Source organism: Sphingobium sp. PNB (assembly GCF_019873065.1).
Lineage (GTDB): Bacteria > Pseudomonadota > Alphaproteobacteria > Sphingomonadales > Sphingomonadaceae > Sphingobium > Sphingobium fuliginis.
This window is the reverse complement of record NZ_JAINEZ010000031.1, coordinates 1-55,186: the sequence shown is the minus strand read 5'-3', so window position 1 is coordinate 55,186 and position 55,186 is coordinate 1. Positions and strand designations below refer to the sequence as shown.

At 63.7% G+C, this 55,186-nt stretch carries 59 protein-coding genes and 1 pseudogene (1 of these 60 cut by a window edge); 38 read left to right on the top strand and 22 right to left on the bottom strand.

The annotated features are described in order from the left end of the window. The coding region annotated (locus tag K7W03_RS12490) for an IS5 family transposase (RefSeq protein WP_226870110.1) crosses the window boundary (this coding region is incomplete at its 3' end): on the bottom strand, positions 1-254 show 254 of its 405 nt. The annotated region extends 151 nt beyond the left edge of the window. Between the two features lie 320 nt (positions 255-574). Here K7W03_RS12490 and K7W03_RS12485 point away from each other — a divergent pair. Further along, positions 575-1,540, top strand: a complete 966-nt coding sequence (locus tag K7W03_RS12485; RefSeq protein ID WP_226870108.1) for a L,D-transpeptidase — start codon at positions 575-577, stop codon at positions 1,538-1,540. Between the two features lie 57 nt (positions 1,541-1,597). On the opposite strand, the gene K7W03_RS12480 is transcribed toward K7W03_RS12485, so the two are convergent. The 3 genes from K7W03_RS12480 to K7W03_RS12470 are packed head-to-tail and all read right to left on the bottom strand — an operon-like array spanning position 1,598 to position 3,964. Next, entirely contained in the window at positions 1,598-3,151 is a 1,554-nt protein-coding gene (locus tag K7W03_RS12480; protein ID WP_222886471.1) for an AAA family ATPase, read from the bottom strand. A gap of 4 nt (positions 3,152-3,155) precedes the next feature. Further along, positions 3,156-3,668, bottom strand: coding sequence for an Hsp20/alpha crystallin family protein (locus K7W03_RS12475; protein ID WP_222886470.1), 513 nt, complete (start codon positions 3,666-3,668; stop codon positions 3,156-3,158). 56 nt (positions 3,669-3,724) lie between these two features. Then, on the bottom strand, positions 3,725-3,964 hold the full coding sequence (locus K7W03_RS12470; protein ID WP_048576346.1) for a hypothetical protein: 240 nt from the start codon (positions 3,962-3,964) through the stop codon (positions 3,725-3,727). 363 nt (positions 3,965-4,327) lie between these two features. On the opposite strand from K7W03_RS12470, the gene K7W03_RS12465 reads away from it, so the two are divergent. Further along, complete coding sequence (locus K7W03_RS12465; protein ID WP_053085635.1) at positions 4,328-4,981, top strand: BON domain-containing protein; 654 nt, start codon at positions 4,328-4,330, stop codon at positions 4,979-4,981. A 466-nt stretch (positions 4,982-5,447) separates the two neighbouring features. Here K7W03_RS12465 and K7W03_RS12460 read toward each other — a convergent pair whose 3' ends face one another. Further along, complete coding sequence (locus K7W03_RS12460; RefSeq protein ID WP_222886469.1) at positions 5,448-5,666, bottom strand: hypothetical protein; 219 nt, start codon at positions 5,664-5,666, stop codon at positions 5,448-5,450. Between the two features lie 210 nt (positions 5,667-5,876). Between K7W03_RS12460 and K7W03_RS12455 the strand changes: the two genes are divergently transcribed. From K7W03_RS12455 to K7W03_RS12420, 8 genes are all read left to right on the top strand, one after another. Continuing rightward, positions 5,877-6,680, top strand: coding sequence for a universal stress protein (locus K7W03_RS12455; RefSeq protein ID WP_048576361.1), 804 nt, complete (start codon positions 5,877-5,879; stop codon positions 6,678-6,680). 30 nt (positions 6,681-6,710) lie between these two features. Further along, positions 6,711-8,048, top strand: coding sequence for an erythromycin esterase family protein (locus K7W03_RS12450; protein WP_222886468.1), 1,338 nt, complete (start codon positions 6,711-6,713; stop codon positions 8,046-8,048). A 2-nt stretch (positions 8,049-8,050) separates the two neighbouring features. Then, positions 8,051-8,704, top strand: a complete 654-nt coding sequence (locus K7W03_RS12445) for a dienelactone hydrolase family protein (RefSeq protein ID WP_222886478.1) — start codon at positions 8,051-8,053, stop codon at positions 8,702-8,704. Positions 8,705-8,706: 2 nt separating this feature from the next. Continuing rightward, positions 8,707-9,432: a phosphoribosyltransferase gene (locus K7W03_RS12440; protein ID WP_222886467.1), complete on the top strand. Its 726-nt coding sequence runs from the start codon at positions 8,707-8,709 to the stop codon at positions 9,430-9,432. A gap of 10 nt (positions 9,433-9,442) precedes the next feature. Continuing rightward, positions 9,443-9,883, top strand: a complete 441-nt coding sequence (locus K7W03_RS12435; protein ID WP_222886466.1) for a host attachment family protein — start codon at positions 9,443-9,445, stop codon at positions 9,881-9,883. A 741-nt stretch (positions 9,884-10,624) separates the two neighbouring features. Next, positions 10,625-12,499, top strand: coding sequence for a PAS domain S-box protein (locus K7W03_RS12430; protein WP_226870106.1), 1,875 nt, complete (start codon positions 10,625-10,627; stop codon positions 12,497-12,499). Beyond that, positions 12,496-13,119: a response regulator transcription factor gene (locus K7W03_RS12425; RefSeq protein WP_222886465.1), complete on the top strand. Its 624-nt coding sequence runs from the start codon at positions 12,496-12,498 to the stop codon at positions 13,117-13,119. The genes K7W03_RS12430 and K7W03_RS12425 overlap by 4 nt, the downstream gene beginning before the upstream one ends. An 85-nt stretch (positions 13,120-13,204) precedes the next feature. Then, the gene (locus tag K7W03_RS12420) at positions 13,205-13,624 is read left to right on the top strand and encodes a response regulator transcription factor (protein ID WP_222886464.1); all 420 of its coding nucleotides are present in this window, start codon (positions 13,205-13,207) and stop codon (positions 13,622-13,624) included. 66 nt (positions 13,625-13,690) lie between these two features. On the opposite strand, the gene K7W03_RS12415 is transcribed toward K7W03_RS12420, so the two are convergent. After that, on the bottom strand, positions 13,691-13,978 hold the full coding sequence (locus K7W03_RS12415) for a response regulator (protein WP_222886463.1): 288 nt from the start codon (positions 13,976-13,978) through the stop codon (positions 13,691-13,693). 756 nt (positions 13,979-14,734) lie between these two features. On the opposite strand from K7W03_RS12415, the gene K7W03_RS12410 reads away from it, so the two are divergent. The 8 genes from K7W03_RS12410 to K7W03_RS12375 all read left to right on the top strand — a co-directional run bounded on the left by K7W03_RS12410 (position 14,735) and on the right by K7W03_RS12375 (position 23,330). Continuing rightward, positions 14,735-16,495: a PHA/PHB synthase family protein gene (locus K7W03_RS12410; protein WP_222886462.1), complete on the top strand. Its 1,761-nt coding sequence runs from the start codon at positions 14,735-14,737 to the stop codon at positions 16,493-16,495. Between the two features lie 18 nt (positions 16,496-16,513). Then, complete coding sequence (locus K7W03_RS12405) at positions 16,514-17,926, top strand: bifunctional enoyl-CoA hydratase/phosphate acetyltransferase (RefSeq protein WP_226870114.1); 1,413 nt, start codon at positions 16,514-16,516, stop codon at positions 17,924-17,926. Then, entirely contained in the window at positions 17,923-19,119 is a 1,197-nt protein-coding gene (locus K7W03_RS12400; RefSeq protein WP_222886460.1) for an acetate/propionate family kinase, read from the top strand. Before K7W03_RS12405 ends, K7W03_RS12400 begins: the two co-directional genes overlap by 4 nt. 187 nt (positions 19,120-19,306) lie before the next feature. Further along, positions 19,307-20,419 carry an ABC transporter permease gene (locus K7W03_RS12395; protein ID WP_043153332.1) on the top strand — a complete coding sequence of 371 codons (1,113 nt, stop codon included), beginning with the start codon at positions 19,307-19,309 and terminating at the stop codon, positions 20,417-20,419. Beyond that, positions 20,416-21,201 carry an ABC transporter ATP-binding protein gene (locus K7W03_RS12390; protein WP_043153328.1) on the top strand — a complete coding sequence of 262 codons (786 nt, stop codon included), beginning with the start codon at positions 20,416-20,418 and terminating at the stop codon, positions 21,199-21,201. Before K7W03_RS12395 ends, K7W03_RS12390 begins: the two co-directional genes overlap by 4 nt. After that, positions 21,201-22,136, top strand: coding sequence for an MlaD family protein (locus K7W03_RS12385; RefSeq protein WP_222886459.1), 936 nt, complete (start codon positions 21,201-21,203; stop codon positions 22,134-22,136). Before K7W03_RS12390 ends, K7W03_RS12385 begins: the two co-directional genes overlap by 1 nt. Beyond that, on the top strand, positions 22,133-22,822 hold the full coding sequence (locus K7W03_RS12380; protein ID WP_222886458.1) for an ABC-type transport auxiliary lipoprotein family protein: 690 nt from the start codon (positions 22,133-22,135) through the stop codon (positions 22,820-22,822). The genes K7W03_RS12385 and K7W03_RS12380 overlap by 4 nt, the downstream gene beginning before the upstream one ends. After that, positions 22,812-23,330 carry a GNAT family N-acetyltransferase gene (locus K7W03_RS12375; RefSeq protein WP_222886457.1) on the top strand — a complete coding sequence of 173 codons (519 nt, stop codon included), beginning with the start codon at positions 22,812-22,814 and terminating at the stop codon, positions 23,328-23,330. Before K7W03_RS12380 ends, K7W03_RS12375 begins: the two co-directional genes overlap by 11 nt. 17 nt (positions 23,331-23,347) lie before the next feature. Here the strand turns inward: K7W03_RS12375 and K7W03_RS12370 are convergent, their stop codons facing one another. From K7W03_RS12370 to phbB (K7W03_RS12335), 8 genes are all read right to left on the bottom strand, one after another. Next, positions 23,348-24,205 carry an SDR family oxidoreductase gene (locus K7W03_RS12370; RefSeq protein ID WP_222886456.1) on the bottom strand — a complete coding sequence of 286 codons (858 nt, stop codon included), beginning with the start codon at positions 24,203-24,205 and terminating at the stop codon, positions 23,348-23,350. 66 nt (positions 24,206-24,271) lie between these two features. Further along, positions 24,272-25,060 (bottom strand): hypothetical protein, encoded by a 789-nt coding sequence (locus K7W03_RS12365; protein ID WP_222886455.1) that lies wholly within the window; start codon positions 25,058-25,060, stop codon positions 24,272-24,274. A gap of 40 nt (positions 25,061-25,100) precedes the next feature. Then, entirely contained in the window at positions 25,101-26,225 is a 1,125-nt protein-coding gene (locus K7W03_RS12360) for an ABC transporter permease (RefSeq protein ID WP_222886454.1), read from the bottom strand. Beyond that, the gene (rbbA, locus tag K7W03_RS12355; RefSeq protein ID WP_222886453.1) at positions 26,226-28,997 is read right to left on the bottom strand and encodes a ribosome-associated ATPase/putative transporter RbbA; all 2,772 of its coding nucleotides are present in this window, start codon (positions 28,995-28,997) and stop codon (positions 26,226-26,228) included. Next, positions 28,994-30,067, bottom strand: coding sequence for an HlyD family secretion protein (locus K7W03_RS12350; RefSeq protein WP_222886452.1), 1,074 nt, complete (start codon positions 30,065-30,067; stop codon positions 28,994-28,996). Before K7W03_RS12350 ends, rbbA begins: the two co-directional genes overlap by 4 nt. Continuing rightward, positions 30,064-31,515: an efflux transporter outer membrane subunit gene (locus tag K7W03_RS12345; RefSeq protein WP_222886476.1), complete on the bottom strand. Its 1,452-nt coding sequence runs from the start codon at positions 31,513-31,515 to the stop codon at positions 30,064-30,066. The genes K7W03_RS12350 and K7W03_RS12345 overlap by 4 nt, the downstream gene beginning before the upstream one ends. Positions 31,516-31,625: 110 nt before the next feature. Next, the gene (locus K7W03_RS12340) at positions 31,626-32,063 is read right to left on the bottom strand and encodes a hypothetical protein (protein WP_222886451.1); all 438 of its coding nucleotides are present in this window, start codon (positions 32,061-32,063) and stop codon (positions 31,626-31,628) included. Positions 32,064-32,167: 104 nt separating this feature from the next. Further along, positions 32,168-32,896, bottom strand: a complete 729-nt coding sequence (phbB, locus tag K7W03_RS12335; protein ID WP_222886450.1) for an acetoacetyl-CoA reductase — start codon at positions 32,894-32,896, stop codon at positions 32,168-32,170. 130 nt (positions 32,897-33,026) lie between these two features. On the opposite strand from phbB (K7W03_RS12335), the gene K7W03_RS12330 reads away from it, so the two are divergent. After that, entirely contained in the window at positions 33,027-33,752 is a 726-nt protein-coding gene (locus tag K7W03_RS12330; RefSeq protein WP_226870104.1) for a TetR/AcrR family transcriptional regulator, read from the top strand. Positions 33,753-33,902: 150 nt separating this feature from the next. Here the strand turns inward: K7W03_RS12330 and lptB are convergent, their stop codons facing one another. The 4 genes from lptB to K7W03_RS12310 form a co-directional block, all read right to left on the bottom strand. Further along, a complete protein-coding gene (gene lptB, locus K7W03_RS12325; protein WP_051520139.1) occupies positions 33,903-34,667 on the bottom strand; it encodes an LPS export ABC transporter ATP-binding protein in 765 nt (254 codons plus the stop codon). Positions 34,668-34,840: 173 nt separating this feature from the next. Continuing rightward, a complete protein-coding gene (locus K7W03_RS12320; protein ID WP_222886449.1) occupies positions 34,841-36,025 on the bottom strand; it encodes an acetyl-CoA C-acyltransferase in 1,185 nt (394 codons plus the stop codon). Positions 36,026-36,050: 25 nt separating this feature from the next. After that, entirely contained in the window at positions 36,051-36,773 is a 723-nt protein-coding gene (phbB, locus tag K7W03_RS12315; RefSeq protein ID WP_222886448.1) for an acetoacetyl-CoA reductase, read from the bottom strand. A 49-nt stretch (positions 36,774-36,822) separates the two neighbouring features. Then, positions 36,823-37,563 (bottom strand): SDR family NAD(P)-dependent oxidoreductase, encoded by a 741-nt coding sequence (locus K7W03_RS12310; protein WP_222886447.1) that lies wholly within the window; start codon positions 37,561-37,563, stop codon positions 36,823-36,825. Between the two features lie 517 nt (positions 37,564-38,080). Here K7W03_RS12310 and K7W03_RS12305 point away from each other — a divergent pair. From K7W03_RS12305 to K7W03_RS12290, 4 genes are all read left to right on the top strand, one after another. After that, on the top strand, positions 38,081-38,341 hold the full coding sequence (locus K7W03_RS12305) for a hypothetical protein (RefSeq protein WP_222886446.1): 261 nt from the start codon (positions 38,081-38,083) through the stop codon (positions 38,339-38,341). Then, positions 38,338-39,552 (top strand): phospholipase A, encoded by a 1,215-nt coding sequence (locus tag K7W03_RS12300; protein ID WP_222886445.1) that lies wholly within the window; start codon positions 38,338-38,340, stop codon positions 39,550-39,552. Before K7W03_RS12305 ends, K7W03_RS12300 begins: the two co-directional genes overlap by 4 nt. A gap of 694 nt (positions 39,553-40,246) precedes the next feature. Beyond that, the gene (locus K7W03_RS12295; RefSeq protein ID WP_043153838.1) at positions 40,247-40,672 is read left to right on the top strand and encodes an organic hydroperoxide resistance protein; all 426 of its coding nucleotides are present in this window, start codon (positions 40,247-40,249) and stop codon (positions 40,670-40,672) included. Between the two features lie 47 nt (positions 40,673-40,719). Next, positions 40,720-41,175: a MarR family winged helix-turn-helix transcriptional regulator gene (locus tag K7W03_RS12290; RefSeq protein WP_043153862.1), complete on the top strand. Its 456-nt coding sequence runs from the start codon at positions 40,720-40,722 to the stop codon at positions 41,173-41,175. Between the two features lie 138 nt (positions 41,176-41,313). Here the strand turns inward: K7W03_RS12290 and K7W03_RS12285 are convergent, their stop codons facing one another. Then, positions 41,314-41,595, bottom strand: a complete 282-nt coding sequence (locus tag K7W03_RS12285; protein ID WP_222886444.1) for a hypothetical protein — start codon at positions 41,593-41,595, stop codon at positions 41,314-41,316. A gap of 62 nt (positions 41,596-41,657) precedes the next feature. Beyond that, a complete protein-coding gene (locus tag K7W03_RS12280) occupies positions 41,658-42,491 on the bottom strand; it encodes a universal stress protein (protein WP_222886443.1) in 834 nt (277 codons plus the stop codon). 511 nt (positions 42,492-43,002) lie between these two features. Here K7W03_RS12280 and K7W03_RS12275 point away from each other — a divergent pair. From K7W03_RS12275 to K7W03_RS12255, 5 genes are all read left to right on the top strand, one after another. Next, a complete protein-coding gene (locus K7W03_RS12275) occupies positions 43,003-43,275 on the top strand; it encodes a LuxR C-terminal-related transcriptional regulator (protein WP_222886442.1) in 273 nt (90 codons plus the stop codon). A gap of 157 nt (positions 43,276-43,432) precedes the next feature. After that, a complete protein-coding gene (locus K7W03_RS12270) occupies positions 43,433-43,642 on the top strand; it encodes a hypothetical protein (protein WP_222886441.1) in 210 nt (69 codons plus the stop codon). Between the two features lie 69 nt (positions 43,643-43,711). Next, positions 43,712-43,960, top strand: coding sequence for a YdcH family protein (locus K7W03_RS12265; protein WP_222886440.1), 249 nt, complete (start codon positions 43,712-43,714; stop codon positions 43,958-43,960). Next, the gene (locus tag K7W03_RS12260) at positions 43,960-44,295 is read left to right on the top strand and encodes a TraR/DksA family transcriptional regulator (protein WP_222886439.1); all 336 of its coding nucleotides are present in this window, start codon (positions 43,960-43,962) and stop codon (positions 44,293-44,295) included. The genes K7W03_RS12265 and K7W03_RS12260 overlap by 1 nt, the downstream gene beginning before the upstream one ends. A 10-nt stretch (positions 44,296-44,305) precedes the next feature. Further along, entirely contained in the window at positions 44,306-45,367 is a 1,062-nt protein-coding gene (locus K7W03_RS12255; protein WP_222886438.1) for an AI-2E family transporter, read from the top strand. A gap of 7 nt (positions 45,368-45,374) precedes the next feature. Here K7W03_RS12255 and K7W03_RS12250 read toward each other — a convergent pair whose 3' ends face one another. Next, positions 45,375-47,963: a cation-translocating P-type ATPase gene (locus K7W03_RS12250; protein WP_222886437.1), complete on the bottom strand. Its 2,589-nt coding sequence runs from the start codon at positions 47,961-47,963 to the stop codon at positions 45,375-45,377. 273 nt (positions 47,964-48,236) lie between these two features. Here K7W03_RS12250 and K7W03_RS12245 point away from each other — a divergent pair, with 273 nt between their 5' ends. After that, complete coding sequence (locus K7W03_RS12245) at positions 48,237-49,514, top strand: MgtC/SapB family protein (RefSeq protein WP_222886436.1); 1,278 nt, start codon at positions 48,237-48,239, stop codon at positions 49,512-49,514. Positions 49,515-49,549: 35 nt separating this feature from the next. Here the strand turns inward: K7W03_RS12245 and K7W03_RS12240 are convergent, their stop codons facing one another. Continuing rightward, positions 49,550-50,011 carry an RrF2 family transcriptional regulator gene (locus K7W03_RS12240; RefSeq protein ID WP_222886435.1) on the bottom strand — a complete coding sequence of 154 codons (462 nt, stop codon included), beginning with the start codon at positions 50,009-50,011 and terminating at the stop codon, positions 49,550-49,552. A gap of 139 nt (positions 50,012-50,150) precedes the next feature. Here K7W03_RS12240 and K7W03_RS27840 point away from each other — a divergent pair. The 9 genes and pseudogenes from K7W03_RS27840 to K7W03_RS28345 all read left to right on the top strand — a co-directional run. After that, positions 50,151-50,504: pseudogene (locus K7W03_RS27840) on the top strand (group III truncated hemoglobin); the annotation flags it as partial. A gap of 184 nt (positions 50,505-50,688) precedes the next feature. After that, positions 50,689-51,132: a globin domain-containing protein gene (locus tag K7W03_RS12230; protein WP_222886434.1), complete on the top strand. Its 444-nt coding sequence runs from the start codon at positions 50,689-50,691 to the stop codon at positions 51,130-51,132. Positions 51,133-51,136: 4 nt separating this feature from the next. Beyond that, positions 51,137-51,454 (top strand): DUF1971 domain-containing protein, encoded by a 318-nt coding sequence (locus tag K7W03_RS12225; protein WP_222886433.1) that lies wholly within the window; start codon positions 51,137-51,139, stop codon positions 51,452-51,454. Further along, positions 51,454-51,918, top strand: a complete 465-nt coding sequence (locus K7W03_RS12220) for a hypothetical protein (protein WP_222886472.1) — start codon at positions 51,454-51,456, stop codon at positions 51,916-51,918. The genes K7W03_RS12225 and K7W03_RS12220 overlap by 1 nt, the downstream gene beginning before the upstream one ends. A 256-nt stretch (positions 51,919-52,174) precedes the next feature. Then, positions 52,175-52,975 (top strand): universal stress protein, encoded by an 801-nt coding sequence (locus K7W03_RS12215; protein ID WP_222886432.1) that lies wholly within the window; start codon positions 52,175-52,177, stop codon positions 52,973-52,975. A 487-nt stretch (positions 52,976-53,462) separates the two neighbouring features. Further along, on the top strand, positions 53,463-53,693 hold the full coding sequence (locus K7W03_RS12210; RefSeq protein WP_222886431.1) for a helix-turn-helix domain-containing protein: 231 nt from the start codon (positions 53,463-53,465) through the stop codon (positions 53,691-53,693). 87 nt (positions 53,694-53,780) lie between these two features. Beyond that, positions 53,781-54,218, top strand: a complete 438-nt coding sequence (locus tag K7W03_RS27835) for a thermonuclease family protein (protein WP_226870102.1) — start codon at positions 53,781-53,783, stop codon at positions 54,216-54,218. Continuing rightward, the gene (locus tag K7W03_RS12205) at positions 54,181-54,471 is read left to right on the top strand and encodes a DUF5818 domain-containing protein (RefSeq protein ID WP_319024311.1); all 291 of its coding nucleotides are present in this window, start codon (positions 54,181-54,183) and stop codon (positions 54,469-54,471) included. The genes K7W03_RS27835 and K7W03_RS12205 overlap by 38 nt, the downstream gene beginning before the upstream one ends. A 55-nt stretch (positions 54,472-54,526) precedes the next feature. Continuing rightward, complete coding sequence (locus K7W03_RS28345; RefSeq protein ID WP_413469330.1) at positions 54,527-54,787, top strand: JAB domain-containing protein; 261 nt, start codon at positions 54,527-54,529, stop codon at positions 54,785-54,787. Positions 54,788-55,186 lie beyond the last annotated feature (399 nt).

Here is a 55,186-nt window from a genome sequence, read left to right as displayed (position 1 = left end):
GTGTCGGCCAGGGCATGGAAAAGCATCTCCCATACACCTTTGTGAGACCAACGGCGGAAGCGCGCATGCACCGCTGTCCATTTGCCGAACACGTCCGGCAGATCACGCCAATGCGCTGCATTGCCAGCCATCCACAGGATTGCATCGACGAACAACCGGTTATCAACGCCGCGTCTTCCCGGTAGGCCGATCCGACCGGGAAGATACCCCTCAATCCGACTCCATTGCTCGTCTGTCAGTGTCCGTCTGCTCAAGGCTCGTCTCCTTCGACAACCTTGAATCAGAACTTCTCAACAAACGGAATCCCTGAATGCAGACACCGCCTAGAGGTTAGGGCGGCGCGGATAACTAGGGGATAATACCAATCCCGGGACGGTGCCGATCACATCATTCTCGCGTGCGACGGGTCCAGATACGGATCGTTGTCCGCAGGATCGACATGACAGATTATCGAGGATCAAATGCGATGCGTTCGGCCGGCACATACGCCTCAGCTACGCGAACCATGCCGTGTTTGAGCTTGGCGATATATCCGATTTCGCGAACCTCGACGCGTTTGGGTCGCAGCATAGGGATGGCCATGATGTCGGCATTGCTCCTTGGCATGCTGTCCGTGCCGCTGTCCGCGCAGCAACCGACGCTGGATACGAGTTCGGTCCTTGAGACGGTCGAGCGGCTCAAGCCGGGGGAATATATCTGGGCGCCTGATATTGCTCCCGCCGGCCCCGTGCTGATCATCATCAGCCTCGCCAACCAGCGGGCCGTCACCTACCGAAACGGCGTGCCGATCGGCGTCTCCACGGTCTCGACTGGAAAGCCCGGACATGAGACACCAACGGGGCTGTTCACGATCCTGCAAAAGCATGTCGACCACAAGTCCAACCTCTACGACGATGCGCCGATGCCCTATATGCAGCGCCTGACTTGGGGCGGCGTAGCTCTGCACGGCGGCAATCTACCTGGCTATCCCGCGTCGCATGGCTGCATCCGCCTGCCGCTGGGCTTCGCCAGGCTTCTCTATGGCGTCACCCGCCTCGGCTTGACCGTCGTCATCACGAAAGAGGCGGCAGTGCCGCGTGTCGCCCCGGTACCCGATCCCATGCGGCCGACCGCCTCCGACATCGATGACGCTCCACCTTCCGGGCCGTTCACATGGCGTCCCGAACTGTCGCCCTCGGGACCTGTATCCATCGTGATCAGCACCGCGGACCGACGAATGATCGTGCTCCGCAACGGCCGCCAGATCGGATCCGCACCCATAGCACCCGACACCGCCGTCGACCGAACGACGGCTTATACGCTGCGCGCTATCGATGAAACCGGATATCACTGGCTGCACATCCCGTTGTCCGGCGAGGCATCGCCGGCGCAGCAGACGGCGCCATCCGAGGATCGGAACCGATTGCGCGTCGCCGAGGAATTCCGGCGTTCCATCGCAGCGATCCTGACCGAGGGCGCAACGGTGCTGGTTACCAACGACAGTCTCGCAAGGAGTGAAACGGGCCGGCGGCTCACAGTCATAACCGGCGAAGACGAATAACGGCGCGGACAAAGGCTGCGGCCAAAGTGCCTACCGGCATGATGTGAGGCGTTTCCATCAACAGAGTCCCAGTTTGGCGCGCCCCACCGCTGCCACCTCGTCCAGCGATCCGTCCGCCTGGACCCTATGCCACGAGCCGAGATCGCCGATTTCCAGCTGGGATTGGGCCTGCGCGACTGCGACATCGGCATCCGACGCGTCGGGGCCGCGCGTCCCGACCCGGCTGAGCCGCGCGGTTGCCGCCACTTCTAACCAGAGACCATCGAAGGGAACACCCGACTGCCGCCCGACCGCCTCGATCCTCTCGCGCTCGACACGCTGCGCGAACACCGCATCGGCCACGACGGATTGACCGAGCGCAAGCGCCGATGCGGCCATCCTGTCAGTTGTCTCATAGACCCGGGCGGCGGCCTGCGCCGAATAGCTGCCGCGGGGAAGCCTTGCCTCGGGAGACAGCCCCGCGAGGCGCTTGCGCAGTACATCGTTCCGAAGGATCCTGGCACCGGGCGCGCGTCCGATCGCGCCGCCGAGCCGACGTGCGAGACTGGACTTGCCGGTTCCCGAGAGTCCGCCGATCGCTACCAGCCGCGGGGGAGCGGGCACCAGCATGGCGAGCGCAAGTTCGAGATAGGATCGCGCATTCTGCGCGAGCGCCCTGTCTTCAGGAGCACGCAGGCTCTGCGCTGCCAGCACATGCGCGCGGATCGCGGCGCGAACCGACAGGAACAAGGGCAGCAGCCCGATCCCGCTCTCATCCGCCGGCGACAGATCGAGATAGCGGTTGAAGACGATGTTCGCCTCGGTGCGGAGGTTGCGATGCCAGAGATCCATCAGGAGAAAGGCGAGATCGTAGAGGACATCGATCGTGGCCAGTTCGACGCTGAATTCCAGGCAGTCGAACAAGGTCGGCTCGCCGTCGATCAGCGCGATGTTGGCGAGATGGAGATCGCCATGACCATGTCTAACCCGGCCTTCCCGCGCTCGGGCATCGAGCAGCGGTGCCATATCATCGGTCATCTGGAGCAGGCTGTCGCCGAGATGCTTCGCCTTGTCCGGGTCGAGGATATCGGGAAAGGCCCCCATGCTGGCAATATTGCCGTCTATGACGCGGCGGAACGATATCGCACCCGCGTGAGCCCGATCAGCCTCCGCTGCCGAGTGAAAAGCGCCTATGTGGTCCGCCAGCCGCATCAGCAGGCGCTCATCGAGCTGGCCGTGATCGGCGATATGGATGAGCAGCGCATCATCGGGGAAGCGTCGCATCTCGAGCAGCCAGTCGACCACGTCACCGGCGCCGTCGATCGCCAGTCGACCGCAGGCTTCCCGCGTGATCGGATGAAGCGCGAGATATAGATCGGGCGCGGTTCGGCGGTTGAGGCGAAGCTCCGCCTCGAGCGCGGCATGGCGCTTGTCGAAGGTCGAGAAATCAAGATAGCCGAACCGGACCGCGCGCTTGAGCTTCCAGGCGCGGTCGCCGACAAGGAAAATACTGGCGCAGTGGGTATCGATGCGCGTGGGGCGCGTTCGCTCGAAGGCGTGACCCTGGTCGAGGAAGGCGACGACATCGGCTTGGTCGTCCGGCGTGCCGGGGCCAGGCGATGTCGTCGCCATTGGCTCAGACCTTCTCGATCGCGATCTTGCGCGTGCGTGCCGCCACATTCTCGTCCTTGGCCAGCGTCACTGTCAGGACTCCGCCCTTGAACTGCGCCTTGATACCCTCGGCATCGACATCGGCGGGAAGCGAAATCTGGCGCCGGAAGGAACCATAGCGGCGCTCGTTGAGCAGGAAGCCCTTCTCCTTGCGCTCTTCCTCTTCCTTCTTTTCGCCCGAGATGCTGAGCACGCCATCGGCGACGTTGATCTCCACATCCGTTTCAGCAAGGCCGGGAAGCTCCGCGGTAAGACGATAGGCCTTCTCGTCATCGACCAGCTCAAGCGCCGGCACGATTGCCACGGCGCCGCGCGGAGCGAAGTGGAAAAGGCTGCGGCTGGAGCTGCCGAAATCGTCGAACAGGCGGTCGATCTCCGATCGCAGCCAGCCGACCGGCTCGCTGATCTGGGTTGCGAGATCGCGCAACGATGACGCCGGACGCGTTTTGGTCACTGGAACATTGGTCACACCGTTCATCTTGCTTCTCCTAAGGTTAAAGATGGTCGATCCCGTGACGAGGGAAAGACCTTTCGTCAGGCGAACAGGGCATGTTCGCTTTCAGCCTCGATCGGTTCGGGAACCACGAGCTGGTCATGCTCGTCGTGATGGTGCGGATGCGGCATATGGGGCCAAAGTGTCTCCACGCCCACATTCCACCAACTCGTGTAGAGCGTCAGCGGCAACTGCCACAGGCGTTGGGCGGCAAGCATCGCCGCTGCTGCGTCTGGACCACCGGACGGCCAGCTCGCCCGGATGGTGCTCTTGTCACTCATGATGACCTCCTTCGCCGAGTCTTGTTGAGGATAAAGGCGGTCCATCGGCGCCTATATTGGGGAGTTTACCTAGCCGACCATCTTCGGGCGCCGTCCTGCGGCCGCACTCGGCTGAAATTTGTCGCTTGGCCAAGGAGTCGAGCCCCGGCCTGCAGGGATGATGGCATACCCTGGTCCCTCCGGGACAATACGGATTCTGTGGCAGCGCCAGGCAACAGACAAGGGACGTTGCAGGGATTCCCCGATGCGCGGTCAATCCATTGGCGACCCTGCGATGAACTTGCCGATGGTCCCCGGCTTATGGCCGTCGATGAGCTGCCGACCCACCTGGGACGGTTATTTTGCGAGCCAAGGAGAGCTGAGATGAAGAGCGACAGTCAATTGCAGCGTGACGTGATGGCGGAGCTGGAGTGGGAGCCGAGCGTCGATCATGCGGATATCGGGGTGGCCGTGACCGACGGCGTGGTGACGCTGTCGGGTTTCGTGAAGAGCTATGCCGAGAAGCTGGCGGCGGAAAAGGCGGCACGGCGCGTGGCTGGCGTGAAGGCGCTCGCCGAGGAGATCAAGGTGCGCTTCGCCTCCGATCCGAAGACGGCCGATCATGAAATCGCCAAGCGCATCCTCGACATGTTCGCCTGGAACGTCTCGATCCCCGACGACAAGATCGCGGTGAAGGTCGAGCATGGCTGGGTGACGCTGAGCGGGACGGTCGACTGGCACTACCAGAGCGACGAGGCCCGGAAGGTCGTCGGCAAGGTCAACGGCGTCGTCGGCGTCGGCAATCTGATCGAGGTGCGCAAGCTGCCGACGTCGGGCGATATCAAGGACCGGATCATGGCGGCGTTCAAGCGCAATGCCGATCTCGATGCGGCATCGGTGACGGTGTTCACCGATGGCGGCAAGGTGACGCTGGGCGGCAAGGTCAAGGCGTGGAACGAGCGCCAGATCGCCGAGCGTGCGGCTTGGGCCGCTCCCGGCGTCACCACGGTCGACGACAATATCATCGTCGCTTTCTGACCTTCGCAGCGAGCACACGAGCAGACGGCCGTCGGGACATCCCGGCGGCCAGCTTCGATAATCGCTCAAGATGAACGTGAAGTCCGCGCCTGTCCGTTCCTGGCGATCCTTCCTCTTCGCATTTTATGCAGGAAGCCCGGCCGGCGAGCACATCGACCCGGTGACATTATCTGTGGGTTGGCATTCGATTTCTATGTCGCCTACCCGGCGATCGACGCATGTGGGCTAGACCTTGAGGTGCCCGCCGTCGAGGACGCCCGCGTGGCTATCGATACCAACGGCTCGCCTCAGACGGTATGAACAAAACCGGCGTGGAACTGGCCAAGATCCACAGGCCAGAAGTAGCCACTCCGAGCGCGCGCCACCAGGACTGCGGACAATCAAGCGAGAAGCTCCTTGGGCATCACGCGCCGAAATTTCGACAGCGATTAGAGCCGCTGACTGGCTATTCGGTCTGGGAGTTCTATTACCGGGAATGCGCCATGATCGTGGAAGCCCGCGCATCGATTTGGGGATGGACTTGCCGTGTGCTGAAGACCGCCGACAAATGAGGTAGGGGGTCAGCCCCAGTCGCCATCGACACCATGATCTGGCTCGCAACCACGCCGCACAGCATGATCATACCAATCCGCAAACGGTTGGCGCCGTCGGGCAGGTTTCGGCGTGTTTGGATGGACCGGTTCATCAGGGACTCCTGGGTTTAATCTTTGTCCGGGGTCTGGCCGGAGAACGTCGGAGTCGTACGCAACGAACGACCTGTTCGGCATCCGGAAGTCTACGCAGTGGCGCACCGCGAACTCTTCCTCCGTATCCTCACGTAATGATTGTCGCGAACGTGACCGCCATTGTTCGGCTACGACTCCGCCTCGATGGCGGGCATGCGCTGGAGATTCATATGAAGAATGTTCTGCTGTTGATTCACGATGACGCCGGTGAAGAGGCTCGCTTCCAGGCCGCGCTCGATCTTGTCCGCGCGACCAACGGGCATCTCACATGCCTCGATATTGTCCAGGCGCCAATCCTGGTCGGCGCAGACTATATGATGGCCGATGCCGAAGTCGCCCTGCTCGCCGACGCGCGCAACCGGGAAGCGGTTAATCGCGACCGGATCGAGGCGCGCCTTTCAGTCGAGGACATCGCATGGGACTGGGCTGACGCGACCGGCGACATTGCCGGTCTGCTGGAAGCCGAGGCGGGGCTCGCCGACATCATCGTGCTCAACACGATGTTCGCCGATCATGAGCCTCCCGACATGCGGGCGATCGTTTCCGACGTCGTTATGCGCGCCGGAAAGCCAATCCTCGCGGTTCCACAACAGTTCCGCAGCCTCGATGCCCATGGACAGGCGCTGGTCGCCTGGAACGGTGCTCCCGCTGTCGCCGAGACGCTTCGCGCGGTCACGCCGCTCCTCGCCCTCACGAAAGGCGTGACGATCGTTGAGATCGGCAAGACCGATGGACCGCCTGCGGAAGAGGCCGCCGCCTATCTCTCACGCCATGGCATCCATGCCCGCATCGACCGTGATATTCCGCTGGAATGGACGGTGGCGGATGCGCTTCTCGCCGCCTGTCGGGACCGGCAACCAGCCTACTGCATTATCGGCGCCTATGGCCATTCACGCCTGCGCGAGCGGCTGATCGGCGGCGTGACCCGCCGGATGCTCGCCGAGAGTCCGGTGCCGCTCCTTCTTGGGCATTGAACGCGGACAAGGCCTGAAAAGGAAACTCTCATGCCGAACGCAGCGCTGCACGACCGTATTGGCAAGGAGGCATCGGCGGCGCTGATCGAAGCGCTGCGCCGCCACGCCGAGCCGCTGCCGCCACCCGAGCGCGTTGACGCGTTCGGGGCCTCCTTCGATCGTTTCGGCGATGCGCGCGTCGTCCTGTTGGGCGAGGCGACCCACGGTACATCCGAATTCTACCGCGCACGCGCCGCAATCACCCGCCGCTTGGTCGAGCGCCACGGGTTTACCATCGTGGCGGTCGAGGCCGACTGGCCGGACGCCGCGCAGATCGACGATTATGTCCGGCATCAAGCACCGCGCCCCCGACGCGGCGACAGCTTCGTGCGCTTTCCGACCTGGATGTGGCGCAATGTCGAGGTGCTGGAATTTGCCGACTGGATGCGGGGGCATAATGCATCGCTTGACGAAGATTGCCGCGCGTCATTCCATGGTCTGGATGTCTACAGCCTCAGCGAGTCGATCCACGCAGTGCTCGCCTATCTCGACACGGTCGATCCCGAGGCCGCCGGGAATGCCCGCCGGCGCTATGGGTGCCTGACACCATGGCAGGATGAACCGGCGCATTATGGCCGCGCCGTGGTTCATGGCGGCCGTCCGAGTTGCGAGGATCGCGCGGTCGCACAGCTTCATGAACTTCTGACCCATCGGCTCGAATATTTGCACGGAGACGGCGAAGCCTGGTTCGACGCGGTACAAAACGCGCGTATCGTGCGTGCTGCCGAGCGCTATTACCGTGCCATGTACCGCAGCTCGACCGAGAGCTGGAACCTGCGTGACCGGCATATGTTCGAAACGTTGCAGGCGCTGCTCACCCATCGCGGCGATGGTGCCAAGGCTGTCGTCTGGGCGCATAACAGCCATGTCGGCAACGCCGCCGCGACCGCGATGGGCTGGCAGGGCGAATTCAACATCGGTGAGCTCTGCCGCATGGCCTATGGCGAGGAAGCGGTGTCGATCGGCTTTGGCACCGATACCGGCACGGTCGCCGCCGCCAGCGACTGGGGCGCCGACATGCAGATCAAGACCGTGCGGCCGGCACGTGCCGACAGCTACGAGCATGCGTTTCGGTCCACGGGACTGGCGCGAACGCTGACCGATTGGCGGAGGAAGCCCAATCTCGCCGGGCTGCTGCGCGAGCCCCTGCTCGAGCGCGCCATAGGCGTCGTGTACCGCCCGGAGACCGAGCGCCTCAGCCATTATTTCGAGGCGGTCCTGGCTGAGCAGTTCGATGCCTGGGTCTGGTTTGAGCAAACAACCGCGGTGACCCCGCTGGGACATGAGCATCCCCATGGCGCGCCCGAAACCTGGCCCTTCGGACTGTGACGATGATCGCCCTCGCCGCGCCCGATTCGGTTCCCGTCACCGTTCAGCCCAAAGGACTCAAGGGACTGCTGGGCGTCCCCGTCGCGGCCAGGGGGATCGTCGTCTTCGCCCATGGCAGCGGCAGTGGACGACTGAGCCCGCGTAACAATCATGTCGCACGCGGCCTGCGCGACGCGGGACTTGCGACATTGCTGATCGACCTGCTCACCCCCGCGGATGAGCAGGACCGGGCCAATGTCTTCGACATCCCTCTACTGGCGTCCCGGCTGAAGGCTGCCACCAAGTGGGTGAGACTGCTGCCGGGAATGGCGGCGCTGCCGGTGGGCTATTTCGGCGCGAGCACGGGCGCGGGCGCGGCTCTGCTGGCCGCGTCCGGCCCCGACGCACGCATTGCCGCCATTGTCTCGCGCGGTGGCCGACCGGATCTGGCGGGTTCGGCCGCCCTCGCGCATGTCCGCGCGCCAACGCTGCTGATCGTGGGCAGCCGGGACCTGCCGGTGATCGAGCTGAACCGGATCGCGCAACGCCATCTTCATGCCGAGAACGAGTTGCTGATCGTACCGGGAGCGACGCACCTGTTCGAAGAGCCAGGCACACTGGACGAGGTGATCGACCACGCCGCGCGTTGGTTCCGGCAACATTTCCAGGAGGCTTGACCATGGCCGGCCATAAACCTGAGTTTCACGACAGGCGCGCGGCGGGCCGCAGACTGGCGGCGGTACTTGCCCCTCTGGCGGCGGCGCATCCGCTGGTGCTGGGATTGCCTCGCGGCGGCGTGCCGGTCGCGTTCGAGGTGGCCAAGGCGCTCGACGCGGAGCTGGACCTGCTGTTTGTCCGCAAGATCGGGGCGCCTGGCTATGAAGAGCTGGGGATCGGCGCGGTGGTCGATGGCGCCGAGCCGCAGCTCGTGCTGGACGAGGATATCGTTAGGCAGTTGGCGCCCAGCCCCAACTATATCAGGACTGAGATGCAGCGGCAGCTCGCGGAAATCGAGCGGCGGCGATCATCCTATGTCGGCGGTCGTGCTCCGGTGGAGGTGGCGGGTCGCACGGTCATCGTGATCGACGACGGGATCGCGACCGGCGGCACGGTCAAGGCGGCGCTCAAAGGCCTGCGCAAGAACCGGCCCGCGCGCCTCGTACTTGGCATACCGGTCGCTCCCGGCGACAGCATCGCCGAGATTTCTCCAGAGTGCGATGATATTGTCTGTCTGGCCCGGCCCGAGCCCTTTCACGCGGTCGGCGCGCATTATGCGGTGTTCGATCAGACGACGGACGAAGAGGTCGTCCGGCTGGTCCGCGAGGCGGCGTGCTTCGGTCGTTCGCACGACTCGCCCGGACGCATGGCTGCGTTGCGAGATTCACGGGGTCCGGCTCCAAGATAAGGAAGAGACGATGCTTATTCCCCACGATACGACGATTCTGGTTGTCGATGGCAGCCACGTGCAGATGCTTCGCAATCGCGGCACCGACGCCGCGCCCGAACTGGAGCTTCTGCACGAGCAGGCGATGAAGAATCCGCCGAGCCGCGCGATGGCCACGGACGCTCCGGGGCGCAGCTTCGGCAGCGCGGTGCCGATGCGCAGCGCCTATGCCGATGCCGACTATCACCAGCGCCGGGAAGACCGTTTCGGACAGGAGGCGTTGCAGGCGGTCGCATCGCTGGGCAGGCAGGACAGGCCGCTGATCCTCATCGCGCCGCCGCACACGCTGGGTGTGCTTCGCGACGACCTCGACCCGAAGATGCAGAGTCATATCGTGGCAGAGATCGCCAAGGATTTTGCTCAGCGCGACGCCACGGATATCCTGGCCCTGCTGCAATCGCATCAGGTCTGAAGGTACGGCCGGCCTCGTGTCGCGGCTTTGGGAGCCGAGATGATGCGCGGGCTTGATGTCGAGATCTGTACCTGCGCTGGTGATTACCTTCGTTGCCAACAACTTGGCAAACGGACAATCGACCGAGGAGCGATACCGTTATATGATATGGACAAGCAAGTGCGATCGGCATAGCCTCTCCTCGCCCTTCCGATCTTGATCGTGAGGAGGGGTCCGCGTCGCGCGGCAGACATGGGTTCTCGGCTTCGGTCGGGCGGCCTGCGGAATACAATACCTTCGGGGAATACGCCGGGCGCGTTTTCCTATGTTTGCGCGCGATCAACCGTCCCGACTGGCGGGACGCGCGGCGGCACGGGACAGCCAATGACGTATGCCTCACGACCCGCAATGCCTCTCGGCTTGCTCATGCATCGACCGATGCGTTGGCGCCCGCTGTCGACCGGATGGCGGCCGGCCGCGAGCTCGGACAGTACTCAATAGAGCGGATGCTTTGATCCTTTTCCAAGGCAAGGTTGCCGTATAAGGGCCTCAAAGTGAGATGGAATTTACGAACGGCTTGGGCCGATTCGAAGCTATTTCGGAAGGACAGTATTGGAGTTGCCAAGACGAACTACTCACTCCAAATGGTCCTTCTGCTCTATCGAGTAGCATTTTCTGATTTAGCTATCTGACAAGTTCCGACGCTCGGAATATGATCAGAATGCAGCCAGAGGAGATGGATCAAAGTCAGACAGGATCCATATGGAAAGCGACACGCACGATAGCTCAACATGGCCGGCCCGCTGGGGTTATATGATCGCCGTCGTGACCGTCCTCCTCGCCATACCCGCCGATCTTGCCCTCCGCGCGGGGGGCGTCAACCACAACCCCTATCTGCTGCTCATCCTGTCGATCATCGTTGCAGCCGCGCTGGGTGGAACGGGCGCCGCAACGGGCGCGGCTATTCTCGCTATTCTGGTCGGGGCCTTGTTTGCCCTGTTGCGCCCATTGCCTGGTCTTGAACCCTTCGATCTGCTGCTTTCGCTGCTGGTGGCCGCAGGCATCGCCCTGCTCGACGCTCGCAACGCGTCCTTGCGACGGCGGCGTGCAGCCTGGGACAGGAAACGCCAGAACCAGCTCTCGGAGATCGCCGACGAACTTAACCTGCTGATCGACGGGGCACAGGGCTATGCAATCTATATGCTCGATCCCGAAGGCCGCGTCACGATCTGGAACGACGGCGCCGAGCGGCTTAAGGGCTGGAGAGAGCAAGAGGTCGTCGGCCAATATTGCTCGATCTTCTACCCGGCGGACGCCGTCCAGGCCGGCAAGCCCGAAGCCGACCTCAAACGCGCGCGCGACGAGGGCAAATTCGAGGAGGAAGACTGGCGGCTCAGGAAGGATGGTTCCGAGTTCCTCGCGCACGTTTCGATCACTGCACTGCGCGATGAAAGCGGAGCCCTGCGCGGCTTCGGCAAGGTGGTCCGCGATGCAACGGGAGAGCGCGCCGCCGAGAGTGCGCACAAAGCCAGTGCCAGCCATCTCCGCTCGATCCTCTCCACGGTCCCCGATGCGATGATCGTGATCGACGAACACGGCATCATCCTCTCGTTCAGCGCCGCAGCCGAACGGCTGTTTGGCTTTTCAGAGGCTGAGATTCGCGGATCGAACGTGAGCCTGCTCATGCCATCGCCCGATCGTGAACGCCATGACGGCTATCTCGAACGCTATCTTGCAACCGGCGAGCGAAAGATCATCGGGATCGGGCGCGTCGTAATCGGCGCGCGGCGCGACGGTTCGACCTTCCCGATGGAACTGGCGGTAGGCGAAGCCATCGGAGAGAGCCAGCGTGTCTTCACCGGCTTCATCCGGGACCTGACCGAACGACAGGAGACGCAGGAGCGCCTCGACGAACTGCAGTCCAAGCTGATCCATGTCGCCCGAGTGAGCGCGATGGGGACGATGGCCTCGACGCTCGCCCATGAGCTCAATCAGCCAATCACGGCGGTCGCCAACTATGTGGAAGCGGTGCGCGACCTGCTCGCCGAAGCCAATCCCGAGGATCTGCCGATGATCCGCGAAGCCTTGGACGATTCGGTGCGAGAGGCTCTGCGCGCCGGGCAGATCGTCCGACGGCTGCGCGACTTCGTGGCGCGGGGGGAGGTCGAAAAAACCGTCGAGGACCTCCCGACCCTGATCACCGAGGCGGCCGCACTCGGGCTTATGGGCGCGCGGGAGAAGGGCGTCGATGCCCAGTTCGATCTCGCTCCCGACGCCTCGAAAGTGCTTCTCGACAGGGTGCAGATCCAGCAGGTGCTGATCAATCTCCTTCGCAATGCGGTGGAGGCCATGGCGGGATCGTCCGAACGGCATCTGTGGATTACATCCCGCCGTGACAAAGCTGGCTTCATTCGGCTAACTATTGCTGATTCTGGCCCGGGCGTTTCGCCGGAAGTCGCGGAACAGCTCTTCACCGCCTTCGTCAGCACGAAGAGCGAGGGTATGGGTCTGGGGCTCTCGATCTGCCGCACCATCGTCGAGGCAAACGGCGGTCGGATATGGCTGGAGCCACGTCCCGGCGGTGGGGCTCAGTTTCATTTCACGCTCGTCGAAGCCGAGCCGGAGAATGTCGAATGACCGAAAGACGTATGATCCATATCGTGGATGATGAGGAGGCGATCCGGCGATCAGCCGGATTCATGCTCAAGACCTCCGGGTTTTCGGTTGCGACCTATCCTTCGGGCGTCGCCTTTCTTCGTGAGGTGCGGCACGCGGAGCCCGGCTGCATCCTGCTCGATGTGCGTATGCCCGAAATGGACGGTCTTGAGGTGCAGCAGGCGCTCCTCGAACGTGGCGTCGCGATGCCCGTCATCATCCTGACGGGCCATGGCGACATCTCGATTGCGGTCCGCGCCATGAAGGCGGGGGCGGTCGAATTTATCGAAAAACCCTTCGAAAAGGCCATATTGCTGGATGCGATTAGTATTGCGTTCGAACGGCTCGATGACACTGGGAAGCGTGCGGCACGGGCGTCCGACGCTGCCGTGATGATCTCAGCGCTGACCGGACGCGAGCAGGATGTGCTCAAGGGTCTGGCCGAAGGTCTGCCCAACAAGACGATCGCCTATGACCTCGGCATATCGCCCCGGACGGTGGAGGTCCATCGCGCCAATCTGATGACGAAGCTGGGAGTCCGCAGCCTGTCCGATGCACTGCGCATCGCCTTCGCCGCCAATCTCGGGAACCACGGGCCATAGGACCTCTACGTAGCGACTTGCTACAGTTTTGCTGCGATTCCTCGTACCCGGCCAAATATTATGATCCGGTCAATGCGAGACGATCATGAACGGCAATATCGCAGATCTCCCGATGGAGCGCCCGAAGATTCTGCTGGTGGAGGACGAGCCCGGCGTGCGGCGCTCTCTCCAGCTTCTCCTCCACGCCAAAGGCTATGACATCCGCTCCTATGCATCGAGCGCGGCGCTGATCGCCGATCCGTTTGTGGACGAGGCGGTCTGCCTGGTCGCCGACTATCGCATGCCCGAGATGAATGGCCTTGCGGTCTTGCGTTCCCTCCGTGCACGGGGATGGCAACGACCGGCGATCCTCGTCACCGCCTATGGCTCGCTAGATCTTGTCGAGCGGGCGATGAAGGAGGGCTTCAGCATCGTCATCGAGAAACCGTTGCGCGAGCATGCGCTCGCTGACGCTGTCGCGCGATTGACGACCCCGCCTCGCGCCTCCCCCGCCCCATCTTCATGAGCGGCGAAGCGGCGTTGGCCGCTGCAGCGCGTGCATGGGAGCGCGAGCCGCCGCCGATTGCCGCATCTAACCGGCACCAGCGGCCAGGGTCCGGTCGACTAGGTCAAGCAGGACGTGATGCGGGAACGGCTTGCGAAGAATATGCACGTAGCCCGCGCCGCGTGTGCAGAACTTAGTCTCCAAAGAGCCATCAACGGTGGTCAGGATGGCCGGATTCTGCCAACCCGCAACCCGGAGCCGATACAGAAGATCAGAGCCATCCATCCGCCCGGGCCGATGCTCGGCGATCAGGCAATTCCCCTCCTTTGTCAGCGGATCGGCCAGAAGGTGGGTCCGCTCTGCATAGGCTTTCACCCCCTAACCGCGGGCGACGAGCAGCAGGTGCAATGCGCGCCTCAACCCAATGTCGCTCTCGACAAGGAAAATCATGACTTGGGGAATCTGCGGGTTGGTGGGCCTATGTGTCACTCGTGCCAAACAACCAGGGACTTCCGGCATCTTCCGGTCGATTCGGTCTAACGCCAACATCGCCGCTCTGAACTACGTAGATTTCCCAAGTGACGGATAGCGCCACCGCCGATGCTCGATTCCGAGGGGAGCGATGTCAATCCATCCTCGATGGCAGGGCGATCCTGCGAACCCCCTGGCGACAGCGGCAAGAAACGCGCTCTCATGACCGTATGAAGAGCATTGTCGGTCGAGATCTGATGCCAAGCGATGTGGCCGCTATGTCAAGGACGGCCAGGCAAGACCGTCTGCTTCTGTTTGATCATTGGGTTCACCAAGATCAGTTCCGGAGTGTCGCGCCTATATCATCCCCGAGGCAACTCTTTTTCAGGGCACGCGCGCGGTGATGGATCGCTGACGAGAATGTTCGGGAGCAACCGGCGGACTTGCGCCGTATCTCATCCTTGCAGTACCGTTTCCTGCAGCTGCGAAGGAGTGAGTCTTTATCTCAGGCTCTGATCAAGCCTTGGTGCAAAATATCTGAAAATACAGACGAAAGTGATAACAATGGAATGCCGTGGGACATGCGGCTTGGGGCATTTACGTAATGCGCTTGCGCGTGTGCAGCTGCAGTAGAGACAGGATTTTTTCAGGAGCTCCAAGATGGCAGCAGCGCATTCACGTCAGGACGCGTCCGATCCGCTCGACGGCATTGCCGAAACCCTCGACCGGGCCGCGATCGCCGGCATGGCGCAGCTGACCAGCGGACTCTCGCCCGCGACGATCCTGCAGGCCTTCTCCGACTGGGGCATGCATCTTGCCAGCTCGCCGGGCAAGCAGCTGCAGCTGGCGGCCAAGACGACACGCAAATTCATGCGGCTCGGCGACTATGCCGTGCGCAGCATCGGCGACCATGACGCTGCTCCCGCAATCGAGCCGCTGCCACAGGATCGTCGCTTCGTCGATCCGGCATGGAAGGAAGCGCCTTTCAACCTGATCGTGCAGGCTTTCCTTCTCAACCAGCAATGGTGGCATGCGGCCACGACCGGCGTGGTGGGCGTCACGAGGCATCATGAAGACATGGTCGCCTTCGGGATGCGGCAGATCCTCGACACGATGGCGCCGACCAATTTCGTCGCGACCAATCCCGTCCTCCAGAGGCGGATATTCGAGACCGGGGGGCAATGCCTTGTCGAGGGCGCCAGGCTATTGCTGGAGGATATGCAGCGCACCATGCGCGGAGAGCTGCCGGTGGGTGCCGAAGCGTTCGAGGTCGGGAAGGATGTTGCAACCACACCCGGCAAGGTCGTTTATCGCAACGAGCTGATCGAGCTGATCCAATATGCGCCGACCACGGACACCGTGCGGCCGGAACCCATTCTGATCGTGCCGGCCTGGATCATGAAATATTATATTCTCGACCTGTCGCCGGAGAACTCGCTGGTCCGCTGGCTGACCGGACAGGGCTATACGGTCTTCATCATCTCCTGGCACAATCCCGTCAGCGCGGACCGCGACCTCGACATGGAGGCCTATCGCCGTCTGGGCCCGATGGCGGCGCTCGATGCGGTGACGGCGATAACGGGGTCGCCGACCGTTCACGCCGTCGGCTATTGCATCGGCGGCACGCTGCTGTCGATCGCGGCGGCGGCGATGGCGCGCGACGGCGATGAGCGGCTCGCCACCATCACCCTGTTCGCCGCCCAGACCGAGTTCAGCGAGCCGGGCGAACTTGGCTTGTTCATCGACGAGGCGCAGCTCAACGTGCTCGAGAATATGATGTGGAGCAAGGGCTATCTCGACGGCACGCAGATGGGCGGCGCCTTCCAGATTTTGCGCTCGAACGACCTCGTCTGGTCGCGGATCCTCAACACCTATCTGATGGGCGAGCGCGAGCCGATGTCGGACCTGATGGCGTGGAACGCCGATGGCACGCGGATGCCTTACGCGATGCACAGCCAATATCTGCGCCGCCTGTTCCTCGACGACGATCTCGCCGAGGGTCGCTACAAGATCGACGGCCGAACCATCAGCCTGTCCGCGCTGCGCAAGCCGATGTTCGTCGTCGGCACCGAACGCGACCATGTCGCTCCGTGGCGTTCGGTCCACAAGATCCATATGCTGAGCAGCGCCGAGATCACATTCGCGCTGACCAGCGGCGGGCACAATGCCGGGATCGTCTCCGAGCCCGGGCACAAGGGGCGACGCTACCATATCCTCACCCGTGAGGCAGACGGCGCCGCGCTCGATCCGGACGATTGGATGGCGCGTGCGCCCGTGCGGGACGGATCCTGGTGGGTCGCCTGGGACGAGTGGCTGCGCGCGCGTTCGGGCGAGCCGGTCGCTCCGCCGCCGATGGGCGCGCCGGACAAGGACTATCCGGTGATCGACAACGCTCCCGGCCGTTATGTGCTGGAGCATTGAGCGGTGGCCGTGATCGATATGATCGAGAACCGCACCTTCGACGAGATTGTCGTCGGCGACACGGCGAGCGTTGTCCGCACGTTGTGCGAGCAGGACATGCAGCTTTTCGCGCGCGTTTCAGGCGACGCAAATCCGGTGCAACTCGATCCGGCCTATGCCGCCACCGACATGTTCCATCAGGTGATCGCGCCCGGCATGTGGGGCGGCGGGCTCATTTCCGCCACGCTCGGAACCGATCTCCCCGGTCCCGGCACCATCTATGTCAGCCAGACCCTGCGCTTCATCCGGCCGGTCTGCCTCGGAGATACCGTCACCGCCTCGGTGACCGTCACGGAGAAACGTGCCGAGCACCATGTCGTTCGCCTCGACTGCCGCTGCGTCAACCAGAACGGACAGGACGTCATAACAGGGCAGGCCGAGGTCAAGGCGCCGACCGAAAAGGTCCGCGCCCCCCGGATGGCCTTGCCCGACATCCGCGTTTCCGATCATGATGGATATCGCAAGCTGATCGAGATGACGGCCGGCGGCGACGCCATACCGACCGCCGTAGCACATCCCTGCAATACCGCCGCGATTCTCGCGGCGGTGGAGGCCGCCGAGGCCGGCCTGATCCAGCCGATTCTCGTTGGCCCCGAGGAGAAAATCCGGGCGGCGGCCAGGGACGCCGGCAAGGACATAACCGCTTTCCGCCTGATAGCCGCGCCGCACAGCCACGCCGCTGCCGCGCAGGCCGTGGCGCTCGTCCGCTCGGGTGAGGCGCGGTTGCTGATGAAGGGCTCCCTCCATACCGACGAACTGATGGGCGCAGTGGTCTCGTCCGCAACGGGGCTCAGGACCGAGCGCCGCATCAGCCATGCCTATTTGATGGATGTGCCGGAGCACCCTACTCCGCTGATCATCACCGATGCGGCGATCAACATCGAACCGACGCTCGAAGAAAAGGCGGACATCATCCGCAACGCCATCGATCTCGCCCATGTCATCGGGATCGAAAGTCCCAAGGTCGCGATCCTGTCGGCGGTGGAGACGATCAATCCGTCGATGCGATCGACGCTCGACGCCGCCGCGCTCTGCAAGATGGCCGATCGCGGTCAGATTTCTGGCGGCGTGCTCGATGGCCCGCTGGCGTTCGACAATGCGATCAGCGAGGCGGCGGCCAGGGAAAAGGGGATCGTCTCGCCCGTGGCGGGCAAGGCCGAGATCCTGGTCGTCCCCACCCTCGAGGCCGGAAACATGCTTGCCAAGCAGCTGACATTTCTCGGCGGGGCGGATGCCGCCGGGGTGGTGCTGGGCGCGCGCGTGCCGATCATCCTCACCAGCCGCGCAGATTCCCTACGCACACGGCTCGCCTCCTGCGCGGTCGCGGTGCTGCTCGCGCGTGCCGCCACCATGGCGGCACCGGGCCTGCCCGAAGGCAAGCCCCTGGCATGAGCGGCGCCGTCGTCAGCATCAATGCGGGCTCGTCGAGCATCAAGTTCGCGCTGTTCACGCTCGACACCGACGGCCCGCGCCATGCCGCGGCCGGCAAGCTGGAAGGGATCGGCACGGCTCCGCGGCTCGTGGCGCGCGACGCCGATGGCGCCGTCCTGGTCGACCGCAGCTGGAACAATGGCGCGGGGCTGACCCACGAGGCCCTGCTTCATGACCTGTTCGCCTGGGCGGGAGATCACCTGCCAGAACATGAGATCATCGCCATCGGCCATCGCGTCGTCCATGGCGGAATGGCGTTTGCGCGGCCGCTACTGGTCGACGACGCCCTGCTCACTGCACTGGACGCGCTGAGCCCCTTGGCGCCGCTCCACCAGCCCCACAATCTCGCAGCGATCCGGGCCATCCGCGCGCTGGCGCCTGCCCTTCCCCAGGTCGCCTGCTTCGATACCGCCTTCCATCACGACCGGGCGGACAGCGCCACGCGCTTCGCCCTGCCCCGCGCACTGCACGACAAGGGCATCCGGCGCTATGGCTTCCATGGTCTCTCCTACGAATATATCGCGCGGACGCTGAGGGAGATCGACCCGGAGCTGGCGGGCGGGCGATTGATCGTCGCCCACCTGGGAAACGGCGCGAGCCTGTGCGCGATGCGTGAGGGAAAGAGCGTCGATACGACGATGGGCTTCACCGCGCTCGACGGGCTGATGATGGGAACGCGCTGCGGCAACATCGATCCCGGCGTCCTGCTCCACCTTCTGACCCAGGAAGGCATGAGCAGCGGCGAGATCGAGACGCTTCTGTACCAGCAGTCCGGCCTGCTCGGCGTGTCAGGCGTGTCGAGCGACATGCGCGCGCTCCACAAGAGCGAAGACCCGCACGCCGCCGAGGCCATCGACCTCTTCACCTGGCGCGCGGCGCGGGAAGCCGGTGCGCTCGTCTCCTCTCTCGGCGGCCTTGACGGGATCGTCTTTACGGCGGGCATCGGCGAAAATGACCCGATCATCCGTGCATCGATCTGCGAGTGCCTGGCCTGGACCGGCCTGACCATCGACCGGGATCTCAACGCCCGCAATGCGCCGGTCATCAGCCGGCCGGACAGCAGGATCATCGCCCGCGTCATCCCGACCGACGAGGAGCGCATGATCGCCGTCCACACCCTTGGCGTCCTGCCTGCACCAGGAGGTGGACGGTGACCCCGATTGCCGCCTATGTGGCCAAACCTCGGCTCGCCGACGTCACTGAAAGCGATATCACCGGCCGACCACCTGATGGAGCTTCAGGCTACCATTGCATCAGGCAGTGGCTTGCCAGTCACGGCAAAAATCTCGTCGGTCATCGTCGATCGCCGCCCCGCGTTCGACTTGGAGCGGCGCTCCCGCGATGACGACCGCGGATTGGCGCCTTTATGATCGCAACGGCGAGACGACGCTTCACACGATCGGCGACTGGACGGCGCTGGACCTGGGCAACGCCCTGGTCCGATTGTCCGCACGTATGGGTGGGCGTGACGAGGTCCGTCGCATTGACCTGTCCGACCTGGGACGGATCGATACGGCTGGGGCGCTCGCGCTGCTGCAGTTCGTGGCGAAAGACGTCGATATCGACTGTGGCCCGCGAGAGGATCTGCACCGGTTGATCACGCTCGTCCGGCCGGCGCTAGATGCGGAAACACCATCCCGGCAGAGTAGCGGGGATCTGGCCAGCATTTTCGACCGCTTCGGGCGCCACGTCGTCCATCTCGCCCGCGACGCATATGACATGCTGGAGTTCACAGGGCACCTCGTAGCGGCCATTGGGCGAACGATCATCCATCCCGGACGATTGCGGATGACGCCGCTCTTCGCAGTGATGCAGGACGCGGGCATCAACGCCTTGCCGATCGTGTTCACGATGACCTTCTTCATCGGCGCGGTGATCGCGCTCGTCGGCACCAATCTGCTGACGACTTTGGGCGTGGAGGTGTTCACGGTCGAACTCGTCGGTGTTGCCGTCCTGCGCGAGTTCGGCGTCGTCATCGCCGCGATCCTGCTGGCGGGCCGCTCCGCGTCCTCGTTCGCCGCACAGATCGGCGCAATGCGCATGAACCAGGAAACCGACGCCATGCAGGTCATGGGCGTCGACCGCTTCGACGCCCTTGTGATCCCGCGCGTCCTGGCGGCGCTCTTGATGATGCCGCTGATGACCTTCTGCGCCGATATAGGCGGCCTCGCCGGCGGGCTGTTGGTGAGTTGGGCAACGATCGATATCAATCCCGCATTCTTTATCCAACGGACGCTCGAGATGGTCGCCATCAAGCATTTTTGGATGGGGATGAGTAAGGCGCCGTTTCTCGCGCTGGTGATCGCCGCCGCCGGCTGCCGGCACGGATTGATGGTGGGCGGCGATGTGCAGAGCCTCGGCCGCAACGTCACTTCTTCGGTCGTTCAGTCGGTCTTCATGGTCATCATGTTCGACGCGGTGTTCGCCGTGATCTTCACGGTGCTCGACTTGTGAGCGCCCCGTCCGCAACCGGCGACGGCGACGCGCCGATCCGCATCTCCGGCCTTCGCACGGCCTTTGGTAAGAAGGTCATCCACGAGAAGCTGGATCTCGAAGTCCGCAAGGGAGAAATACTGGGTGTGGTCGGCGGCTCCGGCTCGGGCAAATCGGTGCTGCTCAATACGATCCTCGGCCTCAAGCGCCCCGATGGTGGGACGGTCGAGATTTTCGGACGGCGTATCGATGATCCGGACGCTCGATCGGCGGTCGAACGGCGCATCGGCGTGATGTTCCAGCAGGGCGCGCTGTTCTCCTTCCTGACCGTCCAGGAAAATGTCGAAACGCCGCTCCTCGAGCATGCGCGTCTGCCGAAGGACTTTGTGCGCGATCTCGCCCGCTTGAAAATCGCGCTCGCGGGGCTTCCCGACAATGCCGGGTCGCTCAAGCCGGCGGAGCTTTCAGGTGGCATGCGCAAGCGCGCGGGCGTGGCGCGTGCGATCGCACTCGATCCCGACATACTGTTCCTCGACGAGCCCACCGCAGGTCTCGATCCGATCGCAGCGAGCGAGTTCGACGCGCTCGTTACCACCTTGCGCCAGGCGCTTGGCCTCACCGTCTTCATGATCACCCATGATCTCGACACGCTTTACGCCATCTGCGACCGCGTGGCGGTACTGGCGGAGAAGAAGATAGTCACCGTCGCGACCGTCGATGAACTTGAGCGATCGGACCATCCCTGGATCAAGAGCTATTTCCTGGGGCCGCGCGGCCGTGCCGTCCAGAAGAAGCTGCGCTGATGGAACGCCATGCCAATTATGCCCTGGTGGGCATTGTCTCCACGGTGTTTCTGATCGCCTCGATCGTCTTTGTCGTCTGGCTGGGCGGGTCCCAGTTCAGGCGTGACCATGACCTGTATCGCATCATGTTTGTGGGTCCGGTGCGCGGGCTGAGCAAAGGCGGTGAAGTTCAGTTCAACGGTATCAAGGTTGGTCAGATTCAGAATATCCGGCTTGATGAGGACGATCCCAATCGCGTGCTCACCGACATCGCGGTCGACCGTGGGACGCCGATCCGCGTGGACTCGATGGCTTCGACCGAAATTCAGGGGATCTCGAGTGTCAGCGTTATCCAGATCGGCGCCGGATCCCAGCAAAAGCCCTTATTGCGCAAGGTCGATGGGAGCGAGCGCCCGATCATTTCCAGCAAGGCCAACGCTCTGTCGACTCTCCTGCAGGGCGGCGGCCAGATGGTCCAGGCCGCTACCGAGGCGCTCAACCGCGTGAACCGGCTGCTCTCGGATCGCACGATCGCCAATGTGGGTGCGGCTGTAGAGGATATTCGCCTGACCAGCGCGGAATTCGCGGCGAACCGGAGGATGATATCGAACGCTGCCTCGGCCCTTGCGAAGCTCGATCGTGCCGCGACCGACATCCAGGGCGCCTCAGCATCGGTCCGCCAGATTGCCGACGGCGACGGCAGGCGCGCTTTCGCCGATATCTCGGGTGCGGCAGGTGAGCTCAAGACCGCAATCCACGAAGCCCGGGAAGCCGTCGCCAGACTCGACACGCGAAGCGCCGACATAAGCACCACCACCCTTCCCAACATCAACGCCGCCATGATCAGTCTTCAGGACACGGCCGAGTCGCTCGACGGTCTCATCCGGCAGATCCAGCGGGATCCACGTCACGCGCTTGGCAAGGGCAGCGGCAGGGAACGGGAGCTTCCGCAATGAAAAATTTTGCCGTTTTGAGGATATCTGCGGCCCTCCTCATTGGCTTACTCGCACTTTCCGGCTGTGGCAGCCTGCTCGGTGGCGGCGCGCGGGATGATCTTTTCCGTTTTGGCGTGCCGCACCTTCCCGCGCGCCCCTCGACAACGGTTGGGCACAGTCCGATGCCCCGTACCATTTCGCTCCTGCGTGTCCTCTTCGCGCCGGAGATCGAAGGTGACCGGATCCTCACAACACAAGGCGCGCGCGCGCTCTACATGAAGGACGCGCGCTGGGTAGCGTCCGTTCCGGAGCTTTTCGTGCAGGCGCTGGGCCGACAGTTCGGCGAGCGCGTACCGACGATCCGGCTGGCGCCGCCTGGAAGCGCGACCGGCGCATTACAGGCATTGCAGATAAGCATCGACCGGTTCGAGGCGCGCTACCCTGCGGAAGGTGCGGAACAGGGTCCGCCAGCCGTGATCATCACCGGAGACGCAACACTGCTTGATCTGCGGGATCGGCAGCCGATCGCATCACGCCGTTTCACGGTGGAGGAGCCGGTGACCGCCAATAGCAAGAGCGGGATTGTCGCGGCGTTCGACCGGGCGGTGGCGCGTTATGCAACACAGTTTGTCGATTGGACCATACAGGCGTCCGGCGCAGAACTCATGGACGTGAGGTCTCAGAAAGGTCAGAACAATGAGCAATAACCCAACCCATCTGGTCACGCGCAGCGGGCTTGAGCTTTCGGTGAGACCGGCAGGCGCGCAGGACGGGCCGATACTGACGCAATTGTTCCACCATGTGAGCCATGAGGATTTGCGCTTCCGGTTCCTGTCAGGACTGAACGAGATCGGACCGGAGCAACTTCGTGCCCTGACCCCGATCGATGATGGCAACGCGCTAAGCTTCCTCGCCTTCGATGCCGAGAGCGGCGCCGCGGTTGCAAGCGCGATGCTCGTATCCGATGCAGCGGGCGAGCGGGGCGAGGTGGCGATCTCGGTTGACGCCGACTATCGGCACAGAGGCGTCGGATGGACATTGCTCTCCTTCGTGGCCGATCAGGCGGAAGCGCGGGGGCTCTCGATAATCGAGTCGATCGAGAGCCGCGCCAATGTCGCTGCAATCGAACTCGAACGCGACATGGGCTTCACGGTCGAGGAATATCCAGGGGACTCGACCCTGGTGCTGGTCAGGAAAACGCTGCGCGCCGGTTGACCGCCGGCGCCCAGCGCTCAACGCGCCAGGGCCGCGGCGATCGCGTCCTTCAATGGCGTGGTCGGCCGGCCTATCAGCTGGCTGAGTTGATGGCCGTCGTCGAAGAGCGCGCCCTGTCCGGCCGCAGCGTCCGACTGGGCGAGCATCGCCGCCACCGCCTCCGGCAGGCCGGCGTCGACCAGTGCCGCCTTGTAGTCGGCCTCGCTCAGGTTGCGAAAGATGATCGTCTTGCCCGCCTGGCGGGAGAGTTCGTCCGCGAATTCGGCGAGCGTATAGGCTTCGTCACCCGCCAGTTCGTAGACGCGTCCGGCCTGATCCTCCTGCGCCACCAGAACGGCGGCGGTTGCGTCGGCAAAGTCGGCGCGGGTGGCCGAGGCGATGCGGGCGTCTCCGGCGGAGCCTATCACCACGCCATGCTGGAGAGCGGAGGGTATCGAGGCGGTGTAGTTCTCGGTGTACCAGCTGTTTCGCAGCAGGACGGTGGGTATGCCGCTTTCCCGGAGGAGCGCCTCGGTCTGGCGATGCTCTTCTGCAAGGCCAAGCGGTGACGTATCGGCGTGCAGCACGCTGGTATAGGCGATGAGCTTCACGCCCACCGTCCTGGCGGCGTCGATCACCGCCTTATGTTGCGGCACGCGGTGTCCGACCTCGTTTCCCGAAATGAGCAGCAGCTTGTCGATACCCGCCAGGGCCGGGCCCAGGGTCTCCGGTCGGCTATAATCGGCTTCGCGCACGACGACGCCCTTCGCAGCGAGGTCGGACGCCTTGTCGATATTACGTACCAGGGCTGCGATCTCGCCGGCCGGCACCGTTTTCAACAGCGCCGAAATGACGAGCCGCCCGAGTTGTCCCGTCGCTCCGGTGATGGCGAGCATGGCTCCTCCTCTTCTTTGCTTGGGGGCGTTGGACCGCAAGCGGCAACGCCCTGCATGAGATCGACTCTATTCCGGCTTCGCGGTCGGCGCCAATGCCCGCAATCCACCAATCAACGCATCGAGCCGCTGTTCGGCTTCACCATGTTCGGCCTCCGGATAAGCGGTGGCGACGCGGGCGCCCCAATAGCCAAGATCGACCGTCGTGAGACTGAATTCAAAGGGAACGCCTTCGCGGCTGCTGCGGAACCGTCCGCGCCAGACGGCATCCTTTGGCATGTCGGGAAGAACGACCGGCCCCTCGGACAGCGGCGTGCTTTCATCGAAATAGCTGCGCGCAAGCCACTTCATGATCGTATAATGCTCCTTCGCCGACATTTGCTCGATATGAACCAGCGGGATGCGGGCAACGATCGTCGAACCGTGCACTGGCGAACGATATTCGACGGAAACATACTGGCCGCTGGGATCATATCCCTGCTCGGCTACGCGGGTGAATCCGGCGAGCATATGAGGAAAGCGCGCACCGCTTCCCACATGCACCAAGGTCCCGTCGGAATCGAGGCGGAAGCCCGCCGGGGCGGTCGCTTCGGCGGCAGCGGGCGCCGACTGGGCGGCGGTGTGAATAGAAAGCCCAAGAAGAACACTCAGAACGAGCGGCGCAAGACGCCGGAGACGCGTCTTCCTTTTCATTCGGGAAGCTTCGCCATGATGATGGCGGCGATCGCCATCACCAGACCTGCTGTCAATCCATACAGGAAAATGACGTCGATCGACTGACGAATTCTGTCCAGGGCGTGCATGGAGATTCTCCCCTTTGTGGTGAGAAAAGTTTCGCGCAGCCGCGCTGGTGGGCATATTGGTAGTGTTACTGAGGCGGCCATCACCATGTGCCTGCTTATGCCATCGTTCCGATCGTCCGGCGGAACCGCGCGAGCGCGATCAGGAAAAACACTGCACCGATCACGGCGATGGCAAGGAACTGGGGCCAGACCACGTCGAAGCTCGCTCCCCGGTAGAGAATCGCCTGCGCCATTCTCACAAAATGGGTGGTGGGCGCGGCGAGCATCACCGTTTGCACGAACTCGGGCATGCTCTCGCGCGGGGTCATGCCGCCGGACAACAGCTGGAGCGGCAGCAGCACGAGCATAAGCAGCAGCCCGAACTGAGGCATCGAGCGCGCGATCGTGCCCATGAAGATGCCGATCGACGTGGTGGCGAACAAATGCAGCGCCGCACCCGTCAGGAACAGCGGGATCGATCCCTCGATCGGCACCTTCAATATTCCTTCGACCACCACCAGCAGCGCGAAGGCGCAGGCGAGCAGGACGACCAGCCCCATCGCCCAGACCTTGCTCGCCATGATCTCGAACGGCGTGATCGGCATCACCAGCAGATGCTCGATGGTGCCATGCTCGCGCTCGCGGATCAGCGCGGCGCCGGTCAGCACGATCGAGAGCATGGTGACGTTGTTGATGATCTCCATCACCGACCCAAACCAGCTTTGCGCGAGCGTCGGGTTGAAGCGGGCCCGCAGGGCGAGATCGGCGGGCGGCGCGGCCGTGGCCCGCGTTCCCTTCATGAACTCCGACACCTCGCCCTGGACGATCTGCTGGATATAGCCGCCGCCGGTGAACGCCTGGCTCATCCGCGTGGCGTCGATGTTGAGCTGGACGGTCGGCTGGCGGCCGGCGAGCACGTCGCGCTGGAAATCGGGCGGCAGGTCGAGCGCGAAGGTGTAGCGGCCGGCGTCCATCGCCGGATCGACCTCGCCCAAAGCGAGCAGCGCCGGCGGCGTGAAATGCGGCGGATAAAAGGCTCCGGTGATCCGGTTCGACAGGGGCGACTGGTCCTCGTCGACGATCGCGATCGGCGCCTTGTGCAGCGTCTCGGGCATGGCGGAGGCCGCCACGTAGATGCCGAGCGAAAAGGCGTAGACGATCAGGACCAGCATCATCGGATCGCGCCACAGGCTGCGCAGCTCCTTGACCCCGAGGCGCCCGATATTGGCGATATGCCGCATCTAACTCTCCTGCTTCCTGAGCAGCGCGACGCACAGCGCGAGCAGAACCGGCACGGCCGCCGCCAACGCCAGAAGCGGCTGGCCCAGATCGCCGAAGCCCAGCCCCTTCGAGAAGACGCCCCGGCAGATCGTCACGAAGTGGGTGGTCGGGAAGACGCGCCCGACGAACGCGCCCGCGCCCTCCAGCGACGAGACCGGGTTGATCAGCCCGGAGAACTGGACCGCCGGCAGGATGGTGCCGATCGCGGTGGCGAACAATGCGGCGATCTGGCTGCGCATGAAGATCGAGAAGAGCAGCCCGATCGCCGTCGCCGACAGGGTGTAGAGCAGCGCCCCGACGGTCATCGCCAGCACGTCGCCGGTGATGGGCACGCGAAAGACGAGCAGCGCCAGCAGCACGAGCAGCACATAGTTCAGCATGGCGAGGGCGACATAGGGCAGCTGCTTGCCGAGCAGAAACTCGATGCGCGTGATCGGTGTTACATAGAAGTTGATGATCGAGCCCAATTCCTTCTCGCGGACGACGCTGAGCGCCGTCAGCATTGCCGGAAACAGCAGCAACAGGACGGGGATCACCGCTGGCGCGATCGCCACCAGGCTCTTGACGTCGGGATTGTAGCGATAGCGCGTCTCGATATTGATGAGGCCCGCCGAGGGCCGGGCGCCAAGCTCCTGCACAGCCATCTCTCCCAGCCATTGCGCGTGCAGTGCCTGGATATAGCCCTGCACGGTCTCCGCCCTCATCGGCATGGCGCCGTCGATCCAAACGCCGATCTGGACCGGATCGCCGCGGCGCAGGTCGCGCGCGAAGCTTGGCGGGATCTCGATCGCGACGCTCAGTTCGCCGTCGCGCATGCGTCGGTCGAGCTGCGCATAATCGGTGATCGGCGGACGTTCGATGAAGTAGCGGGACCCGGCGAGGTTCAGCGTATAGTTCTGGCTGGTGGTAGTGCCGTCGCGGTCGAGCATCGCGAACGGCAGGTTCTCGACATCGAGGCTGATGCCATAGCCCATGATGAACATGAGCAGCACGCTTCCCAGAAGGGCGAGCGTCGCGCGAATCGGATCGCGACGAAGCTCCAACGCCTCGCGCCGGGAATAACTCATCATGCGGCGGCGGCTGAAGGTGCGGGAAAAGGACGAAGCGGGCTCAGCCTTTGTCTCGGTGGCCGGCGCCGCGGCCGCCACTCCCGCCTCCGCCCGTTCATCTCCGCCCGCCGCGTCCTCCAGATAGCTGATGAACGCATCCTCAAGGTTCGTGCTGCCGCGCTTCTCGACGATCGCCGCCGGCGTATCGCTGACGAGCACCTTGCCGGCATGCATCAGCGAGATCCGGTCGCAGCGCTCGGCCTCGTTCATGAAATGGGTGGAGATGAAGATCGTCACCTTGTCGTTGCGGGAGAGGTCGATCATCATCTGCCAGAACTGATCCCGCGCGATCGGATCGACGCCCGAGGTCGGCTCATCGAGGATCAGCATCTCGGGCTTGTGGATCATCGCCACCGCGAGACTGAGCCGCTGGCGCTGGCCGAGTGGGAGCGCGTCCGGCAGTGCGTCCATGATATCGGTCAGGCCGAAGCGTTCGGCCATCTCCTCGACCCGGGCGGGAATCTCTTCCGCCGGCACATGGAAGAGCTGTGCATGCAGCTCGAGATTCTGCCGGACCGTCAGCTCGGAATAGAGCGAGAAGGCCTGGGACATGTAGCCCACGCGCCGACGCGTCGCCACGTCGTCATTCTCGACTTCGCGCCCGAACAGCCACGCTTGGCCCTCGCTCGCCTTGAGCAGGCCGGTCAGCATCTTCATCGTCGTCGACTTGCCGCAGCCGTTCGAACCCAGGAAGCCGAAGATCTCGCCGCGCTCGATCCGGAAATCGACATGGTCGACCGCGGTGAAATCGCCGAACCGCATCGTCAGTCCCTTGGCCTCGATCGCGATCTCGGCATCGCTCCCGTCGTTGCGCGGAGGGATGATCACCGGTTTGTGCCCGCGCCGCCGCTCCTCGGGCAGCAGCGCGATGAACGCGTGCTCCAACCCGTCAGTGTCGGTGCGTCGATAGAAATCCGCCGGCGTGCCGGTTGCGAGGATTTGCCCCGCATCCATCGCCACCAGCCAGTCGAACCGAGCCGCCTCCTCCATATAGGCGGTGGCGACCAGCACGCTCATGCCCGGCCGGTCGGCGCGGATGCGATCGATCAGGTCCCAGAACTGCGCGCGCGATAGTGGATCGACGCCGGTGGTCGGCTCGTCGAGCAGCAGGAAATCCGGATCATGGATCAGCGCGCAGCAGAGCCCGAGCTTCTGCTTCATCCCGCCCGAAAGCTTACCCGCCGGACGTTTGCGGAACGGCGCAAGGCCGGTGCTCTCGGTGAGCTGGGCGATCCGCCGCTCGCGCTCCTGCGCATCCTGCCCGAACAGGCGCGCGAAAAACTCCAGATTCTCGTCGATGGAGAGGGTCGGATAGAGGTTCTTGCCGAGGCCCTGCGGCATATAGGCGATGCGTGGACAGACCGCTTCGCGATGCCGCCGGTCCGCCATGTCGCCGCCGAGAACCTCGACACTGCCTTCCTGGATCACGCGCGCGCCGGCGAGCAGCGAGAACAGGGTGGACTTGCCGACGCCATCGGGACCGATCAGCGCCACCATGCGTCCGGCCGGAATTTCCAGATCGATGCTATCGAGCGCCCGCGTCCTGCCATAATCCAGGGCGACGCCCGAAAGGCGCGCCGCCAATCGAGGCGATGCGCCCTCCGAAATTCCAGGCTCAGTCATCGTGACACGTTGACGGTCAGCTTCGCCGGCCATTCGGCATCGCGGCTGGTCCGCACATAGGCCATGCCGGGAAGCCCGGTTTTGACCTGGGTGATATGGCGATCGAGCAAAGCGGGATCGATCCGTGCCTTGACGCGGAACATCAGCTTCTGCCGCTCGCTCTCCGTTTCCACCGTCTTGGGCGTGAACTGCGCGACATCGGCGACGAACGAGACCCTGGCGGGGATCACATAGTCGGGCGCGGCATCGAGCACGATCCGCACGTCGCTCCCCAGCGCCACGCGTCCCGCCACCGTCTCGGGCAGGAAGAAGGTCATGTAGACGTCGCCGAGATTGACGAGGTTGAGCACCCGCCCGCCGCCGGCGACGACCTCGCCCGGCTGGGCCACGCGATACTGGACCCTTCCGCCCACCGGAGCGCGCAGGTCGCTGTCGCGGATATCGGCCTCGATCCGCTCGATCGTCGCGCGGACGGCATCGACGTTCGAGCGCGCGCCGATCACCTGGCTGCGCGCGGTGCCGATGGCCGCATCGACCGCAGCCAGCTGCGCGCGCGCCGCCTCGACGGCAGCCGTCGCGCCTTCGACCTGCGCCTGATCGTCGTCGCGCTCCTGAACCGCGGTCGCACCCTCGCGCGCCAGCGTTTCCGAGCGAGCGAGCCGCTTGCGCGCGGCGCTCAGCTCCGCCTCACGCTGCCGCACGGCGGCAAAGGCGGCCGCGCGCTCGCTCTGGCGCTGCGACACCTGGCTTTGCGCGATCAGGATCGCGTTTTGCGCCTGGGCGAGCTGCGCCTGTGCCTCGGAGCGCTGGGCGTTGAGGACATCGGTGTCCATATGCGCGACGACCTGTCCCGCCTTCACGAAGTCGCCCTCGTCGGCGACGATGTCGCGGATCCGCCCAGGGGTCTTGGCGGAAATGTCGATCTCGATCGCCTCGATCCGGCCATTGCCGCCAATGATGCCGTCCGGCAGGCCGCCGGGCTTGAGCAGCTGCCACAGGGTCAGAGCGACGGCAATGACGGCCACGGCGATGGCGCCCCTGATGAACCATTTCTTCTGGGGCGTCGTCATTGTGCTGGATTCCCGGTTTCAGCTGCGTTGATGTCGAAGGCTGGATTCTGGATGAAGCCCCCGCCCAGCGCCGCATAGAGGGCGACGGCGCTCCCGAGATGGGCGCGGCGAAGCTGGACAAGCGCCTGCTCGGTGTCGAACAGGTCGCGCTGCGCGTCGAGCACTTCGAGATAGGCCGAGCGCCCGTTATCGAAGCGCAACTGGGCAAGGCGCGCGCGCTCCTGGAGCGCCGCGAGCATGGTGCGCGTCGTTTCGATCTGGAGGCCGAGCTGCCGGCGCCGGACCAACGCATCCGACACATCGCGGAACGCGGTCTGTACCGTCCCTTCATAATCCGCGACCGCAATCACCTGCCGGGCCTTCGCCACGTCGAGATTGCCTTTGAGGCGTCCGGCATTGAACAAGGGCAGGCTCAGGGTCGGCGTGAAATTCCAGGAAAGGCTTCCCCCCTTGAACAAGCCGTCCAGTTCGCTGCTCGCCGTCCCGAAGGCGCCGGTCAGGCTGATATTGGGGAAGAAGGCGGCGCGCGCGGCGCCGATATTCGCTTCGGCTGCGCGAAGCACATATTCCGCCGCCACGATGTCGGGCCGGTTGACGAGAAGCTCTGACGGCAGGCCCGGAGGAAGCACGACCTCCGGCGCGGCTTCTGCAAGGCCGAGCGGCCCCGGCCGGATGTCGACCGGACGCCCGACCAGCAGTGCCAGCGCGTTGCGATTGACCTCGCGATCCTGATCGAGCGCCTGCAGCGCCGTCTGCGCCTGCGCCAGCAGGGTCTGCGCCTGCGTCATCTCGAGCTTGGATCCCGAGCCCACCTCATAACGCCGCCGCAGGATCCGAAGCGCGTCCTCGCGCGTCGTGATCGTCCGGCTCGCCAGCGCGACGCGTTCCTCATATTCGCGCTCGAGCAGATAGCCGTTGGCGACCTGGGCGATGAGGTCGGTCGCGATCGCGCGTCGAGCTTCTTCCGTCGCCAGATACTGCGCGCGCGCCGCCGCGTTGAGGTTGCGCAGCCGGCCCCAGAAGTCGATCTCCCAGCCGGCGCTCAGCTGCGCATAGATCTGGTTGCCCGTCACGGCCTGGCCCGTCACCGACAGATCGGCAGGGGTTCGTCCCCGCGTTCCGGTCGCCACGGCATCGAACTGGGGATAGAGCGCCGAGCCTTGGATCCGCCAAGACGCCCGCGCTTCCGCGACACGCCCCGAGGCGATCCGGATATCGCGGTTGTTCTCCAGCGCCGCAGCGATCAGTGCCCGAAGCTGCTCCTCATGGAAAAAATCGTACCAGCCGACCCGGGCGATGGACGACGAGTCGGAGGCCGATGCGGCATAGCCCTGCGGAACAGGCTGCGGCGGACGGACATGCGCCGGCGCGAACGAGCAGCCGGCCAGAAGCATGGACGCAGCGAGACAGGCAACGCTTGTAGCTGGCCGTCGGTATCTGGCCCTCATGATCTCCGGAACGGCCATATCGTCGCGCACTGCCCCTGGTTCGGTCTTCAAATAGCCGGCTCCCGTCCGGGAACCGGGCGGGAGCCGTTGTTCGCCGTGAGATGCGACCCTCAGGCTGTCTCGGTAGCTTTCGCAGGCGCGCGCACCGGGGCCGCGGGAACCTTCGCCTTCTCCGGCTCGGCCGCCGACTTCTTGAGCAGGGGCTGGAACCACGCCTGGATGGTTCCGGTCAGTTCCTGCTGGCTGGTCGTCTGCGAGAGCAGATCTTTCCAGCTACCCTGCCATTCGTCGACGGCCGCCTTGATCTTGCTCACCGAGGCCTCCCGGCTCTTTTCGACCTCGCCGAGCAGGCTCGTGACCGCGTCGCTCCTGAAGCTCGGGACAGTCCCCGGCTTCAGTTCCTTGAACTGATCGACGAAGAGGGTCGCCGCCTTGCTGCCGATCTGTGCATAGTCCTCGCCGCCGGTCCGGGCGATCTCGGCGAATTTGAGGACAAGCTCGCCATTGGCCTTGGCAAGGGCGGTAATCTGATCGAGGGGATAGCTCATGGGTCAGGTCCTTTCGAGAATCGAGGCGGGAGGAAAAACAGTTTCCGTTGCGATGCTGCGCTGCGATATGAGGGATTGTCCTTACGCACGGTGGCAGACGAGGCTCAGCCATTCGCGATATATTGCCCTCCGTTGATGGTAAGCACCGAGCCCGTGCAGAAAGCCGCCTTTGGCGAGGCGAGATAGGAGACCGCTTGCGCGACCTCGTCGGGGTCGCCGAGACGGCCGACAGGGATGCCGGCGATGATCCCGGCGCGCACCTCCTCCTTGACGGCGGCGACCATGTCGGTGTCGACATAACCGGGGCAGACCGCGTTGACGGTTATGCCGCGCGCGGCATTTTCCTGAGCCAGCGCCTTGGTGAAGCCGATCACGCCCGCCTTCGCCGCGGAATAGTTGACCTGCCCTATCTGGCCCTTCTGCCCATTGATCGACGAGATGTTGATGATCCGGCCGAAGCGCCGCTCGCGCATGCCCTCGATGATTGCGCGGGTCATGGTGAACATCGAGTCGAGGTTGGTCGCCAGCACGGACCGCCAATTGTCCCAGCTCATCTTGTGGAAGACCCCGTCGCGGGTGATGCCCGCATTGTTGACGAGGATGGACACCGGCCCAAGCCGTTCTTCGACCTGGGCAACGCCGTCCCGGCAGGCCGCCTCGTCCGCAACGTCCCATTTGAACACCGGTATGCCGGTGTCCTGTTTGAACCGGGCGGCGGCGGCGTCATTGCCATGATAGACGGCCGCCACCTCATGGCCTTCGGCCTTCAGCGATCGGGCGATGGCCGCGCCGATCCCGCGCGTGCCACCGGTTACGAGTGCGATATCCGTCATGATCGTCCGGGTCCGTTCCTGTTTCAGATGCGCCGCGAGGTTTCCCCCACAGCTCCTCCCCGGACAATGCGTATGTATACTTAGCGGTTTTGTTATCGCCTCCTGGCGATAGCGGATCAAGTCAAAACTCATGCAAGACCTGGATGATCGGGTTAGAGACGGTTTTATGACACGAGCAACATCAACCGGAAGCGCCAGGCGCCTGCCGCCGCGTGACCCCAAAGGTGGCCGGCCGACGCAGGAAATCGCGGCCCTACTGGGCGTTCATATTCTTGATGTGGCGCTCGAGCAGTTCATCGCCCAGGGCGTGGAAGGCGCCAGCATGGAGGGGATCGCAATCGCCGCCAGCGTCTCGAAGCGGACGCTCTATTCCCGGTTCGGGTCGAAAACGGCGCTGCTTTTTGCTGCCATCGAACATGGGACGGCGCATTATCTCAGGCCAATCGCCGCGAATATTCCGGCCGGCTCGACGCAGGACAAACTTCTCCATGTTAGCAGGAAAATGCTCGATGCATCGCTCAAGCGCGAAGCCATAGGTTTGGAGTCCCTTGTCAGCTGGATTGCCGACCATAAATCGGAGGTCAGCCAGGTCACTCCTTCGATGGGCGCGAAGGCGGGGATTGCGTTGATCCAGTCCATCCTCGAACAAGTCTGCGATGGCCACGAAAAGCGCGCGTATGATCTGCCGTTCCTCGCGACCTTCCTCTTCGATGCGTTGGTCACCTGCCCGCGGACGCGCATTCTACTGCGGCACGAACTGGAAAACACATCCCGCGCCAAAGCCGACTATCTCAAGCGCACCATGAATCTCATCGCGCGCGGAATGCCCTTCCTGGACGAAGACTGCTCCGGTTAACGCCATGTTCGATCCTGTTGGACACGGACTCCGACCGCAAGTCTGGCGTCATGCCGTCGCCCCGATGCATGAACACGAGCAGGCCGCCGTCGAGGCTGGCCCGGTGCTGAGCGGCGGCAACGGAGCGGCTATGATCGACCAAAGGAAAGGTCACTGCTCATAGTCCTCGCCAAGGTAGAGTCTGCGCACATCGGGATTGTGAAGCACCGCGTCGGGCGTCCCCTCGAACAGCACCCTTCCCTCATGGATGACATAGGCCCGGTCGACCAGTTCGAGCATCTCGTGGACATTATGGTCGGTTATGAGAACGCCGACGTCATGCTGCTTGAGGTCGCGCACCATCAGCTTGATATCGACGATCGACAGGGGGTCGATGCCGGTAAAGGGCTCGTCCAGCAACATGATGGCCGGCTTCGCGGCCATCGCACGAGCAATCTCGGTGCGGCGGCGTTCTCCGCCTGACAAAGCCGGAGCCGGCGTATCGCGGACATGGGCGATGCTGAATTCGGCGAGCAGATCATCGAGGCGCGCCGCGATCCCCGCGGGATCGTCCGTGCGGCACTCGAGCACCGCGGTGATGTTTTCCGCCACCGTCATTCCCCGAAAGACCGATGGCTCCTGCGGAAGATAGCCCAGTCCCCGTGCCGCGCGCCTGTCCATCGGAAGCGCCGTGACATCCGCTCCGCCAAGCAGGATCCTGCCGGCATCGACGCTCGTCAGGCCGACGATCGCATAGAAGCAGATCGTCTTTCCGGCGCCGTTGGGACCAAGCAGCCCCACGATCTCGCCCGGTTTGACGGTGAGCGAAACGCCGTGGAGAACCTTTCGGGCGCCAAATGACTTTTCGATCCCCACAATCGAGAGCCCTTCGGCCGTACCGGCGGAACTCTGCAATTCGCCTAGTCGACCGGTCACCGGACCGCCACCCGTATGAACAGACGTGCCGCTATCCACGGCTCTCCGGTTCCCCTTCGAGAGTGGGTTTTCCAGAAAGCTCGCGATGAGCATGGGCACGCGACACCTTATCGGTTGCGTTCGGACCGGAGCGGCGTCGACGGAAGATCGATCGCCGCCCCAAGCCTCTTCGCTCAGGAGACGGCTTCAAGAGCCAGGGCAACGCCCTGCCCGCCCCCGATGCAAAGCGTGACAAGCCCGCGCCGGAGCCCGTCGCGCCGCATCGACTCGAGCAGCCGCGTCGTCAGCACCGCGCCCGTCGCGCCGATCGGATGGCCATGGGCGATCGCCCCGCCTTCGACATTGACGATGTCCTCCGGCAGCCCGAGTTCCCGTACGACGGCGATGGCGATCGCGGCAAAGGCTTCGTTGATCTCGACCCGTTCGAGATCCGACACCGACCAGCCCGCACGGGTGAGCGCCTGACGCACGGCCGGGACCGGCCCCAGCCCGAACAGTCCGGGCTCCACCGCACCCACGCCGAAAGCGACCAGCCGACCGACCGGAGCTACGCCGTGCTGGCTGGCCCAGTCCTCGCTCGCCACGATCATCGCCGCCGCGCCGGTATTGAGGCCGGGCGCATTGCCTGCCGTGATTGTTCCTTCCGGACGAAAGGCCGGCTTGAGGTGGGCGAGGCTTTCGAGCGTCGCATCCGGTCGGTTCTGCTCGTCCCGCGAAAAGCTGGTCGGCCCCTTTCGTCCCGGAATTTCGACCGCTACGATCTCGCTGTCGAACTTGCCGGCCGCCTGGGCCGTACTGAACCGCTGTTGCGAGCGCACTGCCCAACTGTCCTGGGCGTCGCGCGAGATCTGAAATTTCGTGACGAGATCCTCGGTCACCCAGCCCGAATGCTGGTCGACGAATGCGTCGTTGAGACCATCATGGAGCATGCTGTCGAAAAGCTTGCCGTCTCCCATCCGATAGCCCCAGCGGCCCTTCTCGATGAGGTAGGGTGCCTGATCCATATTCTCCATCCCGCCCGCGACCGCGGCATTCGTCAGGCCCAGCATGATCTCCTGCGCTGCGGTGGCGATCGCCTGGGCTCCGGAGCCGCAGACCCGGTTGACGGTCATCGCCGGCACAGTGTCGGGGATTCCGCCCCCGATCGCCGCCTGCCGCGCCGGGTTCATCTTCGCACCGGCCTGCACCACCTGGCCCATGACGACCGTATCGATCGCCTCCCCGGTTACGCCGGCGCGCTTCAGCGTCTCCGCGATGGCGATACTGCCGAGTCTCGGCGCGGCCATGTCCTTGAGGCTGCCGCCATAGCTGCCGATGGCGGTTCGCACGGGTGCGCAAAGAACAACATTCGTGGTCATGATCTTCTCCTTCCATTCGGCCGCTTCAGGCCATGTATTTGCCGCCGTTGATCGAAAGCGTGGCGCCAGTGACAAAGCCGGCTTCGTCCTCGATCAGGAAGAGGACGCCGCGCGCGATCTCATCGGGCGTGCCGAGACGGCCGACCGGAACGGCGCCGAGAACTGCCTTCATCGCGTCCGCTGATACTGCGGCGACCATAGCCGTGTCGGTATAGCCCGGCGCGATCGCATTGACCGTGACGTTGCGCGCCGCGCCCTCGAGCGCGAGCGCCTTGGTGAAGCCGATCACGCCCGCCTTGGCAGCGGCATAGTTGGTCTGGCCGAACTGCCCCGACAGGCCGTTGACTGAACTCACATTGACGATCCGGCCGAAGCGCCGCTCGCGCATGCCTTCGATCACTGCACGGCACATGTTGAAGCAGCCGCCGAGGTCGACGTCGATCACGCTGCGCCATTGCTCCTCGCTCATCTTGTGGAGCGTGCCGTCGCGGGTGATGCCGGCATTGTTGACGAGGATATCGACCGGCCCGACCTCCGCGACCACCTTGGCGACGCCCGCCTGGCTCGCGGCAAAATCTCCCACGTTCCAGCCATAGATCGGAATGCCCGTCTCGTCGTGAAACGCCTGGGCTTCGGCCTCGTTGCCGAAATAATTGGCGACGACGGTGTAGCCGTGCGCCTTGAGGAGTCGTGCGGTCGCGGCGCCGATGCCGCTCACGCCGCCGGTGATAAGCGCTATACGGGACATGAGAAATTCCTTGCTGCTAGTGCTGATGAAAAGGGAGTGGGCGACGCGGTCACTGCGCGAGATAGCCGCCATCGACGGGATAGTAGCCGCCGGTCATGAACGAGGCGCGATCGGAGAGCAGAAAGGCGACAAGCGCCGCCACCTCCTCGGGCCGGCCGAGCCGGCCAATGGGATGCTGATCGATCAGCGCGGGCGACGGTTCGCCCTGCGCCCGGATCAGCGGCGTATCGATGACCGCTGGCCCCACCGCGTTGATGCGAATGCCCTTGCGGGCATAGTCGACGGCTGCGGTCCGGGTCATGCCGACCACGGCGTGCTTGGCAGCCGCGTAAGCGATGGTGCCGGGCAGGCCGAGCATGCCGCAGATCGAGCTCATGTTGACGATCGCCCCGCCGCCCGAGGCGAGCATCGCGGGAATCTGATAGCGCATGCCGTAGAACACGCCGTCCATGTCGACGCTGAGCACGCGCCGCCATTCGGCAAGATCATATTCACCGGCCGGAGCGGAGGCGCCGCCGACGCCGGCATTGTTCACGGCAAGATCGAGCCGGCCGAAGGTCTTCACCGCGAAATCCACCATCGCCTCGACATCCGCGGCGTTCGCCACGTCCGTCTGAAGCGGAAAGGCCCTGCCGTCATCGATCTGGGCAGCGAGAGCGTGTACGCGGTCGATATCGAGATCGGCAAGCACGAGCCGGGCGCCGGAGGCGGCCAACTCACGGGAGATGGCCTCGCCCAGCCCGCTGGCGGCTCCGGTCACGATCGCGACCTTGTCATTGAAGTCGAACATCCGGTTCTCCAGAGCGCACGAAAGCCGCCGCCCAAAACGGGCGTCGCCAAGCCGATCCGGCACCTCTCCCTGGCGTTTTGGATTCCCGATCACCACGGGATATGCGGTTCATGTGCATCGCCGGAGCACCACCCCGCCATCGGGAACTATACTTATGCGTTTCGTATCGACGCTAATTCGTTCCTCTTTCCATCCGGGAAAGCGTGAGGAATGGACGACGGCTGGAGCGGCAGGATCGTCACAAATCGGATGGCGAAGGACATATTCTGTGTCGGGCCAGGCGCAAATATACTGATGGCCGGGGTTGCGCCTTATCTCTCCCCTGCAGTACCGTTCTGTGAAATTGGCGACTCTCGGAAAGAAATGCGTGGTGGTAAGATGAGAGTAGCCGCTTGATAACGATGGTATAATCGGAGGCGGTTTCAGGGGAGGATGCTGAGTCAGGCTACGTCATCGCGTAGTGCGTGTTCCTCGCTGTCAGGCGATGGAAGGGCATGTCCGATTGGAGATGAGGAACATGGACACATCCGCCGCCACTTCGCCACCAGACCCGTTGGAAGACGTTGCAGAGACATTCATTCGCGCCGCGGTTACCTGGCTCGCCTCGGCTTTTCCGCCCGCAATGCTCCTCCAGGTCTTCTCCGACCGGACATTTCACCTCGCCCTCCCGCCGGGCAAGCGACCGCGGCGCAACGCCAGGATCGCGCGCGAACATTCGCGGCTGTTCGATTATCCGGTCCGTGGTGCAGGCGACAGCGGTTGGCACCTGCGCGCATGACGATCCGTCCGCACTTCTGGTTCATGGCTGGCGCATCGATTCTCCTCGCGCCGACGGCCCATGCCGCCTCGCCGGTCGAGATCCTGATCGGCGACGCCGGCCAGCGCGACCAGGACGGCGCCATTCTGGTCGATCTGCGATTGCTCAACGGGGACCGAGATCCACAAACGGTATCCTTGCCCGACCGAATCGAGGCACGGATCGGGGCTGCCGGATCTGTCCGGACCGTCTGGCTCGAACGCGCCGCGAATGTCCCGGCCAGCCTGACCGTGCCGCCTGGCGGGTTCATGCGCGCTCGCTATTGCTTTCGCGCGCCTTCCGACCTGACGCTGGATGGCGCGACGCTTTCCATTCCGGCGTGGCGTTCGCAGCAGATCACTGTTGCTTTGCGGTCGGCGACGCAAGTGGCGCAAGCCATATCCGCACCGCAGGCGCCTTCCGAGCCGGAGCGGGAAGCGGCGCCGCCGCCCGCCGACCGTTCGGCTGGCAATGCCTTTCTCGTCAATCTCTCGGCCTATGAGCCGATCTACGCCGTCTACGGGCCTGGCACCAACAGTGAGGCAAGGATCCAGATCAGCTTCAAATACCAGCTGTTCGGATCGAGACGGGCTGATGGGCTGCCGGGGTCCTGGCGTGATGGGCTTCACTTCGCCTATAGCCAGCGTATGTTCTGGGATCTGGGCGGGAACTCCTCGCCGTTCCGCAATGTCGATTATCAGCCCGAACTCTTCTATCTGACCCCTTCCGCCACTTTGTCGAACGGCATCTCGGTGAGCGCGCAGGGCGGTATCCGGCATGAATCGAACGGGCGCGACGGCGCGGCGTCGCGCAGCATCAACAGCGTCTATGTCGCGCCGATGGCGGCGATCCCGCTCGGCGGAGACTATCGCCTCTCGGTCGCGCCACGTCTGGCGCTTTTCGTCGGCGACAAGTCGGACAATCCCGATATCCGCCGATACCGCGGCATCACCGGGCTTTTCGTGGAGATCGGGGAGGATGAAGGACTGCGCCTCTCCACCTCCACCCGGTTCAACTTTTCGAGCGGCAAGGGCGCGCTCAGCGCCGATCTCTCCTATCCGCTGCCTCGTCTGCTGGGGGGCGGTCCGGATCTGTATCTCTTCGGACAGAGCTTCATTGGCTATGGCGAGAACCTGCTCGACTATGATCGGCGCATGACGCGGTTCAGAATAGGCGTAGCGCTCGTGCGATAACGGAGATCGAGACCGGGATCGAGACGGCGATTCCGGACGAAACCTGCATCCCCCCACTCGACGACACTCTTCATAGGCCAAGCAGACAATAGCTGGCATATGAGTGCGGGTCCGGCAAGGGTCGGACCGGCGGGCCGCGTCGACTCTGCCGATCTGCGGCATTGAGTAGGAATGGAGAAAATCGGTCGTACCTCGCGTCGCTTCGGGGTCGGGATCGTCGGACGTTGGCTGGGCTGGACCTTAGCCGCCTCCCCTGCTTGCAGCTGGCCCCCGCGCCTGCCCGGCCATCTTCACGCGATTCCATCCTAGAATCTGAGAAATATATTGTTCAACATTATATTGTGTGCAATTTGATTGTGTGCACCCATCGAGTCGGATCCGTGGGAACGGATCCTGGCGCCTCGTGAGCGATAATCACGGGACGTGACTGCGATCGAACGAGAAGGAGATCATTCCATCCCCGGAGTTGCCCAGCTTCTGTGCCGCAGAGAACATCGGTCCCGACTGCGAGACGATCGTGATCGGCAATATCAGCGACGCCCGCGAATGCTTGACACGGACGAACGTGAAGTACCGCTTCGTCATAGGCATGGCCACGCTGTCTGGCACATCCGCGACTCGAAGATATTGAGGGCAGCGGCTCCGAGAACAATGGAACGCCGGGTGTGCATACCATTTCAACTGGAGGATTATCATGAGCACACTGTATACGACGAGAGTCAAAGCCGTGGGCGGCCGTGCGGGCACGGTTCGCAGCGATGACGGACTGCTCGAACTTTCCCTGGCCCTGCCGACGGGGCTGGGCGGCAAGGGCGGAGCCACCAATCCGGAGCAGCTGTTCGCGGCCGGCTATGCCGCCTGTTTCGAGAATGCGGCCATTCACGTCGCGCGAAGCAAGAAGCTCGCTATTGCCGATGATGATCTTGAAGTGGTCGCCACGGTCAGCCTTCTGCCCAACGGCAGCGGCGGTTTCAAATTGGCCGCCGCTCTCGACGTTTCGATCGCGGGCCTGGAGCAGGTCGCCGCCGAAGAGCTGATCGCAGCCGCGCATGCCGTCTGCCCTTACTCGAACGCAGTCCGGGGTAATGTGGACGTCGCGATTAGCGTGAGCACGCGCTGATGGTGAGGCGGGAAGCGGACGCTGACGAGATCTCGGCGGAAACGGCGATGACGGAGGACGATCCCCTGCGACTGGACCGTCAGGTCTGCTTCCCGCTTTATGCCGCCTCGAACCTTTTGACCCGGCTTTATTGTCCGGTTCTGTCAAAGATCGGTCTCACCTACCCCCAGTATCTTGTCATGCTGGTGCTCTGGGAGTCTGAGCCCCACACCATTGGCGAGCTCGGCGCCACGCTGCATCTGGACAGTGGAACGCTCACGCCGCTCCTGAAACGGATGGAGGCTGCCGGACTTCTCACGCGTCGACGGGATCTCGCCGACGAGCGCCGCGTGATCGTTGCGCTGACCGAGGCCGGGCGCCGCCTGCGGGTGCCGGCGAGTAGCGTGCCCGCGACGCTGGGCGAAGGCCTTGACCTTTCTCCAGAGGCGGTCGTCTCGTTGCGGGATGCGGTGCAGAATTTGGTGGCGGTGCTGACGAAACGACCGCGGCACAAAGGAACATAAGCCATGTTGACCGTCCATCATCTCGGTATATCTCCATCGGAGCGGCGGATTGTGGCGCGGGCTGCCCGCCGGACCGCTCAGCCTTGCCTCAACCCGCCGCGTTCCGCATCAGCTTGCCACTTGAGGCATTGATCAGTGCTATCTTGCTGTCTTCGTTTCAGCACAGCTGGCCTCCTCCAGTGCCCTCCACTTTGCGTAGTTGCTTTCATCCTGGGCCTGCAGATAGGCTGCGGCCGCCAACCCGGCCTGTAGGCACCGATCCGCCGCGCTGGCCCCTTCCGTGTTTATCTCATATTGGGTCACCGCCGCCGCGGCCGCCCTTCTGTTGGTGTCATTGCTGCGTGGATCCACCATCTTGTCACAGCTTGCGAGGCCGAGTGTGACCAGGACCAGCACGATCTTTTGCGACGTCACGATCACTTGCGCTGATCGCGCGTTTGCTTTTGGAGCCAGCGACCGCCCGCCCCCTATGTCGACAGCGGTCAATGGGACAGCATTGTGCATCTTACGGGATCCAGCAACAGATCGGCGGTCACGCCACCAAACGCCCATTCCCGGAGCCGGCCGTGCCCATATGCTCCGGCGACAACGACATCGGCGTGCTGAGCGCGAGCGACCGCCGCAAGGGCAGCCACATCATCGCCGGTCGACGGCGCCACCAGCGTCTCCGCCAGAATACCGTGTCTTTTGAGCCATGCGGCCACATCGGTCAGCCGCCGACCGGCCGCAGCTTCGTCCTCCTCCCTAGCGACCTCGACAACAGTCACATGGCCCGCCATCTCCAGTAGCGGCAATGCATCAAGTGCGGCACGCCGGGCTTCACGGCTGTCCTTCCAGGCCACCAGCACCTGCTCCGGTCGCAGCCCCTTAGCGTGCGTAGGAACGACAATTACCGGTCGCCCGGTCTGCATCACCAGATCGCCGATATTTGCGCGTCGTGTATCGGGAAGCAGTGAGCCGCCACGATCCGGTGCGGTCAGGATGACATCGACGCCGCGTGCCTCGCGTGCGAAATAGTCCGCAAGCGGCGTGGCCATCTCCACGCAGCGCCATTCAATATCCGCGACTCGACCGTCCAGCAGAGTTCGAAACTCTGCCTGGGCCTCCTTGGCTTCGCTTTCAATTTCGCCACGATCCAGTTCGATCGCTTCACCGGAAACATAAGCGCCAGCAAATGCCGTCGCCATCAACGGCTGGCACGCGGCAATTCCGATGACGCCAGCCTGCGATCGTTCGGCCAGGTCGGCAGCAACATTGAGCAGCGCGGCATTGGACCGCCCGAGCTCCAGATGCACCATCAAAGTTGCGTAACTCACTGGCGGGCCTCCTGCGATGTGTCGCTCTGCCAGGACGAATTCCCGGGGCATCGACAGAAGATATCCGTAGGCCATGCGACATGGCTTCCCTATCGGGTCATCTACTTACGGGCGCGACGATGAGCGCTCTCGTCGCGTGGATCGCTCAGCAGGTTTGGCGCCCGGACAGGCCTTGCAGTCCCGCTCGACGCCATCGGCAACAGGCTCTCGCGCCGGGGCGGAAATCGAGACGACGTCGAATGTTGCGTGTCCATTCGCCGGCGATGTGGATGGATATCTCTCGTCCATGCATGATGCGATCTCCAGACGCCGCCGGCCGATCCGGCAACGCCGTTCGCGCCCGCTCTGCTCTCTCACCCGCGCGCGAACGTCTATTGGTCGAGACTATCGCGCGATCGTTATGCTATGGCGAGGTCACCAAATGCGGGATGTGTCCAGCATTGGATTCCCTCATCGCGATATCTTCAGGTTCGTTCTTGCAGCGACCTGAGACGGTGAATAGCCAATAGGAATGATGCAGAATCGCAAGACGTTGACGCTCCGCCATCCGGGCGGCGAAAACGTGCCGGAAGATGAGGGGGAACGCGAAGTCGTGGCCTGGCTCCTGCACGGGCTCACCAACAAGGAAATCGGTCGGGAGCTGGGAATCAGCCACAGAACGGTGGAAATCCATCGCGCGAGGCTGATGCGGAAGCTCGCGGTGCCGAGCCTTCCCGCGTTGATCGACATTGCCCTAGCACAACGCGACAAGCTGCCCGATGTCGGAGCCGCGCAACCCTCGTAAACGTCCCGTGTCGGTCCTTGCACCAGCGGCAGAATGCTGACTCGACGTAGAAGCCCTCCTCCCACAGATGCAGCGATCGATCCAGCTGGTGCGGAGATTCACGTAGCGAAATCTACCCCGCCAGGCGGCAACTTCTCACGGAAGGAGGCTTGCCGTCATGGATAATCCCGACATTTCCAACCTGCTAGGCCGCTGCCGTTCACACCGGACACTGGCCCATATCACCACCTGTGCTGAAGCCCGCAGCATTCATCAGCAGTTCGTCAGCAGTTACCAACGCCGGTTGCTCGCCCTGCGGACGCACGCGCGCGTCGGCAACTCCGATGTATCAGGAGCGGCTGACCGCATGATGCTCGCCCCCCGATAGGCCAGTGCCGCCGTGCATGAGCGGTAACCATATACCTGTCCCCAACGACAAACTTCGATCGGAGAAAAGATGAGTGAACTTGGCCACGATCTGCACGCGCTGTTTCCCGCGCAGCGCGAGATCCTTCACGCGCTGAAGCTGGAGAGCGCGCATTACCGCGACCTGGCCGACCGCCATCATGAGTTGGCTCAGCAGATATACCGGATGGAGGCGGGACTTGACGCCGCTTCCGATGACCGACTCGAAGGCCTGAAAAAGCAGCGCCTGAGCCTGCTCGATGAGGTCGCAGCGATGATTGCGGAAAGGCAGGATGCGTGATGGATTTCGACCTTATGCGCCAGCGTCTCACCGATCGCCTCTCCGAACTGAACGCCCAGGTCGGGCGCATCGAGGAGGAGCAGGGCCAACCTCTCGACGCCGATTTCGAAGAGCAGGCGATAGCCCGCGAGGATGATGAAGCACTGGATGCCGTCGAGTGCTCGACGTTGGCCGAAATCGCCCTCACGCGACAGGCGCTCGCCAGGCTGGACTCTGGCGCCTATGGCCTGTGCACCACGTGCGGGGAGCCGATAGCGCCGGCACGGCTCGAGGCGCTGCCCGCCGCCGCACAGTGCATCCGATGTGCAAGCGCGGCGGCGCACGACAGGGCCTGACGGACCGCGTATGCGCCGCATCGAGGACACGAGCTTTGCCGTGCTCATCCTGGCCGTGTCGCTGGCCTTCGCGTGGATCGTGCAGCCGCTGTTCGGCGCCATTCTCTGGGGCGTCATCGCATCGATCTTCTTCGCGCCTCTCAACGATCGCCTGTTGCGTGGGATGCCGACGCGGAACAACCTTGCCGCTCTGCTGACGCTGCTCGTGATCATGGCGATGGTGATCCTCCCCGCCATCCTGCTTTCTGCGTTCCTGCTTCAGGAGGTGGCGGGCGTCTACGCGCGGATGCAAAGCGGCGAGGTTGATCCCGGCACCTACTTCCTCCGGTTCCAGGCACATCTGCCGCAATGGCTGAAGTCGCTGCTGACAGGGTTGGGCCTGACCGATTTCGAGGCCGTCCGGACCAAATTGACCGCCGGTATCGCCGCCAGCTTCCAGACCCTGACGGCGCGAGCGTTCAGCATCGGCCAGAGCGCCTTCGGCTTCGTCGTCGCTCTGGGCGTCATGCTCTACCTGACTTTCTTTCTTTTGCGCGACGGCAAGCAGGTGGCTGCCCGGGTGGAAACGGCCATTCCGCTCGATCCGGACCAACGCACAGCCCTGCTGGCGAAATTCGCCGCCGTCATTCGGGCGACGATCAAGGGCAGCCTCGTGGTTGCGGTCATCCAGGGCGCCATCGGCGGGATCGTCTTCTGGGCGCTGGGCATCCATAGTGCGTTGCTCTGGGGCGTGCTGATGGCGTTGTTGTCGCTGCTGCCGGCGATCGGGACAGGCATCGTCTGGGCACCGGTCGCCGTCTATCTGCTCGTGACCGGCGCGGTCTGGGAAGGCGTCATTCTGATCCTGTGCGGCCTGTTCGTGATCGGCCTCGTGGACAATCTCCTGCGCCCGGTCCTGGTGGGACGGGACGCGCGCATGCCCGATTATGTCGTGCTGATCTCCACCCTCGGCGGTCTGCAAGTACTCGGCTTCAACGGGCTCGTGATCGGTCCGGCGGCGGCGGCTTTGTTCATCGCTTCATGGGATATCTTCGCACACTCGCGGTTCCAGCCTGAACCGGGCGCGTCATAGGCACGTGTCACGTTCGCGCCTGCCGTACAAAGCTTGAATCCCACCGCAACTCGACCATCTTGCTCGCCTCGAGCAGAATCAGGAGCAGCGCTGCTGACCCGACGCTGATCGCGACGTCGGGACCATGGAGCGGACCGAATTTGAGCAGGCTCCGCAGCGAGGGAACAGTCATAATGATGGCCGCGACCGCAACCACCGCGCCCAGGACGTAGCGCAGGGCCGCATTGCCCCGGACCAGCGCGTGAAGGAGCGATGTGTCGAACGAGCGATTGACTAGGATCAGCACCAGGATCACGCCGATGAGCGAAAAGAAGGTCAACGCGCGCGCATCGGCTTCCGGCATGCCGGAATAGCTCGATGCCAGAAATATCCCGGCGAGCAGCACAAAGCCCAGCCCGCCCTGGAACACGCTCCAGCCGATCATGCGCAGCGAGAAGAGCCGCTCTTCGGGATGGCGCGGCTTGCGCTCCATCAGATCCTGCTCCTCGCGCTCGGCCTCGAAGACGAGCGCGCAGACAGGATCGATGATCATCTCGAGCAACGCGATATGGATCGGGCCGAACAGGATGGGCAGGCCGAAGGCAAGCGGCAGCAGCGCGAGGCCTGCGATCGGCACGTGGACGGCAAAGATGAAGGCCATCGCCTTGCGGATATTGTCGTAGATGCGCCTCCCGAGCCGCACCGCCTTCACGATCGACCCGAAATCATCGTCGAGCAGGACGATCGCCGCGGCTTCCCGGGCGACATCGGTGCCGCGCTTACCCATGGCGATGCCGATATGCGCGGCCTTGAGCGACGGGGCGTCGTTGACCCCGTCTCCGGTCATGGCGACGATTTCGCCATCCGCCTTGTATGCCGCCACAATCCGCAGCTTCTGCTCCGGCATGATCCGCGCGAAGACTGTCACCGTCTTCAGCCGTTCTGCAAGCGCCGCGTCGTCCAGGGCAGCGAGTTCGGTCCCGGTCAGCACGTCGCCATCCATGATTCCGGCCTGCGTCGCTATCGCACGCGCGGTGGCAGCGTAGTCGCCCGTGATCATCACGACCCTGATCCCGGCGCTACGGCATTCGGCCACGGCGGCCGGCACACTGGCGCGCAGGGGATCGGCGAGGCCGATCAGACCGATCAGGGCAAAATCATGCTCCTGCTGGGATTCCGGCAAGCTGTCGCCCGCGCCAGTCGATGCCGTTGCGACACCCAGCACGCGCATGCCCCTTAGAGCCATGGTATCGACGGCAACCTTCAGGCGCGCGCGCTCATCCGGCGACAGATGACAGAGCGCAGCGATGGCCTCCGGCGCCCCCTTGGCCGCCACCGTGCAGGCCGCCTCGGGGTCGGGCGCTTGCCAGACGTTCGACATCGCCAGCAATTCAGGCCGCAATCCATAGCTGTGGGCCAAACTGAGCTTGGCACGGCGTTCTGCAAGGTCCGGGATGCCCGCGCCTGCCTGGTGAAAGGCGACCTCCATCGGATCGACCGGCACCGGGGCGCTGGCCAGGATACTGGTATCCAGGAGTTCGTGAAACCCGGTCGAAGGCTCGGTCACGCCGTCGACCGTCGCCGTCTCGCCCGACGCCAGCCACAGCTCCGTCACAGCCATCCGGTTCTCGGTGAGAGTTCCGGTCTTGTCGGTGCATAATATTGTCGCGGAACCGAGCGTCTCAATGGCGGCCGCCCGGCGCGTGAGGACGCCGGCCTGGGCAATGCGCCACGCCCCCATCGCGAGGAAGATCGTGAGCACCACCGGGAATTCCTCCGGCAACATGGACATGCCAATCGCGATTCCCGCGAGCATAGCGTCGATCCATCCTCCGCGCAGGAACCCGAAGAGCAAGACGACAAGGAGGGCGACGAGGCCGCCTCCGATCGCGCAAAGCCGTACGATCCGGGCGGTTTCCCGGCGCAGGCGCGGCGGCTCGGCATCGAGAGTCGAGAGCGACTGCCCGATCTTGCCGATCTCGCTGCGCGGGCCGGTCGCGATCGCCAGCGCCAGCCCCGAGCCTCGGGTGACAAGCGAACCCGAATAGACAAGCGGCTGGTCCTCCCCGCCCGGTCGTCGCCGCAACGATTCTTCGCCCTGAAGCACCGCCTGCTTGCGGACTGGTACAGACTCGCCGGTAAGCAGCGATTCGTCGGCCTGAAGATCGTCCGCCGAGACCAGCATCGCATCGGCGGCGACCCTGTCGCCTTGCTCAAGGACGAGCAGATCGCCTTCGACCACCTCGCGCCCGGCAATGCGGATGCGGCTCCCGTCGCGGATCACCAGCGCACGCGGCGCCGACAGGTCGCGCAGCGCCTCCAGGACATGCTCGGTGCGGCTTTCCTGGATCACCGTGAGGCCGATCGAAAAGGTCGCGAAGCCGAGGAGGATGAGCGCTTCGCCAAGGTCACCCAGCAGCATATAGGCGACGCCGCCCGCAAGCAGCAGCGCCAGCATCGGTTCCCGGACCACTTCAGCGAGAATATGCGGCACCGTGCGTCGCCCTGTTCTAGGCAGTTCGTTCGGTCCCTGGGCATCAAGGCGTCGCCGGGCCTCCGTCGCGGTCAGCCCGGACCGGGATGGCACGGTAGGTCGCTGGTCAGTGGCGATCGGCATCCATTCTCTTCCTGTTCGAAGTGAGCGACGTGCTGCGTCGCCGGCGTGCTTCAGATCATTCTGGCGCAAGCCGACTACCGACACATTACGGGTACTTACGGATTCCCCTGATCGGCGTTCCTGTTGTCCTGTTATGACAGCCAAGATTGGCGCCCTGAGCCTTGGCCGCTGCCCGCAGCCAACAGATATTCGCATTTGGGTTGGGTCATGCGGTCGGATCAAGGCCATACGACCTTGCATTCAGAACCGAGGACATAAGTGACGGCGTTTGAGATGGATTTTGCGATAGCCGGAGGCGTTGCTACCATAGCCGGCATCGCGCTGGCGCTGGCCCTCGGCCTTCTCATCGGCGTCCAGCGTGGCTGGACCTTGCGCCATGAACCGGCTGGCTCCCGCTTCGCGGGCATCCGGACCTTTGGACTGCTGGGGCTGGCCGGCGGCGTCGCGGGCGCCCTTCGGTCGATCGAGTCCTGCGTGGCGATCATCCTGATCGCGTCGGCGGCCATGCTGGTCCTGATGGGATATGCGCAGGCGGCATGGCGGGGCGGACCGGTCAGCGGAACGGCAAGCCTTGCCGGGCTGCTGACGCTCGGCTGCGGGTTCCTCGCGACAAGCCAGCAGGAACGCCTCGCCACGATCATTGCTGTTGTGATGACGCTGGTGCTTGCGCTCCGCTCGCAGCTTCACGGCTGGATCGGGCGGTTGAGCGAGGTCGAGGTAAGCGCCATCGCCCGATTCGCACTGATCTCGCTCGCCATCCTGCCACTCCTCCCCGATCGCCCTTACGGTCCCTACGATGCCTGGAATCCGCGACAACTGTGGATGGTGGTCGTCCTGGTCTCGGGCTTTTCCTTCGCCGGCTATATGGCCAGCAAGCGCCTGGGCGCATCGCGCGGGACGCTCGCGACGGCCGCTGCCGGCGCCATGGTTTCATCCACGGCGGTCACCGCCGCCTTGGCGACCCGGCTGCGCGACGATGCGGAAAATGGGCCCATTCTGATTGCAGGGATCACCACCGCCTCCGTGGTCATGCTGGTGCGCGTGCTGGTGCTAGTGGGCGTGCTGGCGCCATTTGCGCTGCCGGCGCTTGCGCTGCTGGTCGCGCCGGCGGCGGTGGTCAGTGCCCTCGCCACGGCTTGGCAGCTCCGGGCAGCGGCGCTGTTGCCCTCATCGTCCAGCCGGGAAGTTCCTGTTCGCAACCCGTTCAACCTCGCGCCGGCGCTCGGCCTCATGGCGCTGGTGATGGTTCTGTCGCTGGCCTCGCGTTGGGTGCTCGGTCGGTTTGGCGATGCCGGCCTTGCCACGGTTCTGGCCCTGTCGGGGATGGTGGATGTCGATTCCGCTATCATCACGATGGGCGGGTTGCCAAAGGGCGTGCTGGACGGACGAACGGCGGGCCTTGTTCTGGCCGCCCCGGTCATGCTCAACACCCTCGTCAAGGCCGGGGCCACGATCAGCCTGGCCGGGAGGCATCGGGGCAGATCTGCCGCCCTGGCCCTGATCGCGAGCGTCGCAGCGAGCCTACTGATGCTACCCGTCCTCTTGCACTGACCGATCGGGGGCGTCCGGCCACCCCGAATTCCCAGTCAGGACGTCGCAAAGGGCCGTTGCACCGACCCCAGCATTGGAGAGGTGATCTGAGCATTCGTCAGCGATGCTGGCGCCTGACGGGACAGGTCCGCCAACGAATAATCGTCAAGGACGGCAAGAAATGCGCCCAGGGCTTCGCCGAGCGCGCCCTGCAGGCCGCAGCGATGCGTGATGACGCACGAAGCACAATCGACAAGGTCGAAGTCCCCTTCCATCTCCCGTACGACAGCGCCGATATTGATGGCGTCGGGCGGCCGGCAAAGGCGCATGCCGCCGTGGCAGCCGCGCACGCTCTGGACATAGCCCGCCTTGCCCAACTCGTGGACGACCTTCATCAGATGGTTCTTGGAAATCGCATGCGCGGTGGCGATCTCGGCGATCGCGCAAACACGTTCGGGACGCTCGGCGAGATACAGCAGCATCCGGAGCGCATAGTCGGTGTAACGGGTCAATCGCATGCCGCCAGATATGGGAGAAAGCCGGTCCAAGCACTATAAGTATATATCCCAAATGCATGTTTCTCTGTGCCCCGATAGATGCATCTCCAATACATGATTGGAGGACGAGACGGTGGCGCAGCGTACCGATATCGACGAAATGGGGCTGCGGCAGTTGGTCGACGCTTTCTATGCCCGGGTGCGGGCCGATAAGCTGATCGGCCCACTCTTCAACGGCGCGATCGACGACTGGCCAGGCCATCTGACCAGGCTTGCCGACTTCTGGTCCTCGGTCATGCTCGGTAGCGGACGCTATAAGGGGCAGCCGGTGCCGGCGCACGCACGCTATCGCGCGCAGATCACGCCGGCCATGTTCGACCGTTGGCTCGCCTTGTGGGCGGAAACCACGAACGCGCTGATGACGCCCGAAGCGGCGCATATGTTGCAAGGCAAGGCCGCCCGCATTGCCGAAAGCTTGAGCCTCGCCCTGTTCTTCAAGCCATCGCCTTCCCCGACCGGCCGCAGGCCGGCCCGATCTCCAGGAGTATCGTCATGTCCGTGCTTCCCGTGGAGACGCAGCCCGCCCCCTATCCTGCGCATGCCAAAGACATACGCCTCGCGGCCTGATTTCCCGGTTCGACCGCAGCGAGGGGCATGCGGCCGATCCCACCACAACGCCCCAATCTGGAGAATATCTGATGGCACGCACGATGTCGGTTGAAACGATGGCTATCGTCAAATCCACCGCACCCGCGCTTCAGCAGCACGGCTTGGCGATCACGACACGAATGTATGAACGCCTGTTTGTTGATCCCGAGATAAGGGCATTGTTCAATCAGGCCGCGCAACGGTCGGGCGAGCAGCCGAAACGCCTAGCCGACGCCATCCTCGCTTTTGCCAAGAATGTCGACAAGCTCGACGTCCTGACTTCCGCGATCGAGCGCATCGCGAGTCGGCATGTCGAGACGCATATCAAGCCCGCGCATTACCCGGCCGTCGCCAATGCCTTGCTGCCAGCGATCAAGGACGTGCTGGGCGATGCCGTCGACGAACAGGTGCTCGCGGCTTGGGGCGAAGCCTACTGGTTTCTCGCCGACGTGCTGATCGCGCGCGAGGCGGCACTCTACGCCAACGCGGCCTGATCCGATGCAACTGGCTCCCGCAGCCCTCAATTTGCCCGATGGTCTTGCCCCCTATCGACGGACCGCCGATTTCGCGTCGGAGACGATCCCTGCGGCCCTGCTGCGGGACCACAGCACCAAGCCTGGGGTGTGGGGATTGATCCATGTAGCCGAAGGCGCGCTGCGCTACAGCGTGACCGATCCGCGCCGGCAGCCGGGCGAGCGGCTCCTGTCGCCCGGCGGGCCGCCCGGCATCGTCGAGCCGACAATCCTTCACCATGTCGCCCCGATCGGCCCGGTTCGTTTCCACGTTGAATTCTGGCGCGCGGCGGACGCGTCGTGATTGACGATCTCGCCCTCGCGCGAACTCTGCATGTGGCAGCTGTCGTCCTGTGGATTGGTGGCGTCGCCTTCGTCACGACGGTGCTCATGCCGGCCATCCGGCGACGGCATCCGCCGGGCGAACGACTGGCGACATTCCATGCCTTCGAGGGCCGTTTCGCGGCGCAGGCGCGACTATGGGTGCTGCTCGCCGGGTTAAGTGGCGGCTGGATGGTCTGGCGCGGCTGGATGCTCGAACGGTTCGTTGACGTGCATTTCTGGTGGATGCATGCGATGCTGCTGCTCTGGATCGGATTTGCCGCCATGCTCTTTGTAGCCGAGCCGTTGGTCGCTCACCGGCGCCTAGCGGATCTGGTGACGCTGGCGACCGTCTTCGATCGCATGCAACGGATGCATAATGCTGTGCTGGTCCTGTCACTCCTGACGGTCATGGCTGCCGTCGCGGGAAGCCATGGCCTCATCTGAGCAACGCTGAACTCGCAAACTATCGGAGGCCGTCGGCCGGCCGGCAGCCAGTCCTCAGGGGGGTATATGCCACCGACAATGCCATCATCCATTTGGTTTGCCGCGACGCGAAGCCGCTTTGCCGCCACAGGTTGCTGAGCGAACAGCCATCCAGCGATCGCTGCAGTCACCATGTGACTGCCTCGCATCAGTATAGTCCCGCATATTCTGAGCCGTGGGTCGCAAATAGAGTCCCTCCATCAATATGGAGGCGACGATGAAGAACATTCTTTTGCTGGTTCACGCCGACGATGGGCAGGAAGCCAGGCTGCAGACAGCGCTAGACCTGACACGTGCCCTTGATGGGCATCTGACCTGTATCGACGTCACGCAATCGCCGGTGGTCGCGGGCGACCTCTATGCCGGCTTTGGTGAAGCCGTGATGCTGACCGATGAGCGGGAGAACGAGGCAAAGAACAGGGCTGCGCTGACGGAGCGCCTCTCGCATGAAGACGTTCGCTGGGACTGGACCGACGCGACTGGCGATATCGCCAGCTGTGTCCTCGAGGCGGCGACGTTCGCGGATCTGATCGTGCTCAATCGGACGCTCGACGCCTATCCCCTTCCTGATATGCGCACGATCGCCAGCCGGATTCTGATGCACGCGCGCAAGCCCATCGTTGCTGTTCCCGAAAACCTGGAACGGTTCAACGCGGCCGGTCGCGCGCTCATCGCCTGGGATGGCCAGGCGTCCGCGGCAGACACGATGCGCGCCTGCGTGCCCCTTCTTCAACTCGCATCCGACGTCCATATCTTCATGGCTCGCGACGGCGCCGAGAAGACCGAACCGACCGAAGCCGCCGAATATCTGTCACGCCATGGCGTGCACGCGAGCGTGAAGATCGTCGACGATGGCCTTCACGCGCCGGATGCGCTGATCGCCGACGAAGCGGCTCTTTGGCACGCCGATTATGTGCTGATGGGCGCTTATAGCCACGGTCGCCTGCTGGAAGCGTTTGGCGGTGTCACCAAACGGATGCTCACCAAGAGCAAGCTGCCGCTGGTGCTCGGGCACTGAAGGGGCCGTGCGCGTAAGTGCGACGCTCGACGGCTGTCATACAGAGGTTCGCGCCGCCGTGGCCATGGAAGCAGTCACAAATTACACGATGACTCCTTGAAGAGCATATCAGCCCCACAGTGACTAATTTGACCACGATCAAAGAGAGAAGCGCTACCCTCGCCTAACACCATACCGGACGCGGGCTATCTCCTCCCCGCCCGCGAACGGAACTCGCCCCCTCCGGGCAACCGGGTGGGGCGTCCTTTCGTACGTATCGCGGAAACGAATCTCAAACCTCCGCATCCCCTTGAAGTACTCCTGAGAGCTGAAATCGCCGGCGAGAGGCCAGTTTTGTTCAAATGCGCCTATTTTGCCGTAATCGGCATTTCAGTGCCCTACCCATTGCGGGGGCAAGCATAGCAAGTCATGCACCAAAAGATCGAGACGAGGCGATCAACCCGCTCATCGGGCGCCAACTCTTGGTAACTTCTTGGGATTGCGTACAATGTCCGAACATAAGTATCTCACTACGGAGGAAGTGTCGGAGCGCTACCGAGGCATTGTCACAATCGGCACGCTAGAAAATTGGCGGGCGATGCGAATCGGCCCTCCATTCGTCAAGATCGGCAAGGCCGTTCTGTATCCGGTGGAGGAACTGGATGCGTGGGATCGACAGAACATGGTGGCCTGTCAGACTTCCAAGGTGATCGGTCGAACGAGGATCACCGGCAACTGACTTCCCGCATTAGGCATTGCCTCACCTGCACACTTGGATGCCGCACGGACTGTTCGCGCCCGATGCTCTGCGCTATGACCGTCCAGGATGCTTTTGCTGATGCTCGCCCAGGTTGTCGCCGCAGGCACGACCTTCACATGCACCCCAACACGAGTTTGGGATGGCGATGGGCCGATCTGGTGCGCTGAGGGTCCACGTATCCGTCTTGCCGGCATAGCTGCGCGCGAGATCGACGAAACCTGCAAGCCGGGCCACCCCTGTCCCGCCGCGAGTGGGAAGGAAGCCAGAGATCAGCTCGTCCACCTGCTCGGCGGACCGCAGGGCAAGACTCGCACCGGCCATACCCTCGTGAGCGGACCACCGCTCCAATGCCGTTCGCAGGGTTCCGCCAAGGGGAGCCGGACGGCCGCTTGGTGTTCGGCCCCAGGGGTCGGAGATTTGAGCTGCGCCATGGTGCGATTCGGTCGAGCGTTGGCCTGGCAACACTATGGCGGCGACAGGACGTGCGATCATGCCTCTCGGTAGCCACCATCAGGAGGCCGGACTTCTATTGCGAGGTCCGCGCGGACTTGTCCTCAAGTTGGACGATGGCGGCGAATGGCGTCTCGACGCTCCACGGAGCGCGGAGCACCATATCGGGCAGCGGGTCCATATCGAGGGCACCCGCGATGGCTTCGACCTTCTGGCTGTGGAGAGGATCGCTCCCTATGGAAGCGAACTCCACGATCAGCGGGAGGGGTTCCTGAAAAGGTTTGCCCGAATGATTCGGGGGCGGTAGTTGTAAAAGCATGTGGATGCCTCGAAATGCATTCAAATTCGCGTAAGGAAAGCCCATCGCTGGCCCGGAGCCGCTCCTAATTGCAGCCCCCACGGCTCAATTATCCGACATATTCATAAGTAATATCAAATGCTTATTTCTTAGCCGTAGCATGCTTCACAATCACCCCGCCGGAACCGCTGAGCCTTCACGGGCCGACCGGAATTTAACGCAACGGATGATGGCCGCCGCGCAACCGCTCGCCGTCACAGTCCATGACCATCTGGTGATCTGCCGAGATGGATATGTGAGTTTTCGAAAAGCTGGTCTGATGTAGGTCCCGGCGTCCTGGCTGGGTATCGCCCAGCCCCACGCGGCACCATCGGTACGCACCGGCCATTCGTCATGAAATGGGAAATCAGCTTCCACGGGAAGGGAGTGCGCAAATGACGCAGATGATGCCAATAAACCGCAGGACGGCGATGTGCCGCAGGCTTATCGATATGCGCCACGCGGTCGGCGACGCGCTCGGCTATGAATTTTGTCCCAGCCCGATCTGGGACATGCTCCTCGATCTGTATCTCGCGCGGCACGAAAATCGAGGGGTCTATCTTTGGTCCCTGTATATGGTTGCGCATGTTTCACCGTCGACTATAGCGCGACGATCTGGGTGAGAGGTCAGCGACTATCAGGATGAGAACAGATTGTCGCGGCGGGTTCATGGTGCCGGGTTAGA

Excerpts from the sequence above, each read along its gene's own strand:
- K7W03_RS12485 (WP_226870108.1), top strand. The coding sequence starts at position 575 with ATGGCCATGATGTCGGCATTGCTCCTTGGCATGCTGTCCGTGCCGCTG.
- K7W03_RS12480 (WP_222886471.1), bottom strand. The coding sequence starts at position 3,151 with ATGGCGACGACATCGCCTGGCCCCGGCACGCCGGACGACCAAGCCGAT.
- K7W03_RS12475 (WP_222886470.1), bottom strand. The coding sequence starts at position 3,668 with ATGAACGGTGTGACCAATGTTCCAGTGACCAAAACGCGTCCGGCGTCA.
- K7W03_RS12470 (WP_048576346.1), bottom strand. The coding sequence starts at position 3,964 with ATGAGTGACAAGAGCACCATCCGGGCGAGCTGGCCGTCCGGTGGTCCA.
- K7W03_RS12465 (WP_053085635.1), top strand. The coding sequence starts at position 4,328 with ATGAAGAGCGACAGTCAATTGCAGCGTGACGTGATGGCGGAGCTGGAG.
- K7W03_RS12460 (WP_222886469.1), bottom strand. The coding sequence starts at position 5,666 with ATGAACCGGTCCATCCAAACACGCCGAAACCTGCCCGACGGCGCCAAC.
- K7W03_RS12455 (WP_048576361.1), top strand. The coding sequence starts at position 5,877 with ATGAAGAATGTTCTGCTGTTGATTCACGATGACGCCGGTGAAGAGGCT.
- K7W03_RS12450 (WP_222886468.1), top strand. The coding sequence starts at position 6,711 with ATGCCGAACGCAGCGCTGCACGACCGTATTGGCAAGGAGGCATCGGCG.
- K7W03_RS12445 (WP_222886478.1), top strand. The coding sequence starts at position 8,051 with ATGATCGCCCTCGCCGCGCCCGATTCGGTTCCCGTCACCGTTCAGCCC.
- K7W03_RS12440 (WP_222886467.1), top strand. The coding sequence starts at position 8,707 with ATGGCCGGCCATAAACCTGAGTTTCACGACAGGCGCGCGGCGGGCCGC.
- K7W03_RS12435 (WP_222886466.1), top strand. The coding sequence starts at position 9,443 with ATGCTTATTCCCCACGATACGACGATTCTGGTTGTCGATGGCAGCCAC.
- K7W03_RS12430 (WP_226870106.1), top strand. The coding sequence starts at position 10,625 with ATGGAAAGCGACACGCACGATAGCTCAACATGGCCGGCCCGCTGGGGT.
- K7W03_RS12425 (WP_222886465.1), top strand. The coding sequence starts at position 12,496 with ATGACCGAAAGACGTATGATCCATATCGTGGATGATGAGGAGGCGATC.
- K7W03_RS12420 (WP_222886464.1), top strand. The coding sequence starts at position 13,205 with ATGAACGGCAATATCGCAGATCTCCCGATGGAGCGCCCGAAGATTCTG.
- K7W03_RS12410 (WP_222886462.1), top strand. The coding sequence starts at position 14,735 with ATGGCAGCAGCGCATTCACGTCAGGACGCGTCCGATCCGCTCGACGGC.
- K7W03_RS12405 (WP_226870114.1), top strand. The coding sequence starts at position 16,514 with ATGATCGAGAACCGCACCTTCGACGAGATTGTCGTCGGCGACACGGCG.
- K7W03_RS12400 (WP_222886460.1), top strand. The coding sequence starts at position 17,923 with ATGAGCGGCGCCGTCGTCAGCATCAATGCGGGCTCGTCGAGCATCAAG.
- K7W03_RS12395 (WP_043153332.1), top strand. The coding sequence starts at position 19,307 with ATGACGACCGCGGATTGGCGCCTTTATGATCGCAACGGCGAGACGACG.
- K7W03_RS12385 (WP_222886459.1), top strand. The coding sequence starts at position 21,201 with ATGGAACGCCATGCCAATTATGCCCTGGTGGGCATTGTCTCCACGGTG.
- K7W03_RS12380 (WP_222886458.1), top strand. The coding sequence starts at position 22,133 with ATGAAAAATTTTGCCGTTTTGAGGATATCTGCGGCCCTCCTCATTGGC.
- K7W03_RS12375 (WP_222886457.1), top strand. The coding sequence starts at position 22,812 with ATGAGCAATAACCCAACCCATCTGGTCACGCGCAGCGGGCTTGAGCTT.
- K7W03_RS12370 (WP_222886456.1), bottom strand. The coding sequence starts at position 24,205 with ATGCTCGCCATCACCGGAGCGACGGGACAACTCGGGCGGCTCGTCATT.
- K7W03_RS12365 (WP_222886455.1), bottom strand. The coding sequence starts at position 25,060 with ATGCCCACCAGCGCGGCTGCGCGAAACTTTTCTCACCACAAAGGGGAG.
- K7W03_RS12360 (WP_222886454.1), bottom strand. The coding sequence starts at position 26,225 with ATGCGGCATATCGCCAATATCGGGCGCCTCGGGGTCAAGGAGCTGCGC.
- rbbA (WP_222886453.1), bottom strand. The coding sequence starts at position 28,997 with ATGACTGAGCCTGGAATTTCGGAGGGCGCATCGCCTCGATTGGCGGCG.
- K7W03_RS12350 (WP_222886452.1), bottom strand. The coding sequence starts at position 30,067 with ATGACGACGCCCCAGAAGAAATGGTTCATCAGGGGCGCCATCGCCGTG.
- K7W03_RS12345 (WP_222886476.1), bottom strand. The coding sequence starts at position 31,515 with ATGAGGGCCAGATACCGACGGCCAGCTACAAGCGTTGCCTGTCTCGCT.
- K7W03_RS12340 (WP_222886451.1), bottom strand. The coding sequence starts at position 32,063 with ATGAGCTATCCCCTCGATCAGATTACCGCCCTTGCCAAGGCCAATGGC.
- phbB (WP_222886450.1), bottom strand. The coding sequence starts at position 32,896 with ATGACGGATATCGCACTCGTAACCGGTGGCACGCGCGGGATCGGCGCG.
- K7W03_RS12330 (WP_226870104.1), top strand. The coding sequence starts at position 33,027 with ATGCAAGACCTGGATGATCGGGTTAGAGACGGTTTTATGACACGAGCA.
- K7W03_RS12320 (WP_222886449.1), bottom strand. The coding sequence starts at position 36,025 with ATGACCACGAATGTTGTTCTTTGCGCACCCGTGCGAACCGCCATCGGC.
- phbB (WP_222886448.1), bottom strand. The coding sequence starts at position 36,773 with ATGTCCCGTATAGCGCTTATCACCGGCGGCGTGAGCGGCATCGGCGCC.
- K7W03_RS12310 (WP_222886447.1), bottom strand. The coding sequence starts at position 37,563 with ATGTTCGACTTCAATGACAAGGTCGCGATCGTGACCGGAGCCGCCAGC.
- K7W03_RS12305 (WP_222886446.1), top strand. The coding sequence starts at position 38,081 with ATGGACACATCCGCCGCCACTTCGCCACCAGACCCGTTGGAAGACGTT.
- K7W03_RS12300 (WP_222886445.1), top strand. The coding sequence starts at position 38,338 with ATGACGATCCGTCCGCACTTCTGGTTCATGGCTGGCGCATCGATTCTC.
- K7W03_RS12295 (WP_043153838.1), top strand. The coding sequence starts at position 40,247 with ATGAGCACACTGTATACGACGAGAGTCAAAGCCGTGGGCGGCCGTGCG.
- K7W03_RS12290 (WP_043153862.1), top strand. The coding sequence starts at position 40,720 with ATGACGGAGGACGATCCCCTGCGACTGGACCGTCAGGTCTGCTTCCCG.
- K7W03_RS12275 (WP_222886442.1), top strand. The coding sequence starts at position 43,003 with ATGATGCAGAATCGCAAGACGTTGACGCTCCGCCATCCGGGCGGCGAA.
- K7W03_RS12270 (WP_222886441.1), top strand. The coding sequence starts at position 43,433 with ATGGATAATCCCGACATTTCCAACCTGCTAGGCCGCTGCCGTTCACAC.
- K7W03_RS12265 (WP_222886440.1), top strand. The coding sequence starts at position 43,712 with ATGAGTGAACTTGGCCACGATCTGCACGCGCTGTTTCCCGCGCAGCGC.
- K7W03_RS12260 (WP_222886439.1), top strand. The coding sequence starts at position 43,960 with ATGGATTTCGACCTTATGCGCCAGCGTCTCACCGATCGCCTCTCCGAA.
- K7W03_RS12255 (WP_222886438.1), top strand. The coding sequence starts at position 44,306 with ATGCGCCGCATCGAGGACACGAGCTTTGCCGTGCTCATCCTGGCCGTG.
- K7W03_RS12250 (WP_222886437.1), bottom strand. The coding sequence starts at position 47,963 with ATGCCGATCGCCACTGACCAGCGACCTACCGTGCCATCCCGGTCCGGG.
- K7W03_RS12245 (WP_222886436.1), top strand. The coding sequence starts at position 48,237 with ATGGATTTTGCGATAGCCGGAGGCGTTGCTACCATAGCCGGCATCGCG.
- K7W03_RS12240 (WP_222886435.1), bottom strand. The coding sequence starts at position 50,011 with ATGCGATTGACCCGTTACACCGACTATGCGCTCCGGATGCTGCTGTAT.
- K7W03_RS12230 (WP_222886434.1), top strand. The coding sequence starts at position 50,689 with ATGGCACGCACGATGTCGGTTGAAACGATGGCTATCGTCAAATCCACC.
- K7W03_RS12225 (WP_222886433.1), top strand. The coding sequence starts at position 51,137 with ATGCAACTGGCTCCCGCAGCCCTCAATTTGCCCGATGGTCTTGCCCCC.
- K7W03_RS12215 (WP_222886432.1), top strand. The coding sequence starts at position 52,175 with ATGAAGAACATTCTTTTGCTGGTTCACGCCGACGATGGGCAGGAAGCC.
- K7W03_RS12210 (WP_222886431.1), top strand. The coding sequence starts at position 53,463 with ATGTCCGAACATAAGTATCTCACTACGGAGGAAGTGTCGGAGCGCTAC.
- K7W03_RS27835 (WP_226870102.1), top strand. The coding sequence starts at position 53,781 with ATGCTTTTGCTGATGCTCGCCCAGGTTGTCGCCGCAGGCACGACCTTC.
- K7W03_RS12205 (WP_319024311.1), top strand. The coding sequence starts at position 54,181 with ATGGCGGCGACAGGACGTGCGATCATGCCTCTCGGTAGCCACCATCAG.